The following is a 56351-nucleotide window of genomic DNA, read 5'->3' as shown; positions in this document are numbered from 1 at the left end:
GATTTTGGTAGACAGATGTCTACTAAGGGTAGGGGTAGAGTCGTCGATGACGTGACCGAGCTTCTCAGCCAGTGATGAGACGACCCGTCATGGCCGGCAGGTCCGCGAAAGACCGATTACTTACATAAAAATATTAAGCGTGCAATCATCATGCATGTCAGGTCGGCACCGACGACTGAATCTGACGCCGGGTAGGACGAATGGGTCGCGATGTGGCCGATCGCCGTCGCGGCAAGAGGAGGACTACGTGGCAAAGGCGGACGCTGTGCCAGCACCGCGATTGCACCACGTCGTCTTCGCGGTGCGTCCGGAGTCCTTCGACGGGGCCAGCCGATACCTAGAACTGCTTGGTTTTCACCTGGTCGAATACGTCGTCGATGACGTCGGCCTCAGGGTGCGCATCGACTGGAATGGCGGAATGGAACTGGTCACCCCCACCGAGGAGCACTTCGCCCAAAGTGGTTCAGTCGGAGACTTTCTCGCCCGATACGGCGAGGGATTGTTCGCCGTCGCGGTGCGGGTGCCGGATGCTAAAGGTGCCTGCGCCGTGGCCGAGGCAGAAGGGGCCGTGGAGCGTTACCGCCAGCATCGTGGCGGTGACGGGTTCACGCTCACCGAGATCGACATGGCGCCACTGTTCGGTGTGCCGATCACGTTCTTGGAGACCGACCTCGAGTGACGTTGCCCCGCCATTATCTGTCGATCGAACCGCACTGACACGTGGTGCGCACTCGCCGAATCGAGCGCGGAAAGACGAGATTCAGCTCAAAGGAGGTAGCAATGGGATCGTTGGACGGACGCGTCGCGATCGTGACGGGCACCAGTAGAGGGGTGGGCGTGGGTGTCGCCCGCGAACTCCTCCAGGAGGGGGCGACCGTCGTCGGGTGCTCGCGCTCGCCCTTGCCTGGCCTACCCGGCGCAGCGGACGTTCCCGGAGGTGAACAGCGCTCCGTTCAGTGGGTCTGCGACCAAGGCGATTACGGGTCGATCGACGAGTTCGTGGCTCGCGTCGTCCAAACGTACGGGCGGATCGACATCCTGGTGAACAACGCAGGTGGCACTGTACCTTCGCCCAGCGTGGACAGCGTGCCGCCGCTCGTATCCCGAATTCAGGGCGCGCCCTCCAGCGACGACGATTACGAGCGCAGCGTGCTGTTTCACGCATTCGCCATCCAGATGAACCTCATCAGCCCGCTGTGGTTCGCCATCCGCGTCTTCCGGCAGATGAAGCACCAGGACGGCGTCGGATCGATAGTCAACATCAGCAGCGGCGCCGGGCATCCCGCCGGTTCGCCGACCTTGGTGTCCTACGGCGCGGCGAAGTCGGGCCTCAATCATCTGACTCGTTCTCTGGCCCAGGAATGGGGCCCCAAAGTGAGGGTGAATTGCCTGGCGTTGGGACCGACGATGACGGAGAACTTTCAGAGCTTCGTCCTGCCCGACGACGACAAGTCTGGCGCGAAGTATTTCGACAACGTACCGCTCAAGCGGGCCGGCGACCCAAGTGAGGTTGGCCGGGCGTGCGTCTTCTTGTGCAGTGGAGAGGCAGACTTCGTCAACGGCACCACTGTCGAAGTCGACGGCGGCATGCTGCCTGGCGTCCTGTACGACGCAGGCTTGAAGACCATCACCGATCTTCTCTAGGAGGCTGTTCCGTGACCGTGAGAGTCGTGCAGTTCTCGACTGGAAATGTTGGCGTGCACGCACTTCGGCAGATCATCGAAAGTCCGCACCTCGAGTTGGTCGGCGTGCACGCCAGTGGCCCGGCCAAGGTGGGTCGTGACGCAGGTGAACTGTGCGGGATGGGCTTGACCGGCGTCATCGCGACAGATGACGTCGCGGCACTGGTGGCGCTCCGCGCGGATTGCGTCGTCTACACCTCCCAAGCCGAGACCCGACCCCAGGACGCGCTGGCCGAGATCATCGCCTTCTTGGAGGCCGGCACCAATGTCGCGGCGACGTCGATGGTCTGGTTGGTTCACCCAGCGCACGCCGAGGCGTGGTTGCGCGAGCCTCTCGCCGAAGCCTGCGCGCGTGGCGGATCGTCGTTGTACGTCAACGGCATCGATCCCGGCTTCTCCGGGGACACCTTGCCGCTGGCGGCTTTGACGTTATGCCAGTCCGTGGAGCGGCTAGTGGTACAGGAGGTCTTCGACTACGGCACGTACGACGACGCGGACTTCACAGGCGTCAGCTTCGGATTCGGATTGGCCCCAGGTGACGAAACCCCGACGCTCTTCCTGCCCGGTGTGCTGACGTCGATCTGGGGAGGGCCGGTAAAGGTGGTGGCCGAGTCGCTCGGCGTGGTACTCGATGAAATTCGCGAGAGTCACGACACCTGGTTGGCGACCGAAGCCATCAGCTGCACGATGATGCACGTGGACCCTGGTCACGTCGCCGCGGTGCGGTTCGCAGTGGAGGGCATCAAGGATGGCCGCTCGGTGATCGCGATGGAGCACGTCAACCGGCTTACCGACGCTGCGGCACCGGAGTGGCCCCAGCCGCCCGAAGGCAGACTGGGAGTGCATCGGGTGGTGATCACCGGAAGCCCGGGAGTGGAGATCAACACTCACGTCGGGCTCGACGGCGTCGATCACAACCAGGGCGGCGTCATCGCAACGGCGGCGCGAGCCGTCAACGCCGTGCCCGCAGTGGTGCGCGCCCGGCCCGGCCTGCTCGCTGTGCGAGATCTGCCTGCCGATCAGGCCTCGGGCCTTCTCAGGCATCGCAGCAGCGCTCAGAGTGGTTGATGCTGTTCGATGTAGGCGACGATCACGTTGACCAGGGCCCGCCGTTCTCGGCGCGTGTCGACTGGGGTGGCCATGACCATCTGCGCTAGCACCAGGCCGCGCAACGCTGCCCAAAGGAGATCGCCGACCGCGGCCGCGTGCGACGTCTTCAGACCGTTGCCGATCTGCTTGCCAAGCTGACTCAGAGCATTGGCCAAGGCCACGAGGTGCTCGCTGGCAGCTGGATCACGATGGGCGCGAGTCGCAATGACTATTTCGAGAGCAGCCATCGACGTAGGGGTGGAGAATGCCTCCCAGGCGGCGGTGACGATCATCTCTGCGGTAGCCCGAACGGTCAGCGTCGGCGACACGTCCAGCGGAGCGCGAAGCGCTTGCAGCAGTTGAGCATAACCGTCATCGACGACGGCCATCATCAGAGCTTCCCGGTCGCCGAAGTGGTACTGGATGACACCCCACGTCACCCCTGCCCGCTCCGCGATGTGACGGGCGCTGGCCGCCGCGTAACCCTCCTCCACGATGCAATGCACCGTTTCGTTGAGGACGACTGCTCGCGTTCGCTCTGCGCGCTCCTGGCTGCCTCCAATAGGCCGTCGGGGTGCGGGCCGTTGCGATGCCATGCTGCTAGACCACCACACCGTGGACGTGCAGCGTGACTGCCCTCGCGGTCCAGGCGGCCCTGGCTAGGTGACGTCTCGAGCGGTCGCCGCAAACCTCACACACAGCTGGTGACGTCGTGCGTCGCGTCGGCAGTCGTCCGCCCAGGGCCGGTGTCGAAAGCAGGAAAGACGAAACGTTGGAGGATCTCGGCTTCGAGTCGATCGTCACCGACGTTCAAGTAGGTCATCGACAACACGACGTGGACGATCCACACTGCCGCTGCGCGATCGTTGCCTGCAATTCCGGTCAGCTCGGCGGCGAGCGCGCTCAAGACGGGCGAGGAGTGCAGATCGCTGAGCTCGGGCACCTTGTCCGAGGTCATCATCAGACGCCGAAGGGGACTAGCCCGAACTTGTCGCAGCGCCACGGCAATAGCCGTGACGACCCGTTCGGGCCCGGTTAGATGCTCGACTTCGCGTCGGACGGCGTCGGTGATCGCCGTCGCGATGCGGACCAGCACGACGTCGCGTATCTGCGCCTTGTTACCGGCGTAGCGGTAGATGGTCGCCCTCGAACAGTGCACCCGCTCGGCCAGAGTGTCCATGTCCAGGGCGCTAAGCCCCTTTCGGCGCACGAGATCGCTCGCGGCGGAGTAGATCCGTTCAGCGGCCGCCGCGTGGCGGTCTCCGCCGACCACCCAATCGGCTCGTCCCATAGGTCCGCCCTGTCTCCCGAATGTGTGCCCAAGTGTCGCACGGTTGAGACGAATTTCGGCGAATATCTCAGCTTCATGCACGTGAAGGGCGGGCGCTGAGACACTTGCGGCGGTCGGCGCGGGAGCCAACTTCCAACTTGACCGCAAGGGCTTGACCAGGCTGTTCCCATCGAGCAGCGTGAAGCGATGACACCCCGCAATGGCGCGACTGGACTTGCGCTGTTCGACGACCAGTTCATCCAAGATCCTCGTCCGTTGTATGAGCGCATGCACGCAGCCGGTCCCGTGCATCGGATCGGTGATTCAGACTTCTACGCAGTGACAAGCTGGGAAGCGGTCACCGAGGCAGTCGGGCGGTGCGAAGACTTCTCGTCGAACCTGACGGCGACCATGATGCACGACCGCGACGGCACCGTGCGACCCTTCCCCATGGGTGAACTCGACGGCCCGACGCAGGTGCTCGCCACCGCCGATGATCCCGCGCATGCCGTTCACCGCAAGGCGCTCATTCCGCAATTGGCGGCCAAGCGGATACGGGGCGCCGAAGCCTTCGTCGCCGAAACGTCGACCCACCTGTGGGACGCGGCCGTGCACGACGGGCGCATCGAATGGATGGGTGCAATGGCCAACCGCCTGCCCATGATGGTCGTCGGACGACTCATCGGGGTCCCCGACCAGGACGTCGACAAATTGAGCGAATGGGGTTACGCCGCAACGCAATTGTTGGAGGGTCTGGTCACCGAGGATCAGCTGGCTGCTGCCGGTGTCGCCGTGATGGAGCTGAGCGGCTACGTCACCGAGCAGTTTCGCGCCGCGACCGCCGCCAGCCCGCAGGACAACCTCCTCGGTGACCTCGCCGCGGCGTGCGCCGCAGGCCAGATGGAGGAGATCACGGCGCTGATCATGATGATCACGTTGTTCAGCGCCGGAGGCGAGTCCACGGCATCGCTGATCGGGTCGGCCGCCTGGATCTTGGCGACCCGTCCGGAAGTGCAAACGCAGGTGCGCGCCGAGCCGGCCTTGCTCGGCACGTTCCTCGAAGAAGTGCTGCGTTGCGAGCCGCCCTTCCGCGGCCACTATCGTCACGTCGTCGCCGACACCGAGCTCGCAGGCGTCGCCTTGCCCGCGAATTCACGCCTACTCTTGATGTGGGGTGCGGCCAATCGCGACCCCGCGCACTTCGAGAACCCTGACGAGTTCCTGCTGAATCGGTCCGCCGGCAAGGGACATCTCGCGTTCGGCAAAGGCGCACACTTCTGCGTCGGCGCCGCTCTTGCCCGGCTGGAGGCCACTGTCGTCATCGGCCAAATGCTGGAGCGCACCAAGACGATTCACATTGCCGAAACGGGTCGGTGGTTGCCCAGCTTATTGGTACGTCGGCTCGACCGTCTCGAACTGACGGTGTCGTGACCGGCCAAGCCGAGCTGGTGGCCTTCTATGAACTCACGCAAGCCAAGGCCGCGTACTGCCGGAACCTCGACAACCGAGATTGGGACGCGCTGGCGGCGTTGATGACCGACGACGTGGCGTTCGGCATGAGCGAATCTGATACAGAGCCCGAGACGACCTCGGGTCGCGACGCGACACTGACCCTGCTGCAGTCCTTGGTCGTTGGTACCAGGACGGTCCATCAGGTTCACACCCCCGAGATCAGTCTCCGAGGAAACGAGGCGACGGTCATCTGGGCCGCACAGTACCGAACCGTGTTCGAGAACGGGACTTCGGTCACCGGCTACGGGCACTACCACGAACGCTGGGTGCGCCAGGGACACGGATGGAAGGTGGCGTCATTGCACCTCCGCCACCTCCTGACCGACGTCACTCAGTCCTAGCCCCTGGCGTACCAACTGTTGTTCGCCAAGTCTCAAGCCGCGTAGTCCGTGTGACGCAAGCGGTCCGCCACTGCGGGCCTCGAGGGCTAAGCGCTCCGGGGATCGGTCATCAGGTCAACCCACGTCTCGGCCGTCATGCTGCCGCCCGTGCCGGTGGCAAAGGTGCTGATGTGCCCGTCGGGGTCCAAGAACTGGCCGCTCGCCGGATCGTATGTGGCGGTCGCAGCGCTGGCCTGGGGTGCTCCGGCATCCGGATTCGACGGGGCTTCGGCAGGCAACGGCGCCGCCGGTTCAGGCGAGGGTGCAGGCGGCGGGGGCACGTCAGGCGCAGGTGCCGGCGGCTGCTGCCCGTACGGGGGTACCTGTTGATCGGGTGGGGCGCGGAATGGCAGGGGAAACGGCTGCGGCCCAGGGGTGACCGGGGGGGTCTGCTCGGGAAATGGCGGTGTCAGTGCCGGGCCGGGCCCGGGTGCGACGCCGGGCGGTAGCTGCACGACGGGTGGTCCGGGGTCGTAATCGGCCTCAGGCGGAATGAAAGGATATTTGTTGGGCGGCAGAATGTTTCGTGGATCCGTAATGGGCGTGCCGTAGGGTACCGGTGGCCCGCGGAACGGGTTCGTGCCAACCGGTACGTAACCGACTGGGTCGCGGCACAACTGTACGGTCGGGGCACGTTTGCCGGGAAATTCTTGGCAGGGATAGTTTCGGGCGCCACGCACTGCAGTTGGATCATTCTGCGCCACTTTGCAATACAGGTCTTTGGGAAGATCACGCAACGTCTCGTCGGCGGGGGTGCGCTGTAGAGCCGGGGGAATGAAGCCGGTAAAGCAGGGCGGTGGGTCACCGAGATTGAACTTGAAGTCCGCCTTGGCGCCCTCGTCGCCGGGGAGCTGCTCGGCGGTGGTCAGCAGCACCGTGGTGACGGCGGGAAAGATGACGAGCACTTGCTCGATTGACTTGCGGTAGATCACGCCGATGCGACCGAAGTTGGCCAAATTGGCAGCGAGGGTGGGGAAGGAGGGTCTAATCCCGTCGAAGGTGTCGGTGGCGGCTCGGGCGGCGGCGGGGGCTGACTGTAGAACACTGCGAACCTGGGGGCCGGCCTTGCTGGCCTCGGTCGACAGGCGGGCCAGTCCGTCGGCGATGGACTTGATGTTGTCGCCGCTGCGGATCTGACCGTCGAGGACGGGGCCCGCTTGATCGATGAGGGCGGTCGTGTCGTCGGCGTGGCTGTTGGCTTCGTCGACCAACAATCTCGACGACTCGATGAGCCGCGCGAGCTCGGGTCCGGATCCGTCGAAGGCTTTGAAAGTCTCGTGCAGCAGATCACGCAGACGGCTCTGGTCCAAGGAGTCGACGAGCCGTTGGGCCTGTCCGAGCAGCCCGGCGACGTCTCCGGGGATATCGGTGTGCGCACGATCGATGCGCGACCCATTGCGCAAGACGTCGCGGGAGGGATCGGCCGGCGGCACCAAGTCGATGTACTGCTCTCCGATGGCCGACATGCTCTTCACGGAGGCGGTGACGTTGGCGGGTATGGACGTGCCGGTGTCGAGTTTCATCGTCGCGTCGACCCCGTGACCGTGCGTCAACGACACCGCGGTGACTTGGCCCACGGTGGTGCCACGATAGGTGACGTTCGACTTCTCGTAGAGCCCGCCGCTCGCAGCGAAATTCGCTGTCAGGGTATAGGTCCCGAATCCGAGGGCGGCGGGCACGTGGAGATAGAGCAGCGACACCGTGGTGATGACGACGACGGTGATTACGGCGAAGATCGTCAGCTGGATGCGCACGACACGCGTCAACACGGTCAGCCACCCCCGGAAGGGGTTGGCCGAACGGGGGGAATCTTGAACGGGTCGGCAGCCTCGCCGGAGAGGTTCGCCATCTGCCCCAGCAGGAAGTCGGGCGGGTTGACCACCTCGTCGAGATGTTTCATGTTGGGGTCGAGTTTCGAGGTGGTGAAGAGGTTTTCGCCGAATCGTCGCAGGGTCAGATCCAGCGTGACGAAGACGTTGAGGTAGTCACCACGGACGATCTGTTTGATCCCGGGTTGCGGGATCGGAAAGGTCGGTAGCACGGGCAGTGCGTCGACGAGGGTGTCGGCGTCGTCGGCCAATGGTTTGACCACGGCGAAGGCGGACTTGAGGTCGGCGGCGAAGTCCACCTTCGTCTGCGACAGGATGCGGGACCCGACTTCGGCAAAGCGTTGCAGCGCGGCGAAGGCATCGACGATGTGGCCGCTGTTGTCGTTCAGGACACGCAACGCTGCGGGCAGTGTCTCGAGGGCCAGCGCCAGTTTGTCGTTGCCACGCGCCACCGCCGCAGAGAAGCGGTTGAGTTGCTCGGCGGCGGCGATGAGGTCGCCCGTCTGATGGTCGATCGAGGCCGTCAGTTCGGCCAGCCGGGGCAGGAAGTCGGCGAATTGACCCGCGCGCCCCGCCACGGCGGAATACAGCTCATCGGTGATGTCTTGAAGCGCACCGAGATTACCCTTGTTGACGATCACGCCGAGGGAGGACAGTACTTCCTCGGTGGTCGGGTACCGACCTGCGTGTCCGATCGGGATGACGGCCCCTGCTTGCAGCGTGCCGGTCGGCGGCTGGTCCTTCGGCGCCGCCAACTCGAGATGCTGCGATCCCAGAAGTGAGGTTTGCCCCACGGCGGCGGTGGCGTTGGCTGGCAGCTTCACGCCCGAGTTCAGCGACACCTTCACTGCGGCGTAGAAGGTGCCGTCGGCACGCTGCACGGCCTCCATCCCGGACACGCTTCCCACCGTGACGTCGTCGACGAGCACGGGGGAGTTCTGGGGAAGTGACGCGACGTCGGGCAACTCGGCGCTAATGGTGAAGGATCCGCCGCCGTGCCCCTCCGTCCCCGGCATGTCCAACGAGTTCAGGCCTCCGAATTGGCATGCGCTCAGCGTCATCGCGGCGACACCGAGCGCCATGCCCCGCTGGCTCGTTCGACGGAAGGAGAGCCGTGACACCGACGACGTCATCCGCCGGCTCCTGTCCCTGGAGGCGACGGAACGATCGTCGCCCCACTGTCGGGCGGCGCCGGGGTCGGACTTGGCGCGGCAGTCTCGGCCGGAGTCGGTTCTGGTGGAAGCAGGATCGAGGACAGATCCGCATCGGGCGGAATGGTGGGTGGGTGCACGCCGGGTAGAGGTTGCCACTGCAGTTGCGAGATCGGCGTTTGGGCCTTGGCTTGCGTTTCGGGAGTGTCGTAGATGATCTGTCCCTTGTATGCGGTGATGCTGTTGATCGGATGGAACAGGAATGGTGGGTAGTTCACGGCGAGCCGTTTGAGCACGGGTGCCATGCGTTGCCGACAAATCTCGGCTCGCTTGTACGCGTCAGGCGTCCCGGCGGCTTCGAGGGTGCCGCCGCAGATGAACTGCACGGGGTTGGCAAAGTTGGGCAGGTTCAGGATTCCGTTGGTGGAACCTTGGGCGGGGTCGTAGATGTTGTAGAAATTGGCTATGCCGTTGGGCGCGACGTGGAGTACTTGCTCGATGTCGTCGCTGTGTTCGGTCAACAACGACGTGAATTGAGTGAGCCGGTCGATCTGCCCGGTGAGGCTTGCGTTGTTGTCGTCGAGGAATCCCCGAATGTCGTTCAGGGCCTGGGACAGGGCCCCCAACGAGGTGTCCAATGCCGTCGAACTGTCGGCCAGGACTTGAGATACCGATGCGACATGACTGGAGAACTCTACGATTTGGTCGTTGCTGCGCGAGAGCGCGTCGACCAAAATGCGCAGATTCTTCACGGTGCCGAAGAGGTCGGTACGTGAGTCGCCCAATCGTCCGGCGGTTTGGGACAGTTCGCGGATCGCCTGGCGGAAGGAATCGCCCTGACCGTCGAACGTGTCGGCCGCTTGGTCGACGAATTGGGACAGCGGACCCTGCAGAGAGCCAGGTTGTGGTCCGAGTTGTCCGCTGAGCTTGGTGAGTTCGTCTTTGACCTGATCCCATTCCACCGGCACGGCGGTACGACTTTCCGGGATCATGGCACCGTCTGCCATCGTCGGTCCGGTGTCGTAGACGGGCGCGAGTTCGACGAACCTGGCCGCGATGAGGTTGGGTGCCACGATGATTGCGGCGGCGTCGGCGGGGACGTTGACGCCGTGGCGGACGGTCATGGTGATCGTCGTGTGCTCGGCGCCTGGCGCAATGGAGGTGATGGTGCCGACGGGTACCCCGGCGATCTTGACGGAGTCTCCAGGATAGAGCCCGATCGCCGAGGAGAAGTATCCGCTCACCGTCATCGCCGAGGAGGTCGGCCACACCTGTACGACTGCGCCGCACAGCACGGCGAGCAGAACGACCAGGATGCCTAGGCGGGCCGAGACCCGGCGGAGGAAGGTGTTGGCGCTCATGGTGACTTCGGCCTGATCGTCGCCCTTTCGACGAGGAAGCCCCGCAACAGGTCCGCCAACGAGTCGGGAAGTTTACCCGGCTGAAAGTACGTGTCGAACAGCAACGCTGCGGCACTGGGCGGTGGTACCCCGCCGATGTTGGCCTCGAAGCCGGGGGCGGACGCGACGACCTCGCCGAGGGCAGTCGAATAGCCGGGCAGGCGTTTGAGGGCTTCGCCGATGTGTTCCCGATGGGCGTTGAGATTGTCCAAGACGAGATTCAGCTTCTGGAGCGCGGGCCCGAATTCGGTGCGGTTGTCGGCGACGAAACCCGAGATCTGACGCGATATGTCGGTGATTCCCGTGATGAGCTGGTTGATGGCTTGGCGGCGGGAGTCCAATTCGGTGAACAGCGAGTTGCCGTCGCTGATCAGCAGGTTGATCTGCTCGGCCCGCCTGGCGAGGACTTCGGACACCGAGTTCGCGTGTGAGAGGAGGGTTTCGACCTGTTCGTCGCGGGCGTTGACGCTGCGGGACAGAGCGGTGATGCCGTCCAAGGCGCCGCGCAGCTGTGGGGTGGCGTCGTGCAGCGCATCGGTGAGGGTTTGAAGCGCTTCGACGAAGCGGGGCTTGTCGAGGTCTCCGACGTTCTGCCCGAGATCTTGGAGAGCGTTGTTCAGGCTGTAGGGCGTGGTCGTGCGGCCGAGCGGGATCGAGGTGGTGGTTCCGGAACCCTTTGGCGTGATGACCAGTGCACGCTGACCCAGAACCGTGTCGGTCTTGATCGCCACCAGGCTTTGGTCTCCGATGCGCAGCTTGCGGTCGACCGTGAAGTCGATCTTCGCAGAGCGGTCGACCAGGTCGACCTTGGTGACCTTTCCCACGGGATAGCCGTAGACCTGTACGTCGCTGCCCGCGACGACGCCGGCCGCGTTGGTGAAGTAGGCGCTGTAGTTCTTCCCACGCGGCCAGAACGGCACCGTGGTGTACCCGAAGGAGGTGAGGACGAGGCAGGTGATGATGGTGATGCCGAAGAACCCCGTGCGTAGCGGATCGCGTTCGCGAGTGTGCTTATTTGGCAAAGGAACACCTGCCGATGTTTGGGTCGGGTGGAGCGACCGCGGGAAGGATGATGTCGCTACCGGCGGGTCCGTTGATCTTGAATTTCAGTTGGCAGAAGTAGATGTTGAAGAACGCGCCGTAGGACCCCAGCGCACTGAGTCGCAGGTAATCCTCCGCCAGCGGTTCGATGACGGTGTTGACGTCCTTCTTGCGGTCGTCGAGCACGGTCGCCAGCGGACGGACGTTCTCGATCACCCCCTGCAGCGGCCTCCGCGAGGTGGCCAGCAAGTCGGTCAGATCGGATTGCGCGGAGGCCAATGGTGCTATGGCGCCGGCAATTGGGTCACGGCCCTTGGACAACGCCGTGATCAGCTGTTGGAGTTGATCGACGCTGGCGTCGAGTTGGGCGTTCTTGTCATCGACGGTACCGAGCACCGAATTCAAGTTGGTGATGACGTCGCCGATGAGTTGATCACGCGCGGCGAGTGTTTGGGTGAACGAACCAGTGCTCGAGAGCATGTCGGCAAGGTCTCCGCCCTTACCCTGGAGCAGTTCGATGACCGCGTTGCTGACCTGGTTGACCTTCTGAGCGTCGAGTCCCTTGAGGACGGGACGCAATCCGCCCAGCAGCGCGTCGAGGTCGAGGGCGGGCTCGGTGTTGCTGATCGGGATGGTGGCGCCGACGGGCAGCTTGTCCAAATCGCCTGGACCGGAGGTGATTTCGAGGAATCGGTCACCGACGAGATTCTCGTAGCGGATGACTGCGCGGGTGGAGGTGTAGAGCTGGTAGCGCCTGTTGACGTCGAACGACACGTCGACGTGGTCGCCGTTGATCTCGATGTCGGACACCGTGCCCACGGGGATGCCTGCGATGCGGACGTCCTGCCCGGTCTTGAGCCGCGACACCGAGGCGAACGACGCGTGGTAAGTGTCGTTGGAGCCGAAGCGGAACTTCCCGAACGTCACCACCAACCCAGCCATGACCAGCAGCATCGCGACCACGAACACCGTGACCTTCATGCCGACGTTCTTCGCGGTCATCAGTAGTTGTCCCGCTCGGCGTAGGCCCCGTTGAACAGGAACTGCAAGGTATTGGGCGGGTCGAATTGCAGCTCGGTGTTGGGCTGGTAGGGGATGTAGGCGTTGTCGGTCACCAGGAACTGTGGGTGATACCAGGAACCGCTGCCCTGCTTCGTCGGCAGGTTCGGAAGCCCGCGGCAGTTGGGTCCCCCGGAGGCGTTCACGATGGGGAGGCTCTCGGGGTAGGTGTACGGGGGAGAACCGGGCTTGAAGTTGGCGCTCAGAAAGAGGCCGGGCACCTTTCCGCCGATGAGCGGGCCAAACTTCTTGTTGGCCTCCGACAACGCCGTCAGAACGCAGGAGAATTCCGGTGAGTAATCGCCAAGGACCTTCAGCGGCGCGCGCAGTCGCGCAATGGCGGCGATGAGGTCCCCTTCGGCCGGTTCGAGCGTCTGCGTACCGCTGTCCGCGAGCCCGACGGCCGCCAGCAACGTCGCCGACAGATTGTCGCGCTCGTCGACGATCGTGTCGCTGATCGTCGGTACGTTGTCCAGCGTGCGCACCAGATCCGGTGCGGCGTCGGCGTAGACGCCGGCGGTCGTGGTCAACTTCTGTAGGTCGGTCTGCACGGTGGGCAACGCGGGGTTCAGCGTGCCGAGGTAGGTGGTGAGTGTGCTGGCGGTGTCTCCCAAATCCTTGCCGTTGTCACGAAGTCCGTCGGTGATGGCCGTCAGTGTTGCGTTGAGCTGGACCGGATCGATTTTGTGCAAGGTGTCGACGAGCGTTCGGAACAACGTATTCGCTTCGACGGCGACGTTGGATGCGTGCAGTGTCGCGTTGGGCGTCAACGGTGTGGGAGAAGGATCGTCCGGGGGAAGGAAATCCACGGATTTCCCACCGAAGACGGTGTTACTGGCGATGCGTACGGTGGCGTTGGACGGGATGTTTTCGATTTGATCCTGCAGGATTGCCAAGGTCAGTCGCGCGTGGTCACCGTCGTAGTCGATGGCCGTTACCTTGCCGACCTGGACTCCGAGGTACTTCACCTTTGCGTCTACGTCCATCACCAAACCTGCCCGCTCCGAGGTGATGTTGACGGTGTCGACGGGGGTGAAGGCAGCCGTGTAGGACAGGTAGGTGAACGCGACGGCCAAGGTGCAGAACAGTGCCAAAGCCGAAGCGGCACATCGCAACTTCGCGGGGCGGGTCAGCTTAATCGCCATCTGAACCGCTTGCGTGAACGCATCGACGGATTGAGCCGACTGCGCGCGTCGAGCGGCGACGTGCCGGCACGACGGAGAGCAGATGATCCCGCGACGTCGTCGTCATGCGCGCAAGCATCCGACGTCTACGACAGCCTGGTCAACGAACTAGACGATGTCGATATCTCGGCCGGACGCGTCTCGCCGTTGATCGTCTCATTGCACCGTCGCTACCTGTATCGATGAAGGACTCCCGTTGAAGCGGTGTCTCATTTCGGAAAATGACGTACCCGCGTGGAGGCGCACATCGCCGACTCGCGGCCGGCCGGCCGAGCGACACTGACGCGATTCGTACGACTACTTTCACGGCCCCGTGGGCCACGGTCGACCAACGGTAGACGCATACTGCCACAACGTATGACCTACACGGAAGAGTCTGTCGGTGGACTGCGTATATAACCGGCATCGTTGACTCTACGTAGCCCTTGGTCATACGCTCACGCGAACAACGTCAAACCACAGGTATGCGCGATAGCCGACAGTGAGGAACGCCCATGACCACGGCTGGCACCGCTCCGAACGTCCTCGAGGCTGACCTCCCCACCTTGAGTTACGACCTCACCGCCGCCCCCCACGACATCCTCGAGGACGTGCGATCGGCGCAGTCGTGCGCGCCCATCGCCCTTGGGCCCCTAGGGCCAGAGATACTGTCCTATGATCTATCGCGCGCTCTGCTGCGCGACAACAGATTTCGCTTGCCTCCTGGGATCACGCTGGCGGCGCAGGGCATCACCTCAGGTCCGCTGTTCGACAAGATGGCGACCAGCCTCCTGGGCTTGGACGGTGCGCCACACGTGCGCTTGCGAAAACTGGTGTCGAAGGCATTCACTCCCCGCGCGACGTCACGACTCCATCACACCATTCACGAGGTGATGAACGGCCTCGTCGACGAGGTCGTGGATGCGGGTCGGTGCGATGTCGTGACCGACATTGCGCGTCCGTACCCCACTCCCATCATGTGCGCCTTGCTTGGCGCGCCCAGCGAGGATTGGCCATTATTCGCAGATTGGACTGAGGAGGTGTTCAAGGCCTTCAACTTTCAGCCTGACACGAACTTCGACGAAGCGGCGATCATCGCCGCATGGAGCGAACTCGACGCCTACGTCGACGGCATGATCGCCGCCCGACGTCATCATCTGACCGATGATTTGCTCTCGGAACTCATACGTGCCGAGAGCGACGGCGAACGCCTGAGTGCGGGCGAGCTTCGCATGCTGGTGGCGGGCTTCTTGATGGCGGGAACGGACACGACGCGGAATCAACTGTCGGCCTCGGTGCAGGTGCTGTGCGAGCACCCCGACCAATGGGCGAAGCTGCGCGTGAATCCCGGACTTGCGATGCATGCCGTCGACGAGAGCATGCGCCATTCGCCGGCGGCTTCCATCGTCCCGCGTGCCGCCGTGGAGGATGTCGAGTTCGGCGGCTACATGTTCCCGCAGGGGACCTTCATCTTCGCGAACACCTTCGCCGCCAACCGGGACCCGGCGATCTACGACGATGCCGACCGATTCGACATCACGCGGGAAGATGTCCCGCCCATTCTGACGTTTGGCGGTGGCGCGCACTACTGCCTCGGCGCGAACCTCGCTCGCCGGGAACTGGCGGAAGCGCTCACAGTTCTCACCCGTCGACTTACCGCTCCCCGCCGCGTCGGACCGGCCCCGTGGAAGCCCCTGCTGGGAATGACCGGCCCGACAACGCTTCCGATCGAGTTCATCGGTGAACCGCGGATGACGGCGGATGCGTAGCCGAGGCTGGGCGGGCTCGACGCCGGCCTCCGACGAGGAAGCCATCTCGCGGATTCTTACTGCGGCCGACCAGGAGATTGCCGAGCACGGAGCCGCGATACGCCTTGCTGACGTCGCTCGGAGGCTGGGAGTCACGCGTCAGACGGTGTACCGGTACTTTCCGAATGCCGACGCGCTGCTCGTCGCGAGCGGGATGCGGGCCGTCAACGGATTCGTCGACCAAGTCGCACGCCACGTCTGCGGTCTCAACGACCCCGTCACCGCCGTGGTGGAGAGCATCTGCTTTGGGGTCGAACACCTGGCTGGTGACCCGCAGCTGGAGGGGCTACTCAACCGGCGAGATGACGGCGAGCCCACCGTGACGCTTACGTCTGACACCGCAATTACATTCTGCTTGTCTCTCTTTGAGAGATTCGACGTCGACTGGAAGCTGCACGGCTTAGGGACCGCAGAGCTCCGGGAGCTTGCCGAGATGACGTTGCGCACCGTGCAGTCATTCCTCATCGACCCCGGCCAGGAGCCGCGAAGGGGACCCGAGCTGCGGCGTTTCGTGACCCAATGGTTGGGCCCTGCGATCCTTCGTCCGAGACTGACGAAGTTGATGACGCCAACGACGGGCACCCCGGATTCCGAGGAGCGCGCAGGACGCCAGGGGTAAGCTCCCACCATCCCCTCCTGATGCCTCCAGAGTGGTCGTGCTTCCGAACGAAAGGATTCAACGGTATGAGTCGAGTCCCTAGCCGCGCAGCGCGTTTGGCGCACGCAGCGCAACATGCCGAACTGTGGAACGCGGGCCGGAAAGAAGAATGGGTCGCATCTTGGCGCACGATCGTGCCTGCGGGAGTGCGGATGTACGACCCCGTCGGGACTGAGGAAAAGCACGGCTTCGACGCCGCTACCAGTGACGCCTTCGACATGTTTCAGGCAATCCTGAAGATCAGGATGATCACCGTTCAGGTGAACGGCAACGAGATGGCCTGGGTGTGCGAGAACACCTTTGGCACCGAGCCAGATGTCGGAACGGCCTACAGCATAGAAACATTCGCGTGGGCGGAAGACGGCGAGCTTCTCATCAAGACGTATTACCCGATGCCCGAGACCGTCGGCGCCGACGCCGATCCCTACGCGCATCTCTTGAACGGTGATCAATAGTCCGCGCGAGTTTCCCTACCCAGGTGGGTCTAGTCAGGGCTCGGGTGGTTCGTCGGTGTCGCGGACGCACCGCTACGAGTCGAGGGCAGCCCTGACTGCTCTGCATTGGCGGTCGAAGAAGTCGCGGGACACGCCGGCAGATGGGGCGACCATGTCGAAGCCGTGGAAGGCACCCTCTACTGTGTCGAACTCGCACGGAACGCCTGCACGCGTCAGGTTGCGGGCGTATGCCTGGTCCTCGACGAACAGGGGATCGACGGTGCCGACGCCGATCCAAGCGGGCGGCAACCCCTCGAGGTCCGATCGACGTGCTGGCGCGGCACGCTGGGGATCCGCGCCGCTCAAATAGAGATGCCAGCCAAGCCGATTGGTGTTTTCATTCCACAACCGGTATCGCGAATCAGGGGCTATGGCGTCCGAGCGGTCGTCGAGCATGGGGTACACCAAGAGCTGAAAGAGCGGTGTCGGTCGGCCGCGGTCACGGGCCAAGAGGGCCAACGCCGCGGCCAAACCGCCACCGGCACTTGCCCCTGCGACGACGACGCGGGACGGGTCGACCTCAGGCATGCGTGTCAGCCACCGAAATGCGTCGTAGCAGTCCTCCAGAGCGGCTGGGTACGGATGGCGAGGTGCCAACCGATAGTCCACTGCGACCACTGGCACACCAATCCGACGGGCGAGGCGACGGCAGAGCGAGTCGTCCTGGGCCGCAGACCCAATGACGTATCCGCCGCCGTGGATCCAGAGGACGGCGCCGTCGCCGCCACCCTTGCCGGGATGCAGCCGGACCTTCGCTCCTCCCGGTAGCTGCGAGACCTGAGCTCCCCGGCTTGGGCGCATCGAGGAAAGCGAGGTCAATGCCCGCAGCGCCGGCAGAGTCCGCCTGGTGAATATCCCTCTGGGGAGGACGCGGGCCATGTTGCGTAGGTCTGGGTGGTACCCGTCGTCGTCCATCAGATCGGGTACGTCACGCCGGTGAGCTCTTCTGATACCGCCCAAAGGCGCGTCTGAACTGCTCGATCATGCGATCTTGCACTGGATTTCACCAACGTGGGGTATCCCTTCAGTTCCGCGAATCCTCCCGGGCCCCAGTACTGCCCGCCCTCGACCCGTGGATCGGTGGCGGCCATCAGCTGGGGGAGGGCGCCGATCGCCGGGTCTTGGCCGATCAGCGGACCGACCACCTTCATCAACGGGGCTACCGGCTTCCAGACGTGCCGCATGAGATCTGAGTTCGTGAAGCCCGGATGAGCCGCGACCGCGATGGTCGTCTTGGATGCAGCGCGGAGACGGCGCTGCAGTTCATAGCAGAACAACATGTTGGCGAGCTTGGACTGAGCATATGCGGCGGCGCGATTGTAGGAATGCTCCCACTGCAGGTCCTCGAAGTGAATCTTGCCGCCCATCTTGTGCCCGTTGCTGCTGACCACGACGATTCGGGAACAGTCCACGGCGGTAAGGCTGCTCAGCAGCAGACCGGTTAGAGCGAAGTGGCCCAGATGATTCGTGCCAAACTGAAGCTCGAAACCGTCTGGCGTGACTTGCTTGGGTGGCACCATCACGCCGGCGTTGTTGACGAGAAGGTCGATGCGCGGATACTTCGTCGTCAGTTGATCGGCGGCGGTTCGAACCGACTGCTGGCAGCCGAGGTCCAGCGGCTGCAGATCGACGTGCGCCCGTGGAGCAACGGCCAGGATGCGCCGCGCGGCCGCGTCGCCCTTCTCGATGTCTCGCACGGCGAGTACGACGGTCGCACCCCGGTGAGCCAACACTCGGGCGGTGTCGAAGCCCAAACCCGTATTCGAGCCAGTGACGATCGCCACCCGGCCGCTTTGATCTGGAACGTCTGACTCGGTCCACTTCGACTGCTTCACGGTTCGCCTCCTCCGCCGACTCGGTTATGCAGCATGCAGTTTGACGCGCAGATGCACCGGACCTCGCAATGACGCGGTGGTCGACCACGTCGTCGCTCCGAGTGGCTCGATCCTCGAGACGCGGGTGACGAGTTCGCGCAGAACGGCAACGGCTTCCATCCGTGCCAGCGGAGCTCCGATGCACATGTGGGCGCCGTAGCCGAACGCCACGTGCATGCGCGGATTGCGGTCGGCGAAGTAGGAGTCGGGATGGTCGAACATCGCCGGATCGCGATTGGCTGCACCATAGGACATCAACACCCGCGAGCCGCGGGGGATGGTGACGTCGCCCACGCGGTAGTCGGTCACGGTGTTGCGGTAAAGGTGCTGAATGGGCGAGGAGTAGCGCAGTTGTTCCTCGACGGCCATCGGTATCAGGTCCGGGTTGGCACGTATCTTCTGGTATTCCAGGGCATTACGAGCAAGGGTGTCGAACATGCCCCCAAGCAGATTCGTGGTCGTCTCATTACCGGCAGCCAGCAACAGCAGCGCGGTGGCGAACAGTTCGTCATCGGTGATCGAGCCGTCCGAATTGTCCGCGACGAGGCGCCCCAGCGCCGTGCTGGGATCCTTCACGGCGCCCGAGGCGAATTGGGCCAGAAAGTATCGCCTCAGCGCGAGGACGGCCCGGACGGAGGTCGCTGCTTGACCAATTGCCTTGACGCTCGGCGTCAGATCCATGATCTTGACCGCATCTTCGGACCACTGACGGAATTGGCCCATGTCGGCATCGGGTACTCCCATGATGGCGGCGATGAGGTTCATCGGGAGCGGAATGGTGAGGTTGCGCACCACGTCGCAGCCGGGTGCTTCAATGAGGTCGGCGACCGTCGTCGCGGCCAAAGTGTCGACGCGTTGAGACCAACTCTCCAGGGCCCTTTTGGTGAAGACTGGCTGTACCCGCTTGCGCATCTGCGAATGCGGCGCCCCGTCGGAGAAGACCATCATGGGCATCGCGAACTTGAGGCGAGTGACTCCCTCCGTGCTGTTGATTTGTTCGGTGGCTTTGAGCGCCTCGCGCAAATCCGCGTGACGGCTGATGATCCAGGTGTCACGTCGCGGGTTGTAGTGGACGCGATTTCCCTCGTGAAGCGTGCGGTACGCGGGAAAGGGGTTGGCCGCTGTCACGGGATCGAGCGGGTCGTAGTCGGTGATGGTCGCCCCGTCGTACGCCGCTGGGCCGAGGTGTCGGCGATGAATGACCGCTCGAACGTTGAGGCGCAACGACTCTCGCAACAGCTTGGCCATGGCCCCAGCCGCGTTGGCTCTCGTTGCCATGGACGTGGTGTACGTCATGTCTGCCGGTCTCTTCTTAGGTAGTCGTCGATCGGATGACCGTCACCGTCCAAATGTGTATGCCCGGACAACGGGACGTCAACGACCATCGCAAAAGATGAGAGCCCGTCGGAGAGGCGGTGTCTTCCGCGTGTCTCGTGCGACGGCCCGCATCAGCGGCGATGAGGGCGCAGCACGCGTACTGCGTCTCATCGTCGTGATCGCGCGCGGGTTGGACGACCCGCAGGCGCTGCGTTGGTCGATCCTCGCGGCCTTTACAGCGCGAAGCGGCCCGCGAAGCCACGCAAGGGAAGGTCGGCACTGGTGAGCAGGCCTGGCGGTGCTGCGACGACGGACCTGATGGCGTTGAGCGCTGGCAGGCCGGTGACGGTCATGCCGATGGAGGCGAAGTTGTCGGGGTTGGAGAGGTCGACTCCGGGCTTGGGGAAGATCATGTGCTTGTTGTAGATGCAGGGATCGCCCTTGATCTGGGTGATGTAGCAGCCCTTGATGTCCCAGCTGGGGTTGGTGTGCGGCGTCATCTGCCACTCCAGGTGAGTCTCGACGCGTGGCACTCCGTCCACGATGCCAACGTACTTGATGTAGTTGGCGCCCAGCGAACCCTCCGGCATCTGATACCACCCGAGGTCGATGTCCTTCGTGCAGGCGCCGAGTTCGTACTCGAACCTGACCTCGTCGAGTTCCAACCCGAAGCAGTCGGCCATCATGTACACGGAGTCGGCGAACACCTCGGTGTACTTGCGCAACCGACCCGGAATGCTTGGATCGTCGACCGGGAGGCCGTAGCCCACCTCGATCCAGGTGTCCTTGCTGTGGTGGCACGAGACGTCGACGGACTCCAGGGTGGTGATGTGCTCGATCTCGGCGACGTCGGCAGAGCATACGACGCCGAGTATCTGGTTGAGACCTGGGTTCATGCCGGTCCCGTAAAAGGTCGACCCGCCCTTCTGGCACGCTGCGGCCAAGACTTCGGTGACCTTCTTGCCCGAGTGGTGAGGGTGGTTGGCGTCGCGGTGGAAGCCGGTGATCCAATCGGCGGTGGTGACGACGTCGATTCCGGCTTCGAGCACCTTGACGTAGAGGTCCTCGTCGGGGAAGACGCCGTGAAAGGTCAGTACGTCGGGCGCGGCGACGATGATCTCGTCGATCGTTCCCGTAGCGGTTACGCCGTTGGGGGCCAAGCCGGCCAGCTCACCGGTGTCCTTGCCGATCTTGTCTGGTGAATAGCAGTGCACACCAACGAGTTCGAGGTCGGGCCGGGTGGCGATGCGCTTGATCATCTCCGAGCCCACGTTGCCGGTGGCAACTTGGAAGACGCGGATCGGGGTGGCGGGGGATGAACTCATGGGGTTCCTCTCTGGCGTGATCGTCGTCGGTCTGGTCAGGAATCGAGGTTGGCGGCGGCGAGTCGAGCTGCACTGCCGCCTTTGCCGTCGGGGTAGAACCGCAGAGCCCACTCCCGAATTGCGGTGAAGCCCTGCATCTCCGAGGAAGCCAGAGCGGGTGGGTCGGAGTACCGCTGGTGAGACCAGATGTGGACGTCTTGCTGAAACTGCCTGATGACCTCCGCGCCAAACTCCTGGGCTTTGCGTTCGGCACGTTCGGCGTTCTGGCGGGCGCGTTCGGTGGTCGGGCGGCCGATGTAGACCATGAACCGAACGTCGGAGGTGGATTCGTCGACCGGGGTGATGGCGGAGATGGTTCGGTTGTCGATCATGCCGCTGCTCTTGGTGACGGCGATGCCGAGGCCGCCGTTGATGGCTTCGACCCCACTGTCGACGTCGTCGATGGATTGGTTCTCGTCGCCTTCGAAGGTGATGGTGAAGTCGACGTAGGACACCGGTTGGTCGAAGTCGTGGCGGGTGAAGACCGGCACGATCGGCGTGTCGTGCACGTACTTGAAGTGCGCGAAGTCCACACCGTTCTCCAGCACGTACTGCGGGTGCAGTTCGCGGCCGGGGACGTACAGGCGCTGCTGGGGGTAGTAGTCGTCGAGCGAACTGCCGTCGGCGAAACTCGCGAACACGTCGGGGGCGTCGAAGAAGGGCTCGCGGCCGTCGGTGTCGTGCCAGATGTAGATGGACTGGTTGCATTCGGTGACCGGATAGGTCGTGATGCGACGGCCACGGTTGGGTCGCTTCTCGTAGGGGATGCAAACGTTGCGACCCTCCTGGTTCCACTGCCAGCCGTGAAACGGGCATTGCAGAACCTCGCCGATGACCTTTCCACCGAAGCCGAGGTGGGCACCGAGGTGTTCGCAGTAGGCGTTCATCACGGTCACCCGGCCGCTCTCCGCGCGCCAAGCGATCATCTCCTCGCCGAAGTACTTCATCGTGTGGACGTGGCCGACGGCGACTTCGTCCGACCACGCAACCTGGTACCAGCCGGTGGGCTTCATCGACAGCGGCGGCTTCGCCATGAGGCTCCTCTCGTTGCTCGGATAAACGTAGAGGGTTCGTTGGAAGATTGGAAGAGGGTTCTGTCTATCCGAGTGAAACGACCCGACATGGCCTAGTGTCGAACGGATGACCGACGCGGAAGTCGTACAGCCCCCGCGCACCAACCGGCGCGGCGACGCCACGCGTAAGAACATGCTCGACGCAGCGCTGCGCGCGCTGTCCACCGGCGATCCGGGTGCGGTGTCGGCCAACCGGATCGCCAAGGAGATCGGCGCCACGTGGGGCGCCGTGAAGTACCAATTTGGAGACGCCGACGGGCTCTGGGCCGCGGTGCTGCGCCGCACCGCCGAGCGCCGGGCGCACAGCTTCGAGTCGACGGAACCGACGACGCCGTTGCGTGCGCGCGTCGCCGCCATCATCGACACTCTCTACGACGGCTTGACCGCCACCGATTCCCGCGCGATCGAGAACCTGCGTGCGGCGTTGCCCCGCGACCCGCTGGAACTCGAACGCCTCTATCCGCAGACCGCCGCCGAGCTCAAGTCCTGGGGGCAGAGCTGGCTTGCCACGTGTCAGCAGGCGTTCTCCGACGTCGACGTGGATCCAGACAGGGTCCGCGAAGTGGCCGCGTTCATCCCGGGCGCGATGCGCGGCATTACCTCTGAACGCCAACTGGGCAGCTTTGCCGACCTCGATCTGGCCCGCCGGGGTCTCACCAACGCCATCGTGGCATACGTCTCCACGCGTGCGCATTCATGAAAACGGAAGGATCTCAGTGCCCTTGGCGTAAGAACGGTCGACCGAAGGGATCGTGATGATCATGGAACCCCAAGTAGTCGTCGTCATCGGGGCGGGCGGAATGGGAGGCGCCCTCGCGCGTCGGCTCGGCGCCGGTCGACATCTCGTGCTTGCCGATCGCGACCAGGTCGCACTCGACATGCTTGCGACGTCGTTGGCCGATGAGGGGTTCGAGACGACCGTTGTCGTGGTCGACGTGAGCGACGGTGGATCCGTCCACGCCTTGGCCAATTCGGCTGCAGCGTGCGGTTCGATCATCGCATTGGCCCACACGGCCGGTGTGTCCCCGATTCAAGCCTCCGTCACCGACATCTTCGCCGTCGACATGGTCGGCACCGCACTCGTCATCGACGCCTTCGAGGACCGGATGGCCGGCGGGGGCGCCGCGGTGGTCGTGGCGAGCATGGCCGCGACGCTGCTTGGCTCCGCCATGAGCGCCGAGGAACAGCGTGGTCTCGCGTTGACACGTACGCGTGAGCTGCGGGACATCCCGTCGGTACGGATGCTGCTGGAGGGGCCGGATTCCCCCAGGGCACGAGCGACGGCATACGGAATTGCCAAGCGCGCCAACCAATTGCGCGTGCAGTCCGCGGCGCCGAAGTGGGGGGCCCGCCAGGCGCGCATCAACTCCATCAGTCCCGGGATAATCGCCACCCCGATGGGGCGGGCCGAACTGTCCGACGGTTCCACCGGCGAAATGATCGCTGCCATGGCTGCCGACGCCCCGGCAGGTCGACTAGGGACCGTGACCGACGTCGCCGCGGTCGCGGACTTTCTGCTGTCCCGCGCGGCGAGCTACATCTCCGGCGCGGACATCCTCGTCGACGGTGGGGTGGTCGCCAGCATGCTCTACCCGAAGACGCCTGCCCCGAAGTGATGTCTAGCTTGGGTCTGGGGGATGGTGGCCCGGAAGACTCGAGCGGGATGGGTGTGTGCGGCCTCGATGGCCGCCCTGACGGCCGACGACGCCGACTTCGCCAACGTGATGAAAACTTGTGTCGTGCACCGTAACTGGGTAAGGCGCGGGGCGCTCTATCGCGCTGCGCGAGCGGCGACCACATCAGCGACGTGCCGCCGACTTGCGGGTGCTCCTCCTCGGTGCGGGTCGCGTGGGCACCCTCTGCGTGGTCTGCGGATCCGCCAAGGCGGGCGTCGTAGCGATGGCCGGCGCAACCCATCGGTGCAAGAAGGCTCGCAGCTCGGGGCCCTGATGCGGCGGGCGTCCCGGGTCGATGACCAACGATTGGAAGATACGCAGCATGAACTCGACCAAGCCGTCGAGATCGCCGTCGGCGAAGCCAGCCTCGTGCCAGTCCACGGCGAAGCGGCCTAGTAACGAGCGTCCGAAGGACAGCGCCATGTCGGAGGTAACTCCCGCGGAGAAGGCGCTGGCCTTACCTGGGGTCAAGAGGAGGCCCAGGTATCTCTCGTGGGGGAGTCGTTCCAACGTGTGGGCGATGCCCTCGACGACCGCTTCGGCCGGATCGTTGATATTGCGGACATGTCGGGTCAAGCTGTCGAGGAATGGGCCCACTTCGGAGACCGAGGTGGCGAACAACAACGCCTCCGTGCTCGGGAAGTAGCGGTATACCGTCTGTCGGGTGACACCCACGTCCTTGGCGACGTCGGAGATGCCAAAGTCCTTACCCGAGCGATCAATCCGTCGTTTCGCGGCCTCCAGGATGCGGGCAATCGCCTCGTCGTCGTCTGCCGGGGTCGTCCCAGACCAACCGTGGGTGCGCATCAGCGGTCGAGATCGCAGTCGGACATGGGCGCAACGCTACCGCGGGTGGCAGGCTCCACACGGCCATGCAGAATCTTGAGACCATGCACATAGTCGGAAGTGTATGGTCGGGTTGTTGCCGTCGAACGTAGGAGACCCGTGAGCATTGACAACGAAGTCCACACCGGTGTCTGGGACACCGAATTGACCCGGCGGGCGCTGCGGGTGGTGCTGGACGAGACCACCGAGATGGCAGACGAGGTGCTGCGGGTGCCGCTGCACTACTACCGCGACCCCAAGATCACCGAGATCGAGGAAGCTCAGATCCTGCGCAATACCCCTCTCGCGATCGTCTCCAGCGCTCAGGTTGCCCATCCCAACGACTACGTCGTCAGGTCAGTGCTGGGTGATTCGTTGCTCGTCACGCGAGACAAGAACGGTCGCAGCCACGTCTTTCTGAACTACTGTCGCCACCGCGGTGCGATACCCGCCTGCGGTGCCGGCAGCGCGGCCCGCTTCACCTGTCCCTACCACGCGTGGACCTACAGGAACGACGGAACTCTGTTCGCCGTGCCGGGCAACGCAGGTTTCTCCGGGATGGACAAAGCCGACTACGGGCTGGTCGAGCTACCGAATCAGGAACGCCATGGGTTCATTTGGGCGGTGCTCAGCGCTGACGCCGACATCGACGTCGACGCTCATCTGGGACCTCTCGCCGCCGATCTCGCGGCGCTGGACTATGCGTCGTTTGGTTATCACGACTTTCGCGAGTTCACCTCCGAGGTGTCCTGGAAGGGAGCCCTGGAAGCCTTCGCCGAGGGGTATCACTTCCCCTTCGTCCACGGCGAGAGTGTGATCGGGCAGAACGCCATGGCCAACACCTCCATCCACGACGCCTACGGCAAGCACCATCGGATGGGGTTCCCGTTCAACTGGATCACCAACGTGCAGAACGATCCGACCGCATCCCTGGATGTTCGAGACAACATGGGCGTCATCTACTGGATCTATCCGAACCTGATCCTGGCGAACAGTTCGGTGGGTGTGGAGGTCATCGACATCCTTCCCGCCGGATCCCCCACACGATGCACGGTCCGGCACAGCTGGCTGGCCCGCATGCCCGCAACGAACGAGGAGACCCGCGCGGGCTACGACATGATCTTCAACGCCGTACACGCTGCCGTGCGCGATGAGGACTTCGTGATGCTGCCCCAATGCGGTGAGGGGGTGCGCCATGGCCAGCACGACCACATGGTCATCGGCCGCAATGAGATCGGTGTGCAACACATGATCCGCACCTTCGCCCACGAGCTGGGTGTCGCCTTGGAGTGAAGGGTGGCGGGGCGTCGAAGGTCGTCAGGGCCACCGGCGCGCCAAACCAGTGAGCTACCGCGGCTTTGCTGAGTCCCCGCATTGGGCAGCCAGCACAGGTCGCCTTTCCTACAGAGTCCAATGGCAGGGTGTACGTGCGAACCCTCTCGGCTAGGACTGTCGGTGCGCTGACTGCTGGCGACGTGTAGTGCAACGTGCCGAGCTAGCGAACCAGATGGTCGCGCTGGCCACGGCGACCAGGAGGGCGGGATGGGTGGCGACGACGAGGACCCGGTCCAGCCGGGTCATCTCTCCGACCGCTGCTCCCATCGCCGCGGCGTGGTTCGGGTAGTCCGTGTGCAGCTCTTGGGCTTCGCGGAACACCCAGGCGGTGAACCACATGAACACCACCAGATACGTCGCGCCGACGGCGGCCGCCCAGGCGACGCGCCCGCGCCCACGGGTTCGGGCGGTCCGATCCAGCGCCCACGCCAGCAGCGGCACGGACCACACCCAGTGGTGACCCCACGCCAGTGGCGGGACGGCGCAGGAGAGCAGACCGGCGATGGTGAGGGCCAGCAGACGTTCACCCGCGCGTTCGGCACGTTGGGCGGCGAGCAGGGCGAGCCCGCTGATGAGCACGACACCCGCCAGCCACCACGCGATGGGCATCGGACCGGGGGAAGCCATCGTGGCGACGATCCCCCCGACGGAGTAGTTGCCGACGTGGGTCAGCGGTCCGATGCGGTCGGTTTGAAAGGCGGCGTGCAGCCAATACGCGGCCGAATCGCTCGGGAGGATCAGCCAGCCGAGCGCTACGGTGAGCGCCGCGGTGCCGGCCGCAACGGCCGCTGCCCGCCACTGCCGGGTCAATAGAAGGTAGGGGATGAACACGACCGCCGTCAGCTTGATCCCAGCTGCGACGCCAACTGACCACCCGCGGAGCCGAGAGTCGTTGGCACGGGTCACATCCCATGTGACGACCGCCATCAAGACCAGGTTGACCTGACCTTGCCAGAGGGTTCCCCGAACGGCCTGGACGTCTAGCGTTACGAGCGCCAGCGCCACACTGAGTAGGAGCAGGCGCAGCTCGGGCCGCCAGCCCAGGGTGGTGGCGCACCGCCAGATCGTCGCGACGAGCGCGGTGAACGACACCAGCAGCCACAGTGCCTTCGCGACCGCGGAAGTTAGCAGCGCCAGTGGGAGGAAGGACATGGCCGCGAACGGCGGGTAGGTGAACCAGCCGCCGGGCGGCAGTTCCGCGGCATAGAGCGGTTGGCCGTGCAGCACCTGTAGTGCGCCGTGACGGTAGACCTCGAGATCCCCGCCGTTGGTGAACAAGCCCATTCGGGGGCCGGCGAGGAACGGCACCAGGGTCTGGTGGACTCCCACGGCGACCACTGCCGCCAGGCCGGCCGCGGCGACCGCCGTCCACGACAGCGTGCGGCGGTCATCGGGGTGGCTGATCAAGCCCGTCCTTCGTTGGGCGGTCTAGGTAGTCGTTCAGGTACCCATTAGACACTGACGCTGGTTGGCCGTACGTGGACATCGGTCAACTGCTCGGTGCTGGTACGGGGCGGACTCGAGGCAGGCAGGGGTCACCTCACACCCCGCCATCTGCGAAAGTAGACCTCGTGAGTGATCAAGGGGCGGGGATTGGGTCTTGATCGTCGCGAAGCTGTTCAGGTTTCATGTCGAAGGCGTTCTGCACGTTCTTGTTTCGTGATCCCAGCCCGTCGGTGGTCTTCTTCGTCCACGGCGCCTCTATGAGGGACTTCGTCTCTTCGATCATCGACGTGGGCTCGAGGTTGCGGTAGGAGTCGATCTCTCCGGCGGCCAGTGCGGTGAGCGTGGCGTAGACCGGTTCGGGATTGAACTGGGCTCGCGGGAAGGCCAACTTGGAGTAGTCGTAAAGGCGCTGGGTGGGATCGTCGTCCCAGCTCTCCCACGTCTGGAAGATGCGATCGTTGAAACCGGTGAGGAACGGGCCGGGGTTCATCGTCGCCACTTCCACGCCGAATTCCTGCAGTTCGTCCTTCATGCTCTCGGCGATCGCTTCGACGGCATGCTTGGACGCCGAGTAGATACCGGTGAACGGGTTGACGTTGAGCCCCTCCCGCGACGAGACCCAGATGATGCGTCCGGTACCCCGTTTGGCCATCTGCTTGGCAATGCCCTGGGTGAGCAGCAGCGGGCCGGTGACGTTCACTTCGAACTGGTGGCGGATGTTCTCGGCGGGGACGTCGACGGTTGATCCGCCTTCGCCGACGCCGGCGTTGTTGACCAGGATCTCGACGCCCCAGTCGAGAGCTTTGCGGCGATCGCCGTCGTCGGTGACGTCGAGCTTCTCCACGTGTAGCGTCACACCGCGCTGGCTGGCCTGCCGCTTGAGGGTTTGCACCTGGCCGTAGATCTCGACCGAGGCAATGACGTCAAACCCCTTCTCGGCCAACCGCATCGCCACCTCATGACCAAAACCGGTTCCAGCACCGGTAATCAACACCTTCTTCAGCACAGAGCCGCTCACGGTAGCGCGTCCTTTCCAGACGAGACTTGTCTATCCTGGCAGGGAATGTTGCGAACACGTTGTTGCACAACTAAATCCAGCCCAAAGGGCGAGTGCGCCGTGATGCGCAGAGGTGCGCGGGCCGGCGGAACGCTTGGTGGGCTGGACTCCATCACGGTAAGGGAGGCCAACCCGCCGGTAAAGGACCCAGTTGCACACGGTCGTTGTGCAAAAATGCACGAGTGAGCGAACGGAACGGGGCGCCAAGTCGGGTCGACGTCAACAAGGTGCGAGCCGATGACTTGCGCATCCTGGCCGCAGTGGCCAACACCGGTCGGCTCACCAAGGCCGCCAACGCTCTCGGCGTCGATCACTCCACCATCTCGCGACGACTCAACGCCCTCGAGAAGGCGTTAGGAGGAAGGCTCGTCGAACGGGGACCTGACGGTTGGGACCTGACCCCCCGCGGTCGCTCCATAGTCCAGCACGCCCGCGCTATTCAGGCGGCAGTCGAGTTCGCCGTACGGACAACCGTGGAATCTCCGCCCGGCAGCCTTGACGGCACAGTTCGAGTCGTCGCGCCGGACGCTTTCGGCGCCTTGTTCGTCACGCCGGCACTCATGCGGATTCGGGAGCAACATCCCGCGCTCGAGGTCGAATTAGTCACTGGCGCGCGGTATTTGACGCTGAGGAACATCGGCTTCGATCTTGCCTTCACGGTGGGCAAGAGACCTCACACGACATTGGTCACCGAGCATCTGTGCGACTACGACTGCGGTTTCTACGCCAGTGACTCGTACGTGCTGAAGCACGGTGATCCCGCAACGCTGTCGGAGTTGAGACGGCACCCTCTCGTCTATTTCATCGAGTCTCTGCAGACGGTCGACGAAATCAACCTTCAGGACTATGTCGAGGACGCGCCGCCGATTGGTTTTGCTTCGACCAACATCTTCGCCTTGCTGGAGGCCACGCGGCACGGGGCCGGGATCGGGCTCATCCCACGGTTCGTCGCAGCCACCGTTCCGGAGATTCGTCCCGTTGGTCCCCCTCTGCGACCCAGGCGTGTGGCGGTGACACTTGCCGCACGCAAGGACGCATTCGCCCGACCCGACGTGCTCGCAATAAGAGATGCGGTTCGCGACGAAGTGCGGATCCGCGGTGACGAACTCGTGGGGCGGCAATGAACGACGTAGACGGGGCGGTCACATGACCGGGACCGCTCATCCACGGATCTTTCGACCCTGGTTGGCCCGGGCGGTGACACGTTGAATCGTCGACATGGGATCTCAACAGATGGACGTACCGAACCTGTCCGGCACGTTGGCGGTGGTCACCGGCGCCAGCGACGGGCTGGGACTGCGGTTGGCGGGGCGCCTCGCCCAAGCGGGAGCGGAGGTGATACTGCCGGTCCGAAACGAGCGGAAGGGGGCCGACGCGGTCGCGTCGATTCTGCACGAGACGCCGGGGGCGACGGTGTCCACGCGCCGACTGGACCTGTCGTCGCTTCAGTCGGTGGCCGACCTCGCCGGGCAACTGCTGGCAGAGGACCGGCCCGTCGACGTGCTGGTCAACAACGCCGGGGTGATGACGCCGCCCCGGCGACAGGTCACCGTCGACGGGTTCGAGCTGCAATTCGCCACCAATCACCTTGGCCACTTCGCCTTGGTGGCGCAGATCCTGCCGCTGTTGCGCAAGCGTGGCGCCAGGGTGACCACGCAGTCGAGCATCGCTGCGAACCAAAATGGCATCCATTGGGATGACCTGCAGTGGGAGCGCAGTTACTCGACGTCGAGGTCGTACTCGTCGTCGAAGATCGCGTCGTCGCTCTTTGGCATGGAGTTGGACCGCCGCAGCAGATCTGGCGCGTGGGGGATCACGAGCAATGTCGCGCACCCCGGGGTCGCCGCCACCAATTTGCTTGCCGCACATCCCGAGATGGGCAGAGCGGGCGACGGTATCTCGGTGCGATTGATCCGTACCCTCGCGCGGGTGGGAGTTCTCGGTACTGCAGAGACGGGAATGCTGCCTGCGCTGTACGCGGCGACTAGTCCTCGCGCCGGCGGCGGAAAATTCTACGGCCCAAGCGGTTTCATGCACCTGCGCGGCGAGCCGGCAGAACAGCGGCCGTACGAGTGCATGGCGGACGCGCCGGCGGCCGCGCGGATCTGGGCCATCTCCGAGGAGCTCAGTGGTGTGCGCTTTCCCGAATGAGTGTTCACTGTGACGATGGACCGCAAGCAGCTCGCCGACTTCCTGCGCAGCCGCCGCGAGGCGTTGCAGCCCGAGGACGTCGGGCTGGGTCGAGGCCAGCGACGGCGTACCGCCGGACTGCGGCGCGAGGAGGTCGCAGCCCTGAGCGACATGTCCGCCGATTACTACAGCCGTCTCGAGCAGCAGCGCGGACCGCGACCGTCCACCGAGATGCTGGCCGCGATCGCCCGCGGGCTTCGGCTGTCACTCTCCGAGCGGGATCACCTCTTCGGTCTCGCCGGGTTTGCCGCCCCACCGCGCGGAGCAAGCTCCGATCACATCGGCCCGGGGCTGATGCGCATCTTCGACCGGCTCGCCGACACCCCGGCCGAGATCGTCACCGCGCTGGGTGAGACGCTCGCGCAAACCCCAGCGGCCGTTGCGCTTTCGGGAGATCTGACCAGCTTCCCCGGGTTGCAGCGCAGCATTGGCTATCGCTGGTTCGCCGACCCGCACGGCCGGGACCGCTACCATCCCGCCGACCATGACAAGCTCTCGCGCGGCTTCACCGCGAACCTCCGAATGGCCTACACCAACCCCGCGACCCGCAGCCGTGCCACCGCATACCTCGAGGCCCTCCTCGAGTGCAGCCCCGAGTTCACCGAACTCTGGCATCGGCACGAGATCGTCGACTCCTACGACCAGGCCAAACGCATCCTGCATCCCGAACTCGGCCTGCTCGAACTTCAGTGCCAGGTGCTCACCGATCCCGATCAAGGACACTCGCTGCTCGTCTTCACCGCCACCCCCGGAACGCCGAGCCACGGCAACCTGGCGCTGCTGACCGTGGTCGGCCACCAATCGCTGGGCCACACGAACGCCGAGTAGTTCATCGCTAGTCCAGGTCGGCGAGGGTTCGTCGCGCGGCTTCGAGTTCGGCTTCCAGCGCGGCCACCCTAGCGGCCTGCTGCACCCGAGCTTCTTCGATGACCTCGTCAATCGGCGTCGAGAGATCGTCGTGCAGTTCCTTCGCCGCCCGTGAGACTGCGGCCGCGGCGACGGCGAGGTCGCGCGCCAGGAACGTGTTGCCCTGCCTGAGCTCAGCGCGCCACTCGCCGTCGGCCGTGCCCGTGACAGTCAAGGTCAATTCGAGGGTCTTGGCCTTCCGGCCCGTCGACTTCCGTGGGGCCTTGACGGGGCGGGCGTCGGAAGACGGGACCTGGGGGGACGGGGCCTCGGTCGACTGGGCTTCGGGCATCAGGGTGTCTGCGGTCATCGGTGCGGTTCTCCTTCAGACGGGTCGCCCGCGACGAGCGGGCCGGTGCGCGACCCATTAGAACACGCGTTCGAGGCCCGGGGGCCAGCGGTCCAGACGCCGACGACGGTGGGGCGCCGGGCTCGTGTGACGCTGCCCCCGGGATGTCTCCGTCCCCGCCCGAGGACTCACCCCGCCATCGTCTCTTGTTGCTTGACGGCGGTCCGTCGGGGCTGGCATGGCGTCTCCCTTAGCGGGCGACCCCGTGTTGCCGGCGTTGAATTTGCACGCTGCCGCTCTGCCGTCCGGTCTCCGTACCGATGTCGTTGAGCGGCCCACTGCTCAAAACCATTCCGATGCAATGGTTTTGGAAGCCAAACTGTGACCGAATGTCGTCCCCGGAGCTCATTGTGGTCGCAGGTATCCACTGTTAACTTCGACCAATCCAAGGCCCTAGACCCGGCAGGATCATCATGCACTTGCGCCCATCACGCTGTCGTCCAGTCCGAATTCGAACCACGTCCGGTGCCGTGCAATGTGCACTCTTCATGGCGCTACCTACCGCCGCGGCCCTCCTGCTCGCGCCCGCCACCAGGGCGACGTTCGAGACGACCCCCACTGCCTCAGATGAATTCAACGGCAGCCGCGGCTACGCGCCCGACGCTGCGATCTGGGGCTATGACCTCGGAGGTGGCGGATGGGGCAACCAAGAGTTACAGACCTATACGAAATCGCCGGCGAACGTCAGTCTGGATGGCCAGGGGCACCTGGCCATCACCGCTCTGCGGTCGGGGGCCGGCTACACCTCGGCCCGGCTGAACACCAGCGGAAGGTTCGCCTTCACCTACGGCCGTGTCGAAGCCAGCATCAAGATGCCGGCGGGCAAGGGGCTCAACTCGGCATTCTGGATGTTGGGGGCCAGCAACGGCACCGTCGGTTGGCCAGCGTCCGGCGAAATCGACGTGGCGGAGTACCTCGGTAACGGAGCGAGCTATCACGTCGGGCTGCACGGCCCCCCGCTGCAGTCCAACGCGGCTGACCCGTATGCGCAATGGCAAACGGGGGCGGACCCGTCGACGGGGGCCAATCTGAGCGCCGGCTATCACAGCTACTGGGTGAACAAGGAACCCGACCGAATCTCCGTGGGCATCGATGGCATGACGACGGGCATGGTCGCGCGGTCGGACCTGCCCGCTGGGAACGCGTGGGTATTCAACACGCCGTCCAACATCCTGCTCGACGTCGCGGTCGGCGGGAACTTCGCAGGAGCGGTCCCGTCCGCCACGAAGTTTCCCGCCACCATGCTGGTGGACTACGTGCGTTTCTACGCCTATACCGGGCCGTCGACGACGGCTGTCCCGGCGGCGAACGTCACCGCGGGTGATCCGAGCGCCGAAGACGGCGGTGGTCACCACCGGTAGGGCTACACTCGCCGGAATGTCCGGCGAAGAGGTGCCCTGCCGATGTGGCCACTCGAATGCTGCGCACGAGCACTACCGTGCCGGTTCCGATTGTGCGCTCTGCGACTGCCCACGATTCCAGGCGTCTCAGGCAGCTCGATAAGCCTCGACGTCACTGCAACCCAGCCCGGTTGAATGCGAAGATCGTCGTCACGTCGTCTCGTTCGTGAAGCGTCCAATACGGGCTGCGCCCCATCCGGTCGACGAAATCAGCGACCGCGTTCGGACCGGAGATGCCGTAGTACTCGAGTGCCCGCACCGCTTGCCGATCAACCACGACGTAGGTGTTGCCGGCGAAGGACGCGGCCGCCCTGGTCAATTGGACGAACTGCCCGGCCGATAGATAGTCCTGTTTCAAGCTGGGTGCCACACCGAGGATGGTTTGGTCGAAATCCTTGTCGCGCTGCGCAAACCGGACGTAGTCCGATGATGCCCTGGTCGGCAGCCCGACGGGATAGAGGCTGAAGATCCTGACTGGAGCCGTCTCGCTGGCCATCAGTTCGTTCCCCATGGTCACCTGAGATCGGTACTGAGTGACCAACGACCACAATCCGTAATACCCCTGTAGGCCCGCGGCGGTCGCCACGCACCCGAGAGTGACCGCGCCGGTGAAGACGGATTGGTTGAGCAACCGTCGGGGGCCCTGCATCGTCACGGCTTTGACGACCAGCGGAGCGATGAGAATTGCGCACCCCGGCACCGCGTACAGGTAGACCCGGAAAATCGCCTCCCCGCCGTAACTCTGACCGAACAACAGGGCGAACGAGCTGAATGCCAACACGGCCGCAATCAGGCTCGGTTTGCCTCGGCGCCACCACACCACGGCACACACGGCAGCGAGAAGGATGACCCCGGCAGACAACGACCTGCACGTGACCGACGTGAAGACCTTGCCGAAGGTGCCGTCGAACTCGACGTTGCTATTCGCATTCGCCAGGGGGTTGAACCCCGACAGGATTCCGTACGGCGCAATGATGGGAATGCGTGGGACTAGGTAGGCAAGCAGCAATGCCATGAACGGGATCGGCAGCAAGCGCGGGCGAAGCCGCTTGGTCACACCGAGGACGATGGCGACACCGCACACCCAGTATGGGGTCAGCTGATGGAGGGGCACCAGGGTCGCGAACAGCGGTATCGAGAGGTAGCCGGCAGCGGGCCTGCTTCGGGATGTGATGAGAAGGGCGAAGATGCCCAGCGCCATGACGAAGGCAATCGCCTGCGGCGCAAAGTAATCCTGACCCACCCAGTTCACCAACTCGGCGAACATGGCGGCGGTGAGTGCCGTCCGCGAATCGTGCCCGATGAGTCGAGCGATTGCGAAGACCTCCACCGCGATCAGCACGTGTACAAGCGGTGTGAAGACGTGTGCCACTTCGATCGATCCCACACCGGCGACGTCGCCGAACCACGCGAACGCGGTGAAGAAGCCGGGCCACTGACCGTAGATGTCGGGAGCGGCGGGTAGCTCGTGGGTGCGTTGGACGTAGTCGATCACTCCGAGGTGCTTGTACAACCACCCATAAATGGGGACGTCGGTCACGAGGGTGACCGTCAGTCGTTGGACGACGATGGCCGCCCCTAGTGTCAGCGCCGCGGTACGTAAACGATCCTGCCGCAACGCAATCCCGAACGCCACGACGACGGCGAGCGTACAGGCGACGAGCAATGGCCCGGTGCCGACGAACAACAGGCCGAACTGCGAGTACGGCACGGCACGCAGGCCGCTTAGGGTCAGCGACCACGTGACCACCGCGACCGTCAGCAGCATCAGCGCGGGATTGGCCCGAATGGCACCGCCGACCACGACCGAGCGAGCCCGCAGGTGTCGGGCGGTCACCGCGGTCGGCCGACGAAGTACGGGCAGCGGCAGACTGCGTGCATCGCGAAGAAGTAGCCCGCCCACGACCACGAGCAGCGCGGCGACCAGTTGCGTTGGAGCCCAGAGGTGCAACCACGCCAACATCGTGGTCGTCCCCGCTACCACCGCCATACCGACAATCGGGACCACCGCGATGATGGCGGGTAGGGGGAGCGTCACGAGGGTCACGACGGCCATCCCGGGCCCGATGAGGACGAACGCGGCGAGTAGTACGCCGCGCACCGCAGGCGGTAGGGGTGCAAGTGACATCATTCCGCAGCCAAATACCAACGGTCCCAGCCACTGCCACGCGCTCGCAGGCATCGATCGGTGCCTGCCGGCGTGGCCGACGTCCTCGCCGGTCGACACCCGGGGCCTCTCGACGGTTGCGGCCATGTCCTTCGTCACGACGTCACCCGCACCCAATCCACCAGCATGGTGGACTCGGTGGGCGTCCGTGATGTCGCCGGCCCCGGGTACTTTCCGCCAACTGCGACGTTGAGCAATAGGTAGAACGGCTGGTCGAATACCCACGTCTCGTGTGCATCGACGTCGGCAGCGGTAAAGGCGCACGTCACGTGCTGGTCGACTCCCATGGAGATGCGGCCGGGGGAGCGTTGCACCCAATAATCGTGAAAGTCGGCGGAGAACGGGTCGTCGCCCACCGTGTTGCCGCTGAGCTGATAGTCACCACCCGACACCGTCGGGCCGTGAAGCGCGCAGTTGCTCGTCATCGCATCGTTGATCGTCTCCACCACGTCGATCTCGCCGGACCGTGGCCATCCGACGCCGTCGATGTCGGTGCCCAGTAACCAGAACGCCGGATGAATGCCGTCGCCTGCGGGGACGCGTATCCGGGCTTCGGCGCGACCGTTGGTGAACGCGAGCGAGTTTCGTGTCGTGATTCGTGCCGACGTGAAGCTTCCGTCAGCTTCGCGAACCGCAGTGATGGCGAGGTGGCCGGAGCCGTCAAGCTGCACGTTGGCGCGATCGTCGGTGTAGGTCTGAACTTCGCCGTTGCCCCAGCCTCCGCCTCCGAGGTCGTAGGACCAGGTGTTGGAATCAGGCGCCGAGCCCGACGCCCCGTCGAACTCGTCGGACATGGTGGTGACGGGCCCCACCGGGGCGGCCTTCGCTCTCTCAGCACTGAAACCGGCAAGGGTCACCAACCCGATCGATATCAGTGCGAACGCCGCCGTCGACCTCCGTCCGGGACCGCCTTGACGCTTGCCACCATCGTCCGGCTGAGGTTCTGGCCGCAGGGAGGCTCGTTGATTCGCACCGTCGGTGCGACTACTGGCGACCAGGTGAACACTGCAGACGAAGCCCAGGATGACTGCGTATGCGGACAGACGCTCGACTCCACCGGGGCCGAGGCCCAGTTGCCACTTGTTGGAATAGGCAAAGTAGCCGATGAAGCCCAGGAACGCGAATGCCGCGGCGAGTGCGGGTAGCCGGCGTCGTATGTCGGTGAAGGTGCTCAGGCCGCCTGCCAGTGCGGCACAACTGCCGAAGATCAAGAAGAGCGTGGCGCCGAGCGAGTGCAGCGGCCAGTTCGCCTTCGACGTCACCAACCCGACGATCACGGCGCCGACACCCGCCAGGAGGAGGAAGGTCGCCCCGATGAGGCGAGCCGAGCCGGTCGGCTGTTCCCACACCGCCGCCGCGGCCAGTGCACAACCGAGAACGACGAACGAGATGTTGATCAGAAGGGCACTGCTGCCACAGGGGGCCAGTCCGGTCGGGCCGCAGTAGGGTAAGCCGAGATCGCTGATGAAGTTCCTTGAATAGCTGTAGTTTCCGTCCCACGTCGCGGCCACGACGAATTCGCACACGAAGAATTGAAGTGCGGCCGCCATCAACACGATTGGCCGCAGCGTCGATGTACGTAGATTTCGGTGTGGCGTGCTGTTGCTTCGCATCATTGATCTTTCGCTTCATGCATGAAATGTCGTCCAGGCTCGTGCGCCACGTTGTCGAGCGCGGTCTGGATGACGGTCGGTGAAAAGACGTTCGCGTGAAAGGAGGCGGTGACGTCGAAGTCCGCCCCACGGTGGGTGATGGTGAACACGATGGCCTCCGGTGCCTTGGGTTCGTTCACGGCGTTGTAGAAGCGCTCGGCCCGGCCGCTGAGCCACATCTCGGACCCGGGGAAGGTCTGTCCAATGTCGGAGAAGGCCAGTCGTGCCCGGGGGTGTGTTGGTACTCGAGTTTCCTCGACGTAACCATCGCCTCGACGGTAGCGGCCGCGAAAACTGCTGGTGCTCATAAGGAGTGCCGCCAATGGTCTGCCGCAGGCTGCCGCCTCGCTGATCGCTCGATTGAGGAGCCGCGGGTCACCGGGGTCGGCAACCGGCAGGTCGAGGCCCGACACGAAGTTGCCGAGCACTCTGCGGGCTGCCGGTAGGTAGCGACGACAATCGAAGATCACGTTCACCGTGGGTGCCAATTCGACACCACACGAACGCATTTCGGCCACGATCGAGCTGAATATGATCGATGCAACGGATAGCCCTGGTGACACGCGGTCGCGATGGCGCCGCAGTTCATCGGTCGTACCGCCGTTGGTCCTGGCGGCGACAACCGCCGGTAGCCGACTCCACGGTAGGGTCGGCTCATCCTGCCCGGCGATGGCGATTGCGGCGGCGCCGCGGCGGGCCCGTAGCATCGCACCGGCCCGACGCGGATCGGAGCCATAGAACCCGGCGATGGCCCTCTCCAACGGATGATTCGTCCCGCCGCCGAAGCTCCAATCGGGGTACGCGTGAGGCAAGGGGCGCTCGCCGAGGACTTGATTGATCATCGTGATCAGTCGCCCATCGCCAAGGCCGTGGCACATGTCGAGAATCAGGTAGTCGCCTGCCACAGCGACGCTGATGGCGTTCTTGTGACCCACGCGGCGAGCCTGCTCGGTCAGCAAGGCAGGCAACTCGTCGACCGAACATGCGGGAAGCTCGACCAGATCTCCGAGGAAGCGGTCGGGATCATAATCCCACAGGTGCGACGTGATCGCCGGTATCAGACCGACGGGGGTACGTCCTGCACCCCGAACCGCCAACTCGCGCAACGTATCCGCGATTTCGTCCAATTTCGGCACGGAAATGGGTCCAAGGGCAGTGATCATTCGTGTATCGGCCCGCGTCATATCGAGGGCGCTCACGCTGACCGTGGTCATCGTTCGCCTCCTACCAAAGTGCTGAGACGGACTGACCGCGCTGGTGAGTTGGTGTTCAGTTCGAGCAGCCACCGAACGAGTGGACCGATCAAGACCACGGCCGCCAACGCCTCTGCCACCAGATACGACACCCCAACTCCTCTGACTCCCAGCGTGCCGGTGGTCATGGCGGTTCCGCCGATCACGACCACGGTCACCAGACACTGCGTGAGAACCGCGAGTGTCAGCCGGCGATGGACTCTGGCAAGCCCTACGTAGACCGCGCCCACGACGGTGAGCGGCATGAAGAAGGCGGCCAGGTGCAGCAGCGGCGTCCCCGCCTCGCGATAGTCGGTTCCGATCAGCCCGAGGGCGATTGGGGCGACGAAGGCCAGGCCCAACCCGCCGAGCAAGGCAGCGGCGGCGATCATCTTCGCGAAACTCGCAGACAGGCTGCCGATTCGGTCCGGATGCGCCGCGCACTCGGCGACGAACGGGCTGACCAGGAGACTCAAGACGATGTAGAACGCGCCGACGATCGACCACGTAACGGCAAAGTATGCACTCGCCTCCGGACCGATCCGAGTCACGACTAACAGCGGAACTACAAGAGGCGCAACGGAAGCGAGTGCGCTAATACCATATGAGGCCCCGAAGTAGTGCCATAGCTCGCGGCGCGGCGGCAGCGACGGTACCGCCGAATAGCGATCGTCGTAGCGCACCCGTCGCCGTATGGCGACCATCACCCAGATCACCGCGACGGCAGCGGTAAGGCCCCACGACATCGTGATCGCCAATGCACTACCCGTACCCGCCAGTGCCAATATCCCGACGAGCTTAACGGCACCATGAACGGTGTTCTTCGCCGCGCCCCACCGGGCCACTCCGAGCCCGGCCACCGTGTTGTCCAGAAGTGCGAACAGCGCGAGCACCGCGACGAAGGCAGGGTAGGTGACGAGTTCCCATCGTGAGTGGAAGAGGGCGGCCCGCGGCCCGAACGCGATCAGCCCGCACGCCAAGACGAGGGCGAGGCCTACGACCGCGAGATACCCGCGTCGCAAGAGCGGCGCGGCGCGGCGTCCCGCCAACGGTAGGAAGCGTTCGTACATCGCGCCGAGGCTCAGGTTGGCCAACGTCGCGAGCATGGTGGCCGAGAAGATCATGGCCGCTGCGACGCCGACCTCGGCCGCGGGATACAGCCGCGCGGCGATCGCCCAGAACGCCAAGCCAAGCACCCCGGTGCATCCGCTCGCGAGTACCACCGCCAGCGAGTTCACGCTGAGGTTCTTCACACTCGATGAAGTGCGGTGCACGTCAGCGCCCCCACAGGGGTGTCGCGCGTCGACCCTCTCGACGGGCCCCTCGATATGCCAACGGACCCTTGAAGATCGACATCAGCTCGATGAGCCCGATACGGGCGGGCAGATGCTCCGAGAGCTCGACCGGAGGGGTTGCCACCGTCGACATGCGATAGCTGAGCCGGACGAAGTGCGGGGCCTGGGCAACGGCGGTCCGGATGGCGAACCACATCGTCCGCGGATTCAGTGCGATCTTCGTGAGCCACGCACCAAGACCCAGACCGTAACCCCTGGCCTGCAGCGCGAGCGCGGCGTTGTCGGCGCGGTGGCGATGCCAGACCACGGCTGAGGGCTCATAGGCCAACTGCCAGCCGTCATCGAGGACCCGGAAGAACATGTCGAGGTCTTCGCCACCATTGGTGGGTGCGCCCACCCCGAGCGCCTCGTCGAAGCCGCCGAGTTTGAACATGACACTACGGCGCACGGCGAAATTGGCCCCAGTTCCGTAGATTCCGACTTGGAAGGGGAACAGGGGCACGTCGGCCGGGGGCGAATCCTTGTGGAAGACGCGAGGGGTACACGAGCTCGACCATCCGACCCGCTGATCGAAGTATGCCTGTGCCGGCGTGCGAAGCTCCCCGCTGGGCACGATTCCGGATACGCAGGCGACCGTGCAGCCACGGTTGAACCCTGCCACGATGCCCTGCAACCAGTACCGGTCCACGACCACGTCGTCGTCGGTGAACGCGACGATGTCGGTGGTCGCGGCCCGAAGTCCGGCGTTTCGTGCGCGGGACAGGCCGGGTCGGGGTTCGACGACCAACCGCAGGCGCGGGTCGGTCAATTCGTCGACGTACCGGCGGGTCTCGTCCGTATCGGCAGCGTTGTCCACGACGATGACGGAGAGACCCGCGTAGTCGAGTTCGAGGATCGATGCGAGCGCCACCTTGAGCATGGGCACCCGATCGCGAGTGCACACGACGACGGTGAGTCCGTCGGTCCGAGTCGGAGGCGTCGCAGGTGAATACGGCGGCAGATGCAGCCGGCTCACGGCCGCCCGGACCTCGGACGCGTCGACCTGCTCGTGGTCGACCCCGACTTCCACGAAACCCAACAAGTCCTGCCCGTTGCGGACCAGCAGCCGCGCGCGGCAATAGCCGGCTGCGTCGGCCAAGAGCAGCCGTGCAGTCCCATCGCCGAGACGGGCTACGTCGACGTCGCCGACCCACACTGCTGCAGGCCAGGTCGGTGGCTTCGTGAACGGCAGCGCCGGAAGCAGATCGGTAGCCGCCATCCCGAGAGCACTCACTGTGGTGCGCCAAACAGGACGACACGGCCGTGGCCGAGTCCATATCCGCAGGCGGTCAGCAGCAAGCCCGCAACCACCACCGCGGCTTGGGTGACGCCGTCAGCGGTGCGGCTGCGTAGGCCACGGCCGATTGCTCGGGGCAGCACCTGCAACGTGTACGTGCGTTCGCTGCTCAGGGCGTCACGAGCTCCGATCATGGAGGACACCAGTGCCTTCGACCTGCCCTCGTGATAGCAGCGGCGGGCAAAGTAGCCAAAGGTGGTGCGTTCGGCAACGACGGTGTGCTGCACGCGCATCGACGGATCGAACAGAAGCCGTGCCGTCGGCTCGTGTTGCGTGATCCGAATGCACAGCTCGGTTTCCTCACACCCTGTCGGCTTGCTGCCGACGCGACCGACCTGGGCGTTGAAACCGCCGAGTGAGGTGATCACCCGTCGACGCATCGACATGTTGCAGCCGATGAAGTTTCGTACCGGGGCCAGCGCGGTGGGCTGTCCGACATAGCTACAGCCGACGACCCAGTCGAATTCCTCGGGAAGCCAGCCGGGTCTGTCGAGCGGCCATTGGGGACTCGCGTACCCGCCAACCCCGTCGACCTCCGGGTGACGGTAGTGCTCCACCATCGCCTCGGACCAGCCGGGGTCGGCGCGGGCATCGTCATCGAGGAAGGCGACCACTTCGGTTGTCGCAGCATACATCCCGGTGTTGCGTGCACCCGACAATCCGCGCGCATGGCCGTTGGTCAGTACTCGTGGTCGTGCGCCGCCGCTCGGCGAGGCGGCGTACTGCGCGCAAGCCAGGGCGTACAGCTCCTCGTTGTGGTCGATGACGAGGAGGATTTCGTCCACGGCACGATCTTGAGCCAGCACTGAATCGACTGCGGCGCGGGTGTCGTCCCAGCGATTCATGGTGTAGGCGCAGATGACCACGGTGACCGAGATGTCTGGCGTGATCGAGATCGGTGGGGGTGCCATCGTCTGCTCGCTCATGCCGGTGATCCGGTCACGGCCGCGGTCGCGGCTGCGGTCTTGGCGGCATTGATGCGCATCGTCCGCCGAGACGGTGGGCGTTCCTTGAAGATCGTTCGCAGCACACGTAATCCATCACTTACGGCGTTCAGATGGCTTTCCCCGTGGATGCGGTCACTCTCGAAGCTCGGCACCTCCACGAGAGTCAGACCCAAGGCGTGGACCCGCACGTTGATCAAGGTTTCGATCTCGAATCCGTCGCCCCACTGCGGTTCGTCTAGGTCGACGCCGGGCAGCGTCAGCGTGGGGAGATGGCAACGCCAGAAGGCCATGTAGCCATAGCAGAGGTCTGTGAACGTCGCGCCAAACTTACGATTGACCATCGCATTCAACGCGCGATTGCCCATTCTCCGGCTGATCGTGATGTCGGTACTCCCGCCGCCGGCCGCGAAGCGACTGCCCTTGACCACGTCGGCACCGGCGATCAGCGCATCGACGAACAGCGTGATCTCCATCGGATCCGTGGATCCGTCGGCGTCGATCATGACGACGATGTCGGAGGTGGCTGCTTCAAATCCGCACACCAGGGCGTTGCCCTTGCCGCGCCGCGTCTGCATGACGATCTTTGCCGTCGGCCATAGGGTCCTGGCGACGTCGATCGAGTCGTCTGCTGAGTGACCGTCGACGAAGACGATCTCGTCCACGCAGTCCGGCATGCGTGCTGCGACTGCAGGTAGGTTCCGAGCTTCGTTCAGCGCTGGAATCACGACGGTGACGGTGCTGCGGACGTTCGTCAGCGCAGTTCCCCCGGGATCGGAGTCATCGTCGTACTCATCTTCGCGTGCTAGTGCGCTCATCGTGCCATTTCCTCTTCGTGGGTGGCGATTGGCTGCTTGGCTGAGCTAATTCGCACGTTGATGGTGATCGAGATGGTGGATCCGTGAGCCATCGGCTCGCGGAGGGTTCGTGCCTAACCGCAAGTGCTGCAGTCGAATTGGGTACTGTCCGTGCCTTTAGGCCGTGGGTGATGGCTGGCGTCGGCCGAGACGCTGGGCGGGTCGATCGTGCCCGCAACGCCGCCCGGTCAAACCCGAGCCGGGTCGGCAATGTCGTTGATCATGAAATCCGTTGGCTCACAGTGCTGGCTGACGGTGAGCGCCGGGTGGCTTGCCGTGCTTTGAACGATGCGCAGCGGCCACGTACCTGCAGAATGACCGATCGCGAGGATGTAGCGAAGCGCGCTGCTCCCAACCATGGATTACGACGAGTGAGTTCGCCGATGATCTGGGGCGATGTGGGGATTGACGAGCGAATCGAGTAATTGCTCCCGGCAAACACGGTATGCGGGAACGAATTCGTTGTGCAGGGTCTGATCCGAGGCTACGTGCCGGTGAGCACGACTGCAACACGAAACCCGTCCGATCGAGCAGTCGCTGCTCGTTGCTGCGCGCCGCGTCGAGCCGTGGGTCGAAGAACGCAACGCGCAACGGTGCAGATCTGGCAAAGGTCGCCGGCACTTACCAATGCGCTTCTGGGGTACGCTTGTCCGGGGATCAGCAGTCAGCGGCGAAGCAGAGGGCCCGGACTGGCTTCGAATCTTGCCCAACGACTGTGACGGAAGATTGCTCATGGGGAACGCAACGTCTAATCGTCTGATCGGCTCGTGACTGAATTCGGTGAGGCCACCTCGGCCAATCGGGACGATCATGATTCACGTGCACCGCACCGACTAGGGGAATGGTCGTGACGGCCCGACTCGAGGACGACGGCTTCATCACGGGGCGGTTGGGCGAGGTCTTCGTCGACTTGGTGGACACCTTGGTCAGCGAGTTCGAATCCGTGGACCTGCTGCAGAACTTGACAGAGTTCACGGTCGAATTACTGCCAATCGCCGCGTCCGGGGTGATGCTTGCCGATCCCCACGGCAGCCTGACGGTAGTGGCTAGCTCCCATGAATCTGCCCGTCTGCTAGAGCTTTACGAGCTGCAGACCCAGGAGGGGCCGTGCCTGGACTGCTTTCGGCTGGCCCAGCCCGTAGTGAACACTTCGCCGTCGGAGGCAGTTGAGCGCTGGCCCGTCTTCACCGCGGCAGCCCGTGGGGCTGGCTATGCGTCGTTCCATTCTTTGCCAATGCAGCTGCGCGACAAGACCATCGGCGCGATGACCCTCTTCTGCCAGTCGAGTTCCACACTGTCGACACGGGACGTCAAGTTGGGTCGAGCGCTCGCGGCGGCGGCGACGATCGGCCTGCTTCAAGAACGTGCCGGCCGGGAGAAGGACCTGCTGAGTGGTCAATTGCAGGAAGCGCTCAACAGTCGCATCGTCATCGAGCAGGCGAAGGGCGTCCTCGCCGAACGCAACGGGGTGACCGTCGAGGCCGCCTTCCACGCGCTGCGGCGACACGCCCGCGGGCGTGGGCAGAGCCTGCGCGGGGTCGCGGGTGAAGTGATCGCCGGTAAGTGGAACGGAATCTTCACTCCCTAGGTGACCTCTGGCGGTGACCACCGTCGAGCGGACCGCCACCAAGGGCACCGCGGCTGAGGCCGACGACGGTGGGGCGCCGGGCTCGTGAGACGCTGCCGGGATGTCTCCGTCCCCGCGTCGTGCCAGGGCCGCCGGACTGGCCCTGGGCTACCTGGCCGACGTGCTGTGGGCCGATCCGCAGCGGGGACATCCGGTGGCGGCGTTCGGCACGACGGCCGCGGCGCTGGAACGCCTGACCTACCGCGACGGGAAGGCCGCGGGGGTCGCGCACACTGGGCTCCTGCTCGGGTGGCTCGGTGTCCTCGGAGTGGTCGTCGAGCGCGTCGCCGCGCGCCACGGCTCCGGGTGGACGGCGGCGGTGACCGCGGCGGCCACGTACGTCGTCCTTGGCGGTACGTCGCTTGGCCGGACGGGGGAGGCGATGGCGCACCACCTCGACGACGGTGACGTCGACGCCGCGCGGGCGTTGGTGCCGTGGTTGTGCGGCCGCGACCCGAATTCCCTCGACGAGGCTGGCATCGCCAGGGCCACCGTCGAATCGGTCGCGGAGAACACGGCCGACGCCCAGGTCGCGCCGCTGTGGTGGGGTGCGATCGGCGGGGTGCCGGGGCTGCTGGTCTACCGGGGCGCCAACACCCTCGACGCGATGATCGGCCACAGGTCATCGCGCTACCTGCGGTTCGGTTGGGCGGCAGCCCGTTTCGACGACGTGGCGAACTATCTGCCGGCTCGGGTCTCCGGTGTGCTCACCGCGGCGTGCGCGCCGGTGGTGTCGGGGTCACCGGCTGCGGCCCTGACCGCATGGCGCCGTGACGCCGCCCGGCATCCCAGCCCCAACGCAGGGGTCGTCGAGGCCTCGTTCGCCGGTGCGCTCGGCGTCCGCCTCGGGGGGCCGACGCAATACGCCCATCGTCTCGAGGACCGGCCAACGCTGGGGCACGGGCGGGTACCGGACGCCGACGACGTCACCCGTTCGGTGCGGCTGTCCCGTTCGGTTCAGTTCGCGGCGGCCGCGGTGTCGATCGCCGTCACTGGCGTCGGCCGTACCGGTCGGCGAGCTTCTGCTGCGCGCTGAGCGGTGCCGACGTGGTGGCCCGTGCCTCGCCTTCGCTCTTCTCCCGGCGGCGCTGCTTGACCTCCGCCATCACGAAGTAGCCGACGCCGAGCGGCGCGACGATTCCGAATGCGATCCATTGGATGCCGTAGGACAGGAACGGGCCTGCGTCGAGGTGGGGCAGGCCGATGACCCCCAGCCCGCCCGGCTGACCGTCGACGAGTTGAAGATACGAGCCCGCCAGCGGCACGCCCGTCACCTGGGCGACCTGACCGGTGTTGATCGAGTAGACCTGCTGAATTCCGTTCTCGCGGAACGGGTCCTTGCCGGTGACGACCCCCTCGGGGTCGCGCAGTCGGGCGGTGATGGTGACGCTCCCGGACGGCGGGGCGGCGAAGTCGGGAACCTGCGTGCCGCGTTCGGGTTTGACGTACCCGCGGTCGACGAGCACGGTGGGGCCGCCGTCGACGCGGAACGGCACGAGGACCTCGTAGGCAGGGTCGCCGTCGACGACGCGCAACCGCACCACGACCTGCGCCTCGGGCACGTATGTGCCGGCGGCGGTGACCTGGCGCCACTGGTCACCGGCGGCCGCGGAATTCTGGTGCGGCAGAAGCGTCGTCAGCGGCACGGGGGGCTGCGACACCGAGTTCGAGATTTGTGCGTTCTCGCGTGACGTCGTGGTGTTCTTGCCGAGTTGCCACGGAGCGAGCACCGTGAAGCACAGGTAGGCAAACGCGATCGCGACGACGTAGAGCGCCAGCCATTGAGGCTTCAACAAGAACGCGAAGCGGCGCATCAGCCCGCTGCCTCGTGGTCCCGCAGCCGGTCGTCGACCCAGGCGTGCAGCCCCGGCAGCGAGGCGTCGATGACGGCGAAGGTCTCCTCGTAGTCCTCCAGGGTTCCGTAGTAGGGGTCCTCGACGTCGAGGGCGTGCGCGCCCGAGCGAGGGTCGAAGGACCGCATCAACCGAACGCGGTCCTCGGGGACGCCGAGATCGCGCAGGATGCGGACGTGGTTGCGTCCCATCGCGACGACCATGTCGGCCGCCACGTGCTCGTCGGAGACGTGAGCGGCGCGATGGCTGGTCGGATAGCCGTGCTCGCGCAGCACGTGCACCGCCCGCTCGTGGGCGGGATCGCCGACGTGCCAGCTGCCGGTACCCGCGCTGGTGACCCGGACCGACTCGGCGAGACCGCGTTCGGCGAGCTGATGGGCGAACATCTTGTCCGCCATGGGGGACCGGCAGATGTTGCCCGAGCACACGAAGGTGACGTGCAGAGTGGGTTCAGACACCGAGTGCCTCCCGCAGCTCGGCCATCGTCGCCACGTGCTTGAAGGCTTTGACACCGTCGGGGCCGTCGAAGTCCGACCGACCGTAACCCCATGCGACGACCACGGTGTCGATGCCGTGGGAGGCGGCGCCCAAGACGTCGTGGGACCGGTCGCCGACCATCAGCACCTCGTCGGGCAGCGGAGCGAGCTGGGCCAGGGCGTGGGCCACCACGTCGGCCTTGGACGACCGCACGCCGTCGGAGCTGGCCCCGGCGATCACCTCGAAGTAGTCCGCGATGCCGAAGTGCTCGATGATGCGCCGTGCCGTCACTTCGTTCTTCGAGGTGGCCACCGCCAGCCGGACGCCGGCGGCCCGAAGATCTGTCAGCAGCTCGGCGACGCCGTCGAAGAGGCTGTTCATGGACCAGCCGCGGGTGGTGTAGTCGGCGCGGTAGGCGGTGAACGCCCGCTCCGCGTGGCCGCCGAGACCCATCGCCGCGAGCGTCTGATGCATCGGGGGTCCCGCCACCAGGCCCGCCAAGTCGCCGTCGGGCACCGTGGCACCGATCTCGCCCAAGGCATGACGGAAGCTCGCGACGATGCCGGGGGCAGAGTCGGTGAGCGTGCCGTCGAGATCGAAGAGGACTAGGCGAGGACTCACCCCGCCATTGTCTCCTGTTCCGTGACGGCGGTCCGTCGCGGCTGGCATGACGTCTCTTTTCGCTGGTGACGTCGTAGGCTCTCGGACAGACGACGGCAAGGGAGGGACGGCGATGAGCGCGCGGCTGGTCGACGTGATCGAGGTGCTGGAACGCGCCTACCCGCCTGCCTTGGCCGAGGACTGGGACTCGGTCGGACTGGTCTGCGGGGACCCGTCCGAGCTGGTCGAGTCGGTGACGATCGCGGTGGACGCCACGGCGGCCGTCGTCGCGGAGGTGCCGCCCCGCGGCCTGCTCCTCGCCCACCATCCGCTGCTGCTGCGGGGCGTGGACACGGTGGCGGCGAGCACGGGCAAGGGCGCGATCCTGCACCAGTTGATCCGCAACCGCAGCGCCTTGTTCACCGCGCACACCAACGCCGACTCCGCGAACCCCGGGGTGTCCGACGCGCTCGCCGACGCGCTCGGGCTCGTGGTGGAGGACGTGCTGTCGCCGGTGTCGGACGGCACCCAACTCGACAAGTGGGTGGTCTTCGTTCCGGCCGCGCACACCGACGCCGTCCGCACGGCGCTGTTCGCCGCCGGGGCGGGCGCGCTTGGGGATTACTCGCACTGCAGCTGGACCGTCTCGGGCACCGGGCAGTTCCTGCCGCACGACGGCGCCGCTCCCGCGATCGGCGCCGTGGGTGCGGTCGAGTACGTCGACGAGGACCACGTCGAGGTGATCGCACCGGCCAGCCTGCGAGGACGGGTGCTCGGCGCGCTGCGGCACGCGCATCCCTACGAGGAGCCCGCGTTCGACGTGGTCACCCTGGCGTCGCTGCCGTCGGACGTGGGCATCGGTCGCGTCTGTGCGCTGCCGGTCCCGGAGAGCTTGCGCGCCTTCGTCACTCGGGTCAACCGCGGTCTGCCCGCCACCTCGTGGGGGGTGCGGGCGGCGGGGGACCCCGACGCCGTGGTGTCGCGGGTCGCGGTGTGTGGCGGGGCGGGGGACTCGCTGCTGGACACCGTGGCCGCGGCCGACGTGCACGCCTACGTCACCGCCGACCTGCGACATCATCCGGCCGACGAACACCTGCGCGCCTCCGACGTCGCCCTGGTCGACGTCGCGCACTGGGCCAGTGAATTCCCATGGTGCGGACAGGCCGAGGCGCTGCTGCGCACGCAATTCGGGGAAGCTCTGCAGGTGGACGTCAGCCCGGTCCGCACGGACCCCTGGAATCTAGAGAAGGACGACAGCACCACATGAAGGCCGACGAGAGACAGCAGCGCCTGGTTCTGGAGATCGCGGCGGTGGACGCCGAGTTGAGCCGGCTGGACTACCGCGCCAAGCATCTCGAGGAGCAGCAACGTCTCGACACCGTCACCGCCGAGCACCGCGCGGCCACCGACGCACTGGCGACCCTGACCATCGCGCTAGAGGATCTCGACGGGCAGGTCGCGAAGTTCGAGGGCGAGATCGACGCGGTGCGCAAGCGGGAGGACCGCGACCGCGGCCTGCTCGACGGTGGAACGGTCGACGCCAAGCACCTCGGCGAGATCCAGCACGAACTCGAGGCCCTGCAGCGCCGCCAGGAGAGCCTGGAGGATTCGTTGCTGGAGATCATGGAACGCCGCGAACAGCTGCAGAGGGAGTCGGCCGACCAGCAGGCCCGCATCGACGGGATGCAGACCGACCTCGCGGCCGCCACCGCGGCACGCGACGCCGCACTGGTGCAGATCGACCAGTCACGCCACGAGGCCTCAGGCCGCCGCGAGGAGCTCTCGGCCTCGGCGCCTGCCGAGCTGGTGGCGCTCTACGAGCGGCAGCGGGCCCAGGGCGGGGTGGGGGCAGGCCGCTTGCAGGGCAAGCGGTGCGGTGCGTGTCGCATCGAGATCGACAGGGGCGAGCTGGCCAGGATCTCCGCCGCCAAGGAGGACGAGGTGCTCCGGTGCCCGGAGTGCTCGGCAATCCTGGTGCGCGTGCGGGACTTCAAGGAATGAAGGTCATCGTCGAGGCGGACGGCGGTTCGCGAGGCAACCCCGGTCCTGCGGGTTACGGGGCGGTGGTCTGGTCGGCCGACCACGCCACGCTGCTGGCCGAACGCAAGGAGGGCATCGGGCGGGCCACCAACAACGTCGCCGAGTATCGCGGTCTGATCGCCGGATTGCAGGCCGCGGCGGAGGTGGGGGCGACCGACGTCGTCGCGAACCTGGACTCCAAGCTCGTCGTCGAGCAGATGTCGGGGCGGTGGCGGGTCAAGCACCCCGACCTGATCACGTTGCGGGAGCGCGCCGAGGAGCTCGTGCGTGGCTTTGGCACCGTGACGTTCGGCTGGATCCCGCGCGCCGAGAACGCTCACGCCGACCGGCTGGCCAACGAGGCCATGGACGCCGCCGACGGCGCCGCGCCGGAACCGGCGAAGGCCGTCTCACCCGCGGGCTGGAGCGGGGCCAAGGGTGCTCCGACGCGCATGCTCCTGTTGCGGCACGGGCAGACCGCCCTGTCGGTCGACCGCCGTTACTCGGGTCAGGGCGACCCTCCGTTGACCGAACTCGGACGTCGACAGGCCGACGCCGCGGCGCATTACCTCGGCGCACGGGGCGGTGTCGCGGCGGTCGTGGCGTCTCCACTGCAGCGCGCCCACGACACCGCGTCGGCGGCTGCCAAGGAATTGGGCCTCGACGTCACGGTCGACGAGGACCTGATCGAAACCGACTTCGGCTCCTGGGAGGGGCTGACGTTCGGCGAGGCGGCGCAACGGGATCCAGAGGTGCACCAAGCGTGGCTGCGGGACACCAGCGTCGCACCGCCCGGCGGTGGGGAGAGCTTCGACACCGTGGCGGCGCGGGTGGGCAGGGCGCGCACCCGGATCGTCTCGGAGTACGGCGACGCGACGGTGCTGGTGGTGTCGCACGTGACCCCGATCAAGTCGGTTCTGCGGATGGCGCTCGACGCGGGTCCGGGCATCCTCTACCGCCTGCACCTGGACCTCGCGTCGCTGTCGGTGGCGGAGTTCTATCCCGACGGGGGCTCGTCGGTGCGGTTGGTCAACCAGACGTCATATCTCGAGTGAGGCTGGGTAGCAGAACTTCGTCGACCAAGGCGCGCACCGTCTCCTCGGTGGGCGGTCGGTCCGCGACGAGGGAGCGGAACACCAGGTATCCCGGGAGCACGTCCCAGATCTCCGGGTTGATCGCCTCAGCCCGAATCTCCCCGCGTGCCACGGCCTCGCCGAGGACCTCCTGGATCACGACGGTGCGGTGGTAGACGAACTTCTCCTGCATGGCGGCGCTGAGGGCTTCGCTGCGGGACATCTCGTTGAGCACCGCGCGCATCGTGCCCGTGTGCTCTCGGCCCTGTGCGCGCACCGCCGCACCAATGGCCAGCAGATCGCCGCGCAGCGAACCGGTGCGTGGGGGGACTGCCGACTCGCGGGTGCCCTCGATGAACGCCGCGAGCACGAGGTCGGCCTTCGAGGGCCAGCGCCGGTACATCGTGGACTTGCTGGCCTTGGCCTCAGTGGCGACGGCTTCGACAGTGAGGCGCTCATATCCGTGCTGCTGCAACAGTTTCAGCGTTACGGCGAGCAGCTCGCACTCACGTGCGCTCCACGGGCAGCCCGACGTCGTCGCTGACGCATCCGTCGAATTGGAGACCATACCGCCACCTCGAGCGCAAGGGGTTGGGACGACTTGCACCGACCCGTACCGTACCGTACCGTCTCACACGTCGCTCAGGGTTTCGGCCAAGAGCGGCGGTCCGGTGCAGCCACGTCGCCGGCTGTCGAAAGGCGTAGTAGTGAGCAAGCTTTCGATCGGGCGCGTCCTGAGGCGGCAATGGACCGTCATCGTGGCCGTCGTGGTGGTCGCACTGGTGGTCTTCAGCGTCACCCGGTTGCACGGCATCTTCGGCTCCGACAATCAGGTGTCGCGGCCCAGTGCGGACGCCCTGGAGAACACCGGATACAACCCCAAGCGAGTCCTCTTCGAGGTGTTCGGCAGTCCCGGTGCGACGGCGACCATCAACTACCTCGACGAGCACGCCCAGCCCCAGCGCGTCGACGACGTGCCGCTGCCGTGGTCACACATGCTGACCACCGACGATCCGACGCTCTTCGCCGATCTCCGCGCTCAGGGTGACTCGGCCCCCATCACGTGCCGCATCACCGTCAACGGCATCGTCAAGGACGAAAGGTCCGCCAGCAACGTGAACGGATACATCGCCTGCCTGGACAAGTCCGCATGAGCCAGCACTCGACGGACCCGGATCGGCGATCCCGCCCGGCACGGTTGATCTGGACGCTGGCGCTGCCAATCCTGTTGCTGTGGGTGGCAATAGCGGTGTTGAGCAACATCGTCTCGCCCCAGCTGGAGACCGTCGGTGAAGAGCGGTCCGTGGCGATGAACGCCGCGGATTCGCCCTCGATCATGGCGATGCGCCACATCGGGCAGAAGTTCCAGGAGTTCGACTCCGACAGCGCCGCGATGATCGTCCTCGAGGGGGACGACAAGCTCGGCCAGAACGCTCACGACTACTACGACGTCCTGGTCAAGAAGCTCAACGCGGATACCGCCCACGTCGAGCACGTCCAGGACTTCTGGGGCGACCCGCTGACGGCCGGCGGCGCGCAGAGCAAGGACGGCAAGGCCGCCCTGGTCCAGGTCTACCTGCGGGGCAACCAGGGCGAGGCGCTGTCCAACGAATCCGTCGACAGCATCCGCAAGATCGTCGCCGACACGCCGGCGCCGCCCGGGGTGAAGGCCTACGTCACCGGCGCCGCGCCCACCATCACCGACAACTTCGAAGTCGGCAACGCGGGCACCCATCAGGTCACGTTGATCACCTTCGCCGTGATCGCGGTGATGCTGCTGATCGTCTACCGGTCGCTGATCACCATGCTCATCATGCTCGTCGTGGTGGCCGTCGAATTGATGGCCGCCCGAGGCGTCGTCGCGACACTGGGGCACACGGGCGTCATCGGGTTGTCGACCTACGCCACGAATCTGTTGACGCTCTTGGCCATTGCCGCGGGTACCGACTATGCCATCTTCCTCGTCGGCCGGTATCAGGAGGCCCGCAACCGCGGCTTGGAGCGGGCCGAGGCCTACTACGACATGTTCCGGGGGACGGTGCACGTCATCGTCGGCTCGGGCCTGACCATCGTCGGGGCCGTGGCCTGCCTGTACTTCACGCGGTTGCCGTACTTCCAGACACTTGGCGTGCCCGCTGCGCTCGGCGTGCTGGTGACGCTGATGGCGGCGCTGACGCTGGGGCCTGCCGTCATCGTGATCGTCAGCCGCTTCGGCCTTCTCGAGCCGCGCCGCAAGGTACGGGCGTCGGGATGGCGCCGCATCGGCACCTCGATCGTCCGGTGGCCCGGCCCGATTCTGGTGGTGTCGCTCGGTATCGCGGCCATCGGGGTCCTGGCGCTGCCGGGAGCCAAGATCAGCTACGACGGCCGGCCCTACCTGCCCGACACCGCGCCGGCCAACGTCGGATATGCCGCCGCCGAGCGCCACTTCTCCGAGGCCCGGCTGAACCCGGAGCTGTTGATGATCGAATCGGATCACGACATGCGCAACCCGTCGGACATGTTGATCCTCGAACGCGTCGCCAAGGCGGTGTTGCACACCCCGGGCATCGCGTTGGTGCAGTCGATCACCCGGCCTCTTGGCACGCCGATCACGCACAGCTCCATACCGTTTCAGATCAGTGCCCAGAGCGCCGGGCAGATCATGAACCTGAGCTACCAGCAGGCGCGGGCGCAGGACATCCTCAAACAGGTCGACCAGACCACCAAGTCGATCGCCATCCTGCAGCAGCAACTCGAACTGCAGAAGCAAAGCGCCGCCGCCACCAATGAACAGGTTCAGGCCTTCCACGACACGGTCGCGACGATCAACCAGGTGCGCGACAACCTGGCCAACTTCGACGACTTCTTCCGGCCGCTGCGCAACTACTTCTACTGGGAACCGCACTGCTTCGACATCCCGTCGTGCGCGGCGCTGCGCTCGGTATTCGATTCGCTGGACGGCATCTCCGAACTGAGCGACAAGTTCTCAGAGGTCACGGCAAGCCTCGACAAGCTCAACGCCCTGCAGCCGCAACTGGTGGCGCTGATCCCGCCGCAGCTGGAAGTGCAGGAAGCCAATCGCGAGTTGCTGCAGTCGAATTACGCGACCACCGGCGGCACCAACACCCAGAGCCAGGAAGCGTTGAAGAACGCGACCGCACTGGGCAAGGCATTCGACGACGCGAAGAACGACGACTCGTTCTACCTGCCACCGGAGGCCTTCGACAACGCGGACTTCAAGCGTGGCCTCAAGCTGTTCATGTCACCCGACGGCAAGGCCGCCAGGATGACGATCACCCACGAGGGCAATCCGGCCACCGTCGAAGGCATCTCGCACATCGACGCGCTACGCAACGCCGCGTTCGACGCGGTCAAGGCGACGCCGCTGTCGGATGCGAAGATCTACGTGGCCGGAACCGCGTCGACCTACAAGGACATCCAGGAGGGGTCGACCTACGACCTCCTGATCGTCGCGATCGCCGCCATCGCCTTGATCCTGCTCATCATGGTGTTCATCACCCGCAGCATGGTCGCCGCGGTGGTGATCGTCGGCACCGTCGTGCTGTCCCTCGGCGCCTCGCTGGGACTGGCGGTCCTGGTGTGGCAGTACATCTTCGGCATCGAGCTCTACTGGATCGTGCCCGCCCTGGCGATCATCCTGCTGCTCGCGGTGGGCGCCGACTACAACCTGCTGCTGATATCGAGGTTCAAGGAGGAGATCGGCGCGGGTCTGAACACGGGCATCATCCGGGCGATGGCGGGAACCGGTGGCGTCGTCACCGCCGCCGGCCTGGTCTTCGCGTTCACCATGGCGTCCTTCGCCTTCAGCGACCTGATCGTGCTCGGCCAGATCGGCACGACGATCGCGATGGGCCTGCTGTTCGACACGCTGATCGTCCGGTCGTTCATGACCCCGTCCATCGCCGCACTGCTCGGCCGGTGGTTCTGGTGGCCGCTGAACGTGCGCACGCGCCCGGCCAGTCAGATGTTGCAGCCTTTCGGTTCCCGCATCTCGGTGCGCAAGCTGCTCGGACCCGAGACCAAGGACAGCGGCTCAGGCGCGTAGGTGCAGCCGCTCACCGTGCGGCCCGAAGATGGCCACCGCCTCGACGGGGCCGTCCACGGTGCCGAACCAGTGCGGCGTCCACGTGGAGAACTCCACGGCCTCACCGGGCTTGATGACGAAGTCGCGCTCGCCAAGCACCAGCCGCAGGCGGCCGGACAGCACGTACATCCAGTCCTGGCCGTCGTGCACCGGTAGTTCATCCGGCGGCGTACGGCGCCGGGCGCTGACGCGAATCTTGAAGGCGTGCAGGCCCGCGGCGGGCCCGCTGTGGGTCAGCGGCCAGTAGGTCACGCCGTGATGGGTGTGGGAGGCGCCCTTCACGCGCGGATCCTCGGCGGCAGGGGCCCGCAGCAGATCGTCGGTGCTGACCGACAGCGCGGCCGCCAGGCGGGGGAGGTGGTCGAGGGCCAGCCTGCGCTTGCCCGACTCCAGTCGGCTCAGTGTGGAGACGTCGACGTCGGCTCTCGTCGCGACCTCCTCGAGGGTGAGGCCGCGCTGCGTGCGCAGCTCACGCAGTCGCCGCCGGACCCGAAGGTCCACGTCGTCATCGTCCTTTGCCCGCATGGCAAACGATGTTGGCAGAATCGACGCGGGTGGGCAAGGTGGTGGTCATGGACACCGAATGGGATTGCATCGTCGTGGGCGGAGGCGCCGCGGGCCTCAGTGCGGCGCTGGTGCTGGGCCGGGCCAGGCGTCGCACGCTGGTCGTCGACGCCGGACGTCAGAGCAACCTGCCCGCCCATGGCATCGGCGGACTCCTCGGCCACGACGGTCGGCCGCCGGCGGAGTTGTACGCCACCGGTCGGGCGGAACTCGAGAAGTACCCGACCGTCGAGGTGCGTTCCGGTGAGATCGTCGTGGGGAGGGCCGAGGGTGGCGGATTCGTCCTGGGCCTGGCCGACGGCGGCGAGGTCGGCGCACGCCGGGTGCTGCTGGCCACGGGCATGGACTACGTGACACCGCCCATTCCCGGGCTGGCCGAACTGTGGGGGCGCTCGGCCTTTCACTGCCCGTTCTGCCACGGCTGGGAGGCCCGCGACCAACCGATCGCCGTGCTGGCCGACGGCGACCGCGCCGAGCACATGGCTCTGATGCTGCGCGGGTGGACCGACGACGTCGTGGTGCTCACCAACGGGCCTGCGGGTGTGACCGTCGACCTACCCGTCGACGAGCGTGCCATCGCCCGATTGGTCACCGAGGCAGGGGAATTGGTGGCCGTCGAATTCGCCGACGGCGACCGACTGGCGCGTCGTGCCGTGCTCGTGGCGACGTCCCTGCGGCAGCGCTCCGAGCTCGCGGCCCAACTCGGTGTCGAGACGGCTCCGCCGGGGCCCGTCGTCGAAGACGCCATCGTCGTCGACCCGTTCCACCGGACGTCGGTGCCCGGAGTGTTCGCCGCCGGTGACGTCAGCGCGTCGATGCCGCAAGTCGCCGCGGCGATCGCGGCGGGATCGCTGAGCGGTGCCGCCGTCGTTCAAAGTCTTCTGGCCGACGACGTCGGCCTACCCACCCCACCCTGGCCCAACCAGAAGGAGAATGCCGATGTCCACGCATGACGACCGCACCGCCCAGGAGTTCTGGGAGGCGCATTACGAAGAGCGCGAACACATTTGGAGTGGCCGGGTCAACGCCCAACTGCCCGGCATCCTCGCCGGCGTCACCCCCGGCCGGGCGCTGGACCTCGGGTGCGGTGAGGGCGGCGACGCCGTGTGGCTGGCCGAGAACGGGTGGCAGGTGACGGCGGTCGACATCGCCGAGACGGCCATCGGACGCGCCGAGTTCGCCGCCGAGGCCCGCGGCGTCCGCGACCGGATCACCTTCGA

The 56351-nt window shown here is 65.4% G+C and carries 53 protein-coding genes (1 of these 53 cut by a window edge); 24 read left to right on the top strand and 29 right to left on the bottom strand.

Features of this window, described 5'->3' with window-relative positions; genetic code table 11:
* Window positions 1-265 precede the first annotated feature (265 nt).
* The 3 genes from H7K45_RS25000 to H7K45_RS24990 all read left to right on the top strand — a co-directional run bounded on the left by H7K45_RS25000 (window position 266) and on the right by H7K45_RS24990 (window position 2750).
* Complete coding sequence (locus H7K45_RS25000; protein ID WP_263998759.1) at window positions 266-679, top strand: VOC family protein; 414 nt, start codon at window positions 266-268, stop codon at window positions 677-679.
* A 101-nt stretch (window positions 680-780) separates the two neighbouring features.
* On the top strand, window positions 781-1644 hold the full coding sequence (locus H7K45_RS24995; RefSeq protein WP_263998758.1) for an SDR family NAD(P)-dependent oxidoreductase: 864 nt from the start codon (window positions 781-783) through the stop codon (window positions 1642-1644).
* Between the two features lie 11 nt (window positions 1645-1655).
* A complete protein-coding gene (locus H7K45_RS24990) occupies window positions 1656-2750 on the top strand; it encodes an NAD(P)H-dependent amine dehydrogenase family protein (RefSeq protein WP_263998757.1) in 1095 nt (364 codons plus the stop codon).
* On the opposite strand, the gene H7K45_RS24985 is transcribed toward H7K45_RS24990, so the two are convergent.
* On the bottom strand, window positions 2738-3367 hold the full coding sequence (locus tag H7K45_RS24985) for a TetR/AcrR family transcriptional regulator (protein WP_263998756.1): 630 nt from the start codon (window positions 3365-3367) through the stop codon (window positions 2738-2740). The two genes, H7K45_RS24990 and H7K45_RS24985, sit on opposite strands and share 13 nt — an antisense overlap.
* A gap of 95 nt (window positions 3368-3462) precedes the next feature.
* A complete protein-coding gene (locus H7K45_RS24980; RefSeq protein WP_263998755.1) occupies window positions 3463-4062 on the bottom strand; it encodes a TetR/AcrR family transcriptional regulator in 600 nt (199 codons plus the stop codon).
* A gap of 186 nt (window positions 4063-4248) precedes the next feature.
* On the opposite strand from H7K45_RS24980, the gene H7K45_RS24975 reads away from it, so the two are divergent.
* Together H7K45_RS24975 and H7K45_RS24970 are read left to right on the top strand one after the other, a co-directional pair.
* Entirely contained in the window at window positions 4249-5472 is a 1224-nt protein-coding gene (locus tag H7K45_RS24975; RefSeq protein ID WP_263998754.1) for a cytochrome P450, read from the top strand.
* Window positions 5469-5894 carry a nuclear transport factor 2 family protein gene (locus H7K45_RS24970; protein ID WP_263998753.1) on the top strand — a complete coding sequence of 142 codons (426 nt, stop codon included), beginning with the start codon at window positions 5469-5471 and terminating at the stop codon, window positions 5892-5894. Before H7K45_RS24975 ends, H7K45_RS24970 begins: the two co-directional genes overlap by 4 nt.
* An 86-nt stretch (window positions 5895-5980) precedes the next feature.
* On the opposite strand, the gene H7K45_RS24965 is transcribed toward H7K45_RS24970, so the two are convergent.
* The 6 genes from H7K45_RS24965 to H7K45_RS24940 are packed head-to-tail and all read right to left on the bottom strand — an operon-like array spanning window position 5981 to window position 13558.
* Window positions 5981-7702 carry an MCE family protein gene (locus H7K45_RS24965; protein ID WP_263998752.1) on the bottom strand — a complete coding sequence of 574 codons (1722 nt, stop codon included), beginning with the start codon at window positions 7700-7702 and terminating at the stop codon, window positions 5981-5983.
* Between the two features lie 2 nt (window positions 7703-7704).
* Window positions 7705-8895, bottom strand: a complete 1191-nt coding sequence (locus H7K45_RS24960; protein WP_276070513.1) for an MCE family protein — start codon at window positions 8893-8895, stop codon at window positions 7705-7707.
* Window positions 8892-10274, bottom strand: a complete 1383-nt coding sequence (locus H7K45_RS24955; protein ID WP_263998751.1) for an MCE family protein — start codon at window positions 10272-10274, stop codon at window positions 8892-8894. The genes H7K45_RS24960 and H7K45_RS24955 overlap by 4 nt, the downstream gene beginning before the upstream one ends.
* On the bottom strand, window positions 10271-11335 hold the full coding sequence (locus H7K45_RS24950; protein ID WP_263998750.1) for an MCE family protein: 1065 nt from the start codon (window positions 11333-11335) through the stop codon (window positions 10271-10273). The genes H7K45_RS24955 and H7K45_RS24950 overlap by 4 nt, the downstream gene beginning before the upstream one ends.
* Window positions 11325-12356 carry an MCE family protein gene (locus H7K45_RS24945; protein ID WP_263998749.1) on the bottom strand — a complete coding sequence of 344 codons (1032 nt, stop codon included), beginning with the start codon at window positions 12354-12356 and terminating at the stop codon, window positions 11325-11327. The genes H7K45_RS24950 and H7K45_RS24945 overlap by 11 nt, the downstream gene beginning before the upstream one ends.
* The gene (locus H7K45_RS24940; RefSeq protein WP_263998746.1) at window positions 12356-13558 is read right to left on the bottom strand and encodes an MCE family protein; all 1203 of its coding nucleotides are present in this window, start codon (window positions 13556-13558) and stop codon (window positions 12356-12358) included. The genes H7K45_RS24945 and H7K45_RS24940 overlap by 1 nt, the downstream gene beginning before the upstream one ends.
* Window positions 13559-14091: 533 nt before the next feature.
* Between H7K45_RS24940 and H7K45_RS24935 the strand changes: the two genes are divergently transcribed.
* The 3 genes from H7K45_RS24935 to H7K45_RS24925 all read left to right on the top strand — a co-directional run bounded on the left by H7K45_RS24935 (window position 14092) and on the right by H7K45_RS24925 (window position 16497).
* Window positions 14092-15345: a cytochrome P450 gene (locus tag H7K45_RS24935; protein ID WP_263998744.1), complete on the top strand. Its 1254-nt coding sequence runs from the start codon at window positions 14092-14094 to the stop codon at window positions 15343-15345.
* Window positions 15338-16003 carry a TetR/AcrR family transcriptional regulator gene (locus H7K45_RS24930; protein ID WP_263998742.1) on the top strand — a complete coding sequence of 222 codons (666 nt, stop codon included), beginning with the start codon at window positions 15338-15340 and terminating at the stop codon, window positions 16001-16003. Before H7K45_RS24935 ends, H7K45_RS24930 begins: the two co-directional genes overlap by 8 nt.
* A 191-nt stretch (window positions 16004-16194) precedes the next feature.
* On the top strand, window positions 16195-16497 hold the full coding sequence (locus tag H7K45_RS24925; RefSeq protein WP_263998741.1) for a hypothetical protein: 303 nt from the start codon (window positions 16195-16197) through the stop codon (window positions 16495-16497).
* 72 nt (window positions 16498-16569) lie between these two features.
* Here H7K45_RS24925 and H7K45_RS24920 read toward each other — a convergent pair whose 3' ends face one another.
* The 5 genes from H7K45_RS24920 to H7K45_RS24900 form a co-directional block, all read right to left on the bottom strand.
* Window positions 16570-17451, bottom strand: a complete 882-nt coding sequence (locus H7K45_RS24920) for an alpha/beta hydrolase (protein WP_263998738.1) — start codon at window positions 17449-17451, stop codon at window positions 16570-16572.
* Window positions 17451-18371: an SDR family NAD(P)-dependent oxidoreductase gene (locus H7K45_RS24915; protein WP_263998737.1), complete on the bottom strand. Its 921-nt coding sequence runs from the start codon at window positions 18369-18371 to the stop codon at window positions 17451-17453. Before H7K45_RS24915 ends, H7K45_RS24920 begins: the two co-directional genes overlap by 1 nt.
* 24 nt (window positions 18372-18395) lie before the next feature.
* Window positions 18396-19688, bottom strand: a complete 1293-nt coding sequence (locus H7K45_RS24910) for a cytochrome P450 (protein WP_263998736.1) — start codon at window positions 19686-19688, stop codon at window positions 18396-18398.
* Between the two features lie 272 nt (window positions 19689-19960).
* Window positions 19961-21052: an NAD(P)H-dependent amine dehydrogenase family protein gene (locus H7K45_RS24905; RefSeq protein ID WP_263998735.1), complete on the bottom strand. Its 1092-nt coding sequence runs from the start codon at window positions 21050-21052 to the stop codon at window positions 19961-19963.
* Window positions 21053-21087: 35 nt separating this feature from the next.
* Window positions 21088-22125: an aromatic ring-hydroxylating dioxygenase subunit alpha gene (locus H7K45_RS24900; protein ID WP_263998734.1), complete on the bottom strand. Its 1038-nt coding sequence runs from the start codon at window positions 22123-22125 to the stop codon at window positions 21088-21090.
* Between the two features lie 106 nt (window positions 22126-22231).
* Between H7K45_RS24900 and H7K45_RS24895 the strand changes: the two genes are divergently transcribed.
* Window positions 22232-22864 (top strand): TetR/AcrR family transcriptional regulator, encoded by a 633-nt coding sequence (locus H7K45_RS24895; protein WP_263998733.1) that lies wholly within the window; start codon window positions 22232-22234, stop codon window positions 22862-22864.
* A 61-nt stretch (window positions 22865-22925) separates the two neighbouring features.
* Complete coding sequence (locus H7K45_RS24890) at window positions 22926-23780, top strand: SDR family oxidoreductase (RefSeq protein ID WP_263998732.1); 855 nt, start codon at window positions 22926-22928, stop codon at window positions 23778-23780.
* 183 nt (window positions 23781-23963) lie between these two features.
* Here H7K45_RS24890 and H7K45_RS24885 read toward each other — a convergent pair whose 3' ends face one another.
* Window positions 23964-24647, bottom strand: a complete 684-nt coding sequence (locus tag H7K45_RS24885; protein WP_263998731.1) for a TetR/AcrR family transcriptional regulator — start codon at window positions 24645-24647, stop codon at window positions 23964-23966.
* Window positions 24648-24791: 144 nt separating this feature from the next.
* On the opposite strand from H7K45_RS24885, the gene H7K45_RS24880 reads away from it, so the two are divergent.
* Entirely contained in the window at window positions 24792-25958 is a 1167-nt protein-coding gene (locus H7K45_RS24880) for an aromatic ring-hydroxylating oxygenase subunit alpha (RefSeq protein ID WP_372512662.1), read from the top strand.
* 150 nt (window positions 25959-26108) lie between these two features.
* Here the strand turns inward: H7K45_RS24880 and H7K45_RS24875 are convergent, their stop codons facing one another.
* On the bottom strand, window positions 26109-27407 hold the full coding sequence (locus H7K45_RS24875) for a glycosyltransferase 87 family protein (protein ID WP_263998729.1): 1299 nt from the start codon (window positions 27405-27407) through the stop codon (window positions 26109-26111).
* A 172-nt stretch (window positions 27408-27579) separates the two neighbouring features.
* Entirely contained in the window at window positions 27580-28464 is an 885-nt protein-coding gene (locus H7K45_RS24870) for an SDR family oxidoreductase (protein WP_263998728.1), read from the bottom strand.
* A gap of 281 nt (window positions 28465-28745) precedes the next feature.
* Here H7K45_RS24870 and H7K45_RS24865 point away from each other — a divergent pair, with 281 nt between their 5' ends.
* The 3 genes from H7K45_RS24865 to H7K45_RS24855 all read left to right on the top strand — a co-directional run bounded on the left by H7K45_RS24865 (window position 28746) and on the right by H7K45_RS24855 (window position 31521).
* On the top strand, window positions 28746-29627 hold the full coding sequence (locus H7K45_RS24865) for a LysR family transcriptional regulator (RefSeq protein ID WP_263998726.1): 882 nt from the start codon (window positions 28746-28748) through the stop codon (window positions 29625-29627).
* Window positions 29628-29721: 94 nt separating this feature from the next.
* A complete protein-coding gene (locus H7K45_RS24860) occupies window positions 29722-30654 on the top strand; it encodes an SDR family oxidoreductase (protein WP_263998725.1) in 933 nt (310 codons plus the stop codon).
* 15 nt (window positions 30655-30669) lie between these two features.
* Entirely contained in the window at window positions 30670-31521 is an 852-nt protein-coding gene (locus H7K45_RS24855) for a helix-turn-helix transcriptional regulator (RefSeq protein WP_263998724.1), read from the top strand.
* Window positions 31522-31528: 7 nt separating this feature from the next.
* Here H7K45_RS24855 and H7K45_RS24850 read toward each other — a convergent pair whose 3' ends face one another.
* Window positions 31529-31909: a DUF6319 family protein gene (locus H7K45_RS24850; protein WP_263998722.1), complete on the bottom strand. Its 381-nt coding sequence runs from the start codon at window positions 31907-31909 to the stop codon at window positions 31529-31531.
* A gap of 527 nt (window positions 31910-32436) precedes the next feature.
* Between H7K45_RS24850 and H7K45_RS24845 the strand changes: the two genes are divergently transcribed.
* Entirely contained in the window at window positions 32437-33309 is an 873-nt protein-coding gene (locus H7K45_RS24845) for a glycoside hydrolase family 16 protein (RefSeq protein WP_263998721.1), read from the top strand.
* Window positions 33310-33460: 151 nt separating this feature from the next.
* Here the strand turns inward: H7K45_RS24845 and H7K45_RS24840 are convergent, their stop codons facing one another.
* The 7 genes from H7K45_RS24840 to H7K45_RS24810 all read right to left on the bottom strand — a co-directional run bounded on the left by H7K45_RS24840 (window position 33461) and on the right by H7K45_RS24810 (window position 42792).
* Window positions 33461-35614, bottom strand: a complete 2154-nt coding sequence (locus tag H7K45_RS24840; RefSeq protein WP_263998720.1) for a hypothetical protein — start codon at window positions 35612-35614, stop codon at window positions 33461-33463.
* Window positions 35611-37065, bottom strand: coding sequence for a DUF998 domain-containing protein (locus H7K45_RS24835; RefSeq protein ID WP_263998719.1), 1455 nt, complete (start codon window positions 37063-37065; stop codon window positions 35611-35613). Before H7K45_RS24835 ends, H7K45_RS24840 begins: the two co-directional genes overlap by 4 nt.
* A 62-nt stretch (window positions 37066-37127) precedes the next feature.
* Window positions 37128-38381, bottom strand: a complete 1254-nt coding sequence (locus tag H7K45_RS24830) for a hypothetical protein (protein ID WP_263998718.1) — start codon at window positions 38379-38381, stop codon at window positions 37128-37130.
* Window positions 38378-39637, bottom strand: a complete 1260-nt coding sequence (locus H7K45_RS24825; protein WP_263998717.1) for a lipopolysaccharide biosynthesis protein — start codon at window positions 39635-39637, stop codon at window positions 38378-38380. Before H7K45_RS24825 ends, H7K45_RS24830 begins: the two co-directional genes overlap by 4 nt.
* A 37-nt stretch (window positions 39638-39674) precedes the next feature.
* Window positions 39675-40952, bottom strand: coding sequence for a glycosyltransferase family 2 protein (locus H7K45_RS24820; protein WP_263998716.1), 1278 nt, complete (start codon window positions 40950-40952; stop codon window positions 39675-39677).
* Between the two features lie 11 nt (window positions 40953-40963).
* A complete protein-coding gene (locus tag H7K45_RS24815; protein ID WP_263998715.1) occupies window positions 40964-41956 on the bottom strand; it encodes a glycosyltransferase family 2 protein in 993 nt (330 codons plus the stop codon).
* The gene (locus H7K45_RS24810) at window positions 41953-42792 is read right to left on the bottom strand and encodes a glycosyltransferase family 2 protein (protein ID WP_263998714.1); all 840 of its coding nucleotides are present in this window, start codon (window positions 42790-42792) and stop codon (window positions 41953-41955) included. The genes H7K45_RS24815 and H7K45_RS24810 overlap by 4 nt, the downstream gene beginning before the upstream one ends.
* An 880-nt stretch (window positions 42793-43672) precedes the next feature.
* On the opposite strand from H7K45_RS24810, the gene H7K45_RS24805 reads away from it, so the two are divergent.
* Both H7K45_RS24805 and H7K45_RS24800 read left to right on the top strand, forming a co-directional pair.
* Entirely contained in the window at window positions 43673-44419 is a 747-nt protein-coding gene (locus H7K45_RS24805; RefSeq protein WP_263998712.1) for a GAF and ANTAR domain-containing protein, read from the top strand.
* Window positions 44420-44519: 100 nt separating this feature from the next.
* On the top strand, window positions 44520-45494 hold the full coding sequence (locus tag H7K45_RS24800; RefSeq protein WP_263998710.1) for a cobalamin biosynthesis protein: 975 nt from the start codon (window positions 44520-44522) through the stop codon (window positions 45492-45494).
* Here H7K45_RS24800 and H7K45_RS24795 read toward each other — a convergent pair.
* Genes H7K45_RS24795 through H7K45_RS24785 form a run of 3 tightly spaced genes read right to left on the bottom strand, consistent with a single transcriptional unit; the run spans window position 45448 to window position 47457 of the window.
* Window positions 45448-46272, bottom strand: coding sequence for an SURF1 family cytochrome oxidase biogenesis protein (locus H7K45_RS24795; protein ID WP_263998709.1), 825 nt, complete (start codon window positions 46270-46272; stop codon window positions 45448-45450). The genes H7K45_RS24800 and H7K45_RS24795 overlap by 47 nt on opposite strands.
* Complete coding sequence (locus H7K45_RS24790; protein ID WP_263998708.1) at window positions 46272-46769, bottom strand: low molecular weight protein-tyrosine-phosphatase; 498 nt, start codon at window positions 46767-46769, stop codon at window positions 46272-46274. The genes H7K45_RS24795 and H7K45_RS24790 overlap by 1 nt, the downstream gene beginning before the upstream one ends.
* The gene (locus H7K45_RS24785; RefSeq protein ID WP_263998707.1) at window positions 46762-47457 is read right to left on the bottom strand and encodes an HAD-IA family hydrolase; all 696 of its coding nucleotides are present in this window, start codon (window positions 47455-47457) and stop codon (window positions 46762-46764) included. Before H7K45_RS24785 ends, H7K45_RS24790 begins: the two co-directional genes overlap by 8 nt.
* A 64-nt stretch (window positions 47458-47521) precedes the next feature.
* Between H7K45_RS24785 and H7K45_RS24780 the strand changes: the two genes are divergently transcribed.
* The 3 genes from H7K45_RS24780 to H7K45_RS24770 are packed head-to-tail and all read left to right on the top strand — an operon-like array spanning window position 47522 to window position 50462.
* Window positions 47522-48655, top strand: a complete 1134-nt coding sequence (locus H7K45_RS24780) for a Nif3-like dinuclear metal center hexameric protein (protein ID WP_263998706.1) — start codon at window positions 47522-47524, stop codon at window positions 48653-48655.
* Window positions 48652-49389 (top strand): zinc ribbon domain-containing protein, encoded by a 738-nt coding sequence (locus H7K45_RS24775; protein ID WP_263998705.1) that lies wholly within the window; start codon window positions 48652-48654, stop codon window positions 49387-49389. Before H7K45_RS24780 ends, H7K45_RS24775 begins: the two co-directional genes overlap by 4 nt.
* Window positions 49386-50462, top strand: a complete 1077-nt coding sequence (locus H7K45_RS24770; RefSeq protein WP_263999308.1) for a bifunctional RNase H/acid phosphatase — start codon at window positions 49386-49388, stop codon at window positions 50460-50462. The genes H7K45_RS24775 and H7K45_RS24770 overlap by 4 nt, the downstream gene beginning before the upstream one ends.
* Here the strand turns inward: H7K45_RS24770 and H7K45_RS24765 are convergent.
* Window positions 50437-51048, bottom strand: a complete 612-nt coding sequence (locus H7K45_RS24765) for a TetR/AcrR family transcriptional regulator (protein ID WP_263998704.1) — start codon at window positions 51046-51048, stop codon at window positions 50437-50439. The genes H7K45_RS24770 and H7K45_RS24765 overlap by 26 nt on opposite strands.
* 139 nt (window positions 51049-51187) lie before the next feature.
* Between H7K45_RS24765 and H7K45_RS24760 the strand changes: the two genes are divergently transcribed.
* Window positions 51188-51634, top strand: coding sequence for an MmpS family transport accessory protein (locus H7K45_RS24760; RefSeq protein WP_263998702.1), 447 nt, complete (start codon window positions 51188-51190; stop codon window positions 51632-51634).
* Complete coding sequence (locus tag H7K45_RS24755) at window positions 51631-54528, top strand: MMPL/RND family transporter (RefSeq protein ID WP_263998701.1); 2898 nt, start codon at window positions 51631-51633, stop codon at window positions 54526-54528. The genes H7K45_RS24760 and H7K45_RS24755 overlap by 4 nt, the downstream gene beginning before the upstream one ends.
* Here the strand turns inward: H7K45_RS24755 and H7K45_RS24750 are convergent.
* Window positions 54517-55092: a helix-turn-helix domain-containing protein gene (locus tag H7K45_RS24750; RefSeq protein WP_263998700.1), complete on the bottom strand. Its 576-nt coding sequence runs from the start codon at window positions 55090-55092 to the stop codon at window positions 54517-54519. The two genes, H7K45_RS24755 and H7K45_RS24750, sit on opposite strands and share 12 nt — an antisense overlap.
* A gap of 47 nt (window positions 55093-55139) precedes the next feature.
* Between H7K45_RS24750 and H7K45_RS24745 the strand changes: the two genes are divergently transcribed.
* Both H7K45_RS24745 and H7K45_RS24740 read left to right on the top strand, forming a co-directional pair.
* Window positions 55140-56084, top strand: a complete 945-nt coding sequence (locus H7K45_RS24745; protein WP_263998699.1) for an NAD(P)/FAD-dependent oxidoreductase — start codon at window positions 55140-55142, stop codon at window positions 56082-56084.
* Window positions 56071-56351 carry the 5' portion of an SAM-dependent methyltransferase gene (locus H7K45_RS24740; protein ID WP_263998698.1) on the top strand. It continues 355 nt past the right edge of the window, so only the first 281 of its 636 coding nucleotides appear in the window; the start codon lies at window positions 56071-56073; its stop codon lies off the right edge, out of view. Before H7K45_RS24745 ends, H7K45_RS24740 begins: the two co-directional genes overlap by 14 nt.

Origin of the sequence: Mycobacterium yunnanensis (assembly GCF_025823185.1) — a bacterium.
Classification (GTDB): domain Bacteria; phylum Actinomycetota; class Actinomycetes; order Mycobacteriales; family Mycobacteriaceae; genus Mycobacterium; species Mycobacterium yunnanensis.
The sequence above is the reverse complement of the archived record's forward strand: the minus strand, read 5'-3'. Positions and strand labels throughout refer to the sequence as shown.

Coding starts and splice junctions, on each gene's coding strand:
- H7K45_RS24995 (WP_263998758.1), top strand. CDS start 781: ATGGGATCGTTGGACGGACGCGTCGCGATCGTGACGGGCACCAGTAGA.
- H7K45_RS24985 (WP_263998756.1), bottom strand. CDS start 3,367: ATGGCATCGCAACGGCCCGCACCCCGACGGCCTATTGGAGGCAGCCAG.
- H7K45_RS24980 (WP_263998755.1), bottom strand. CDS start 4,062: ATGGGACGAGCCGATTGGGTGGTCGGCGGAGACCGCCACGCGGCGGCC.
- H7K45_RS24975 (WP_263998754.1), top strand. CDS start 4,249: ATGACACCCCGCAATGGCGCGACTGGACTTGCGCTGTTCGACGACCAG.
- H7K45_RS24960 (WP_276070513.1), bottom strand. CDS start 8,895: ATGACGTCGTCGGTGTCACGGCTCTCCTTCCGTCGAACGAGCCAGCGG.
- H7K45_RS24955 (WP_263998751.1), bottom strand. CDS start 10,274: ATGAGCGCCAACACCTTCCTCCGCCGGGTCTCGGCCCGCCTAGGCATC.
- H7K45_RS24945 (WP_263998749.1), bottom strand. CDS start 12,356: ATGACCGCGAAGAACGTCGGCATGAAGGTCACGGTGTTCGTGGTCGCG.
- H7K45_RS24940 (WP_263998746.1), bottom strand. CDS start 13,558: ATGGCGATTAAGCTGACCCGCCCCGCGAAGTTGCGATGTGCCGCTTCG.
- H7K45_RS24935 (WP_263998744.1), top strand. CDS start 14,092: ATGACCACGGCTGGCACCGCTCCGAACGTCCTCGAGGCTGACCTCCCC.
- H7K45_RS24930 (WP_263998742.1), top strand. CDS start 15,338: ATGCGTAGCCGAGGCTGGGCGGGCTCGACGCCGGCCTCCGACGAGGAA.
- H7K45_RS24925 (WP_263998741.1), top strand. CDS start 16,195: ATGTACGACCCCGTCGGGACTGAGGAAAAGCACGGCTTCGACGCCGCT.
- H7K45_RS24920 (WP_263998738.1), bottom strand. CDS start 17,451: ATGGACGACGACGGGTACCACCCAGACCTACGCAACATGGCCCGCGTC.
- H7K45_RS24910 (WP_263998736.1), bottom strand. CDS start 19,688: ATGGCAACGAGAGCCAACGCGGCTGGGGCCATGGCCAAGCTGTTGCGA.
- H7K45_RS24905 (WP_263998735.1), bottom strand. CDS start 21,052: ATGAGTTCATCCCCCGCCACCCCGATCCGCGTCTTCCAAGTTGCCACC.
- H7K45_RS24900 (WP_263998734.1), bottom strand. CDS start 22,125: ATGGCGAAGCCGCCGCTGTCGATGAAGCCCACCGGCTGGTACCAGGTT.
- H7K45_RS24895 (WP_263998733.1), top strand. CDS start 22,232: ATGACCGACGCGGAAGTCGTACAGCCCCCGCGCACCAACCGGCGCGGC.
- H7K45_RS24890 (WP_263998732.1), top strand. CDS start 22,926: ATGGAACCCCAAGTAGTCGTCGTCATCGGGGCGGGCGGAATGGGAGGC.
- H7K45_RS24885 (WP_263998731.1), bottom strand. CDS start 24,647: ATGCGCACCCACGGTTGGTCTGGGACGACCCCGGCAGACGACGACGAG.
- H7K45_RS24860 (WP_263998725.1), top strand. CDS start 29,722: ATGGGATCTCAACAGATGGACGTACCGAACCTGTCCGGCACGTTGGCG.
- H7K45_RS24855 (WP_263998724.1), top strand. CDS start 30,670: ATGGACCGCAAGCAGCTCGCCGACTTCCTGCGCAGCCGCCGCGAGGCG.
- H7K45_RS24850 (WP_263998722.1), bottom strand. CDS start 31,909: ATGACCGCAGACACCCTGATGCCCGAAGCCCAGTCGACCGAGGCCCCG.
- H7K45_RS24845 (WP_263998721.1), top strand. CDS start 32,437: ATGGCGCTACCTACCGCCGCGGCCCTCCTGCTCGCGCCCGCCACCAGG.
- H7K45_RS24835 (WP_263998719.1), bottom strand. CDS start 37,065: ATGGCGGCCGCACTTCAATTCTTCGTGTGCGAATTCGTCGTGGCCGCG.
- H7K45_RS24830 (WP_263998718.1), bottom strand. CDS start 38,381: ATGACCACGGTCAGCGTGAGCGCCCTCGATATGACGCGGGCCGATACA.
- H7K45_RS24820 (WP_263998716.1), bottom strand. CDS start 40,952: ATGGCGGCTACCGATCTGCTTCCGGCGCTGCCGTTCACGAAGCCACCG.
- H7K45_RS24815 (WP_263998715.1), bottom strand. CDS start 41,956: ATGAGCGAGCAGACGATGGCACCCCCACCGATCTCGATCACGCCAGAC.
- H7K45_RS24810 (WP_263998714.1), bottom strand. CDS start 42,792: ATGAGCGCACTAGCACGCGAAGATGAGTACGACGATGACTCCGATCCC.
- H7K45_RS24805 (WP_263998712.1), top strand. CDS start 43,673: ATGGTCGTGACGGCCCGACTCGAGGACGACGGCTTCATCACGGGGCGG.
- H7K45_RS24800 (WP_263998710.1), top strand. CDS start 44,520: ATGTCTCCGTCCCCGCGTCGTGCCAGGGCCGCCGGACTGGCCCTGGGC.
- H7K45_RS24795 (WP_263998709.1), bottom strand. CDS start 46,272: ATGCGCCGCTTCGCGTTCTTGTTGAAGCCTCAATGGCTGGCGCTCTAC.
- H7K45_RS24785 (WP_263998707.1), bottom strand. CDS start 47,457: ATGCCAGCCGCGACGGACCGCCGTCACGGAACAGGAGACAATGGCGGG.
- H7K45_RS24780 (WP_263998706.1), top strand. CDS start 47,522: ATGAGCGCGCGGCTGGTCGACGTGATCGAGGTGCTGGAACGCGCCTAC.
- H7K45_RS24775 (WP_263998705.1), top strand. CDS start 48,652: ATGAAGGCCGACGAGAGACAGCAGCGCCTGGTTCTGGAGATCGCGGCG.
- H7K45_RS24770 (WP_263999308.1), top strand. CDS start 49,386: ATGAAGGTCATCGTCGAGGCGGACGGCGGTTCGCGAGGCAACCCCGGT.
- H7K45_RS24765 (WP_263998704.1), bottom strand. CDS start 51,048: ATGGTCTCCAATTCGACGGATGCGTCAGCGACGACGTCGGGCTGCCCG.
- H7K45_RS24755 (WP_263998701.1), top strand. CDS start 51,631: ATGAGCCAGCACTCGACGGACCCGGATCGGCGATCCCGCCCGGCACGG.
- H7K45_RS24750 (WP_263998700.1), bottom strand. CDS start 55,092: ATGCGGGCAAAGGACGATGACGACGTGGACCTTCGGGTCCGGCGGCGA.
- H7K45_RS24745 (WP_263998699.1), top strand. CDS start 55,140: ATGGACACCGAATGGGATTGCATCGTCGTGGGCGGAGGCGCCGCGGGC.